Annotated in this window: 40 protein-coding genes, 1 other RNA gene, 5 pseudogenes and 1 other annotated feature (1 of these 47 only partly in view); of the genes and pseudogenes, 33 read left to right on the forward strand and 13 right to left on the reverse strand. The window is 31.4% G+C overall.

Translation table 11 applies throughout. From position 1 onward, the window contains the following. From uvrC to MPTP_RS04435, 6 genes and pseudogenes are all read left to right on the forward strand, one after another. Positions 1-520, forward strand: partial view of an excinuclease ABC subunit UvrC gene (uvrC, locus tag MPTP_RS04410; protein WP_013773886.1) — the final stretch only. Its footprint begins 1268 nt before the window's first position; 520 of the gene's 1788 nt are visible here — the last part of the coding sequence; its start codon lies beyond the left edge, outside the window; its stop codon occupies positions 518-520. 361 nt (positions 521-881) lie between these two features. Next, a complete protein-coding gene (locus tag MPTP_RS04415; RefSeq protein ID WP_013773887.1) occupies positions 882-2156 on the forward strand; it encodes an ABC transporter substrate-binding protein in 1275 nt (424 codons plus the stop codon). A 163-nt stretch (positions 2157-2319) separates the two neighbouring features. Then, positions 2320-3192, forward strand: coding sequence for a carbohydrate ABC transporter permease (locus MPTP_RS04420; RefSeq protein ID WP_013773888.1), 873 nt, complete (start codon positions 2320-2322; stop codon positions 3190-3192). Positions 3193-3290: 98 nt separating this feature from the next. Continuing rightward, a pseudogene (locus MPTP_RS04425) lies at positions 3291-4076 on the forward strand (carbohydrate ABC transporter permease); the annotation flags it as partial. 286 nt (positions 4077-4362) lie between these two features. Beyond that, positions 4363-5262, forward strand: coding sequence for an ABC transporter ATP-binding protein (locus tag MPTP_RS04430; protein WP_013773890.1), 900 nt, complete (start codon positions 4363-4365; stop codon positions 5260-5262). After that, positions 5255-6508, forward strand: a complete 1254-nt coding sequence (locus tag MPTP_RS04435) for an ABC transporter permease (protein WP_013773891.1) — start codon at positions 5255-5257, stop codon at positions 6506-6508. Before MPTP_RS04430 ends, MPTP_RS04435 begins: the two co-directional genes overlap by 8 nt. A gap of 373 nt (positions 6509-6881) precedes the next feature. Here the strand turns inward: MPTP_RS04435 and MPTP_RS04440 are convergent, their stop codons facing one another. Beyond that, on the reverse strand, positions 6882-8480 hold the full coding sequence (locus MPTP_RS04440) for a bifunctional aspartate transaminase/aspartate 4-decarboxylase (protein WP_013773892.1): 1599 nt from the start codon (positions 8478-8480) through the stop codon (positions 6882-6884). A 298-nt stretch (positions 8481-8778) separates the two neighbouring features. Here MPTP_RS04440 and MPTP_RS04445 point away from each other — a divergent pair, with 298 nt between their 5' ends. Together MPTP_RS04445 and MPTP_RS04450 are read left to right on the forward strand one after the other, a co-directional pair. Then, entirely contained in the window at positions 8779-10128 is a 1350-nt protein-coding gene (locus MPTP_RS04445) for a glucose-6-phosphate isomerase (protein ID WP_013773893.1), read from the forward strand. Positions 10129-10378: 250 nt separating this feature from the next. Further along, on the forward strand, positions 10379-11014 hold the full coding sequence (locus MPTP_RS04450; RefSeq protein WP_013773894.1) for a hypothetical protein: 636 nt from the start codon (positions 10379-10381) through the stop codon (positions 11012-11014). Between the two features lie 378 nt (positions 11015-11392). Here the strand turns inward: MPTP_RS04450 and MPTP_RS04455 are convergent, their stop codons facing one another. Further along, on the reverse strand, positions 11393-11572 hold the full coding sequence (locus MPTP_RS04455) for a hypothetical protein (RefSeq protein WP_041363476.1): 180 nt from the start codon (positions 11570-11572) through the stop codon (positions 11393-11395). Between the two features lie 553 nt (positions 11573-12125). Here MPTP_RS04455 and lepB point away from each other — a divergent pair. The 9 genes and pseudogenes from lepB to cbpB all read left to right on the forward strand — a co-directional run bounded on the left by lepB (position 12126) and on the right by cbpB (position 28152). Continuing rightward, positions 12126-12689 (forward strand): signal peptidase I, encoded by a 564-nt coding sequence (gene lepB / locus MPTP_RS04460; RefSeq protein WP_080580430.1) that lies wholly within the window; start codon positions 12126-12128, stop codon positions 12687-12689. Positions 12690-12931: 242 nt separating this feature from the next. After that, on the forward strand, positions 12932-16540 hold the full coding sequence (locus tag MPTP_RS04465) for a PD-(D/E)XK nuclease family protein (protein ID WP_013773896.1): 3609 nt from the start codon (positions 12932-12934) through the stop codon (positions 16538-16540). Next, positions 16506-20356, forward strand: a pseudogene (gene addA / locus MPTP_RS04470) (helicase-exonuclease AddAB subunit AddA). Before MPTP_RS04465 ends, addA begins: the two are co-directional and overlap by 35 nt. 222 nt (positions 20357-20578) lie before the next feature. After that, positions 20579-20814: a binding site (T-box leader), on the forward strand. A gap of 73 nt (positions 20815-20887) precedes the next feature. Then, positions 20888-21934, forward strand: a complete 1047-nt coding sequence (gene pheS / locus MPTP_RS04475) for a phenylalanine--tRNA ligase subunit alpha (protein ID WP_013773899.1) — start codon at positions 20888-20890, stop codon at positions 21932-21934. 4 nt (positions 21935-21938) lie between these two features. Continuing rightward, a pseudogene (pheT, locus tag MPTP_RS04480) lies at positions 21939-24355 on the forward strand (phenylalanine--tRNA ligase subunit beta). Between the two features lie 309 nt (positions 24356-24664). After that, positions 24665-25486, forward strand: a complete 822-nt coding sequence (gene racE, locus MPTP_RS04485; RefSeq protein WP_013773900.1) for a glutamate racemase — start codon at positions 24665-24667, stop codon at positions 25484-25486. After that, complete coding sequence (rph, locus tag MPTP_RS04490; RefSeq protein ID WP_013773901.1) at positions 25479-26840, forward strand: ribonuclease PH; 1362 nt, start codon at positions 25479-25481, stop codon at positions 26838-26840. Before racE ends, rph begins: the two co-directional genes overlap by 8 nt. Next, positions 26837-27349, forward strand: coding sequence for a metallophosphoesterase (locus tag MPTP_RS04495; RefSeq protein ID WP_013773902.1), 513 nt, complete (start codon positions 26837-26839; stop codon positions 27347-27349). The genes rph and MPTP_RS04495 overlap by 4 nt, the downstream gene beginning before the upstream one ends. A gap of 299 nt (positions 27350-27648) precedes the next feature. Next, complete coding sequence (gene cbpB / locus MPTP_RS04500; protein WP_013773903.1) at positions 27649-28152, forward strand: cyclic-di-AMP-binding protein CbpB; 504 nt, start codon at positions 27649-27651, stop codon at positions 28150-28152. Positions 28153-28285: 133 nt separating this feature from the next. Here cbpB and MPTP_RS04505 read toward each other — a convergent pair whose 3' ends face one another. Beyond that, the gene (locus MPTP_RS04505) at positions 28286-29197 is read right to left on the reverse strand and encodes a mechanosensitive ion channel family protein (protein WP_013773904.1); all 912 of its coding nucleotides are present in this window, start codon (positions 29195-29197) and stop codon (positions 28286-28288) included. A 322-nt stretch (positions 29198-29519) separates the two neighbouring features. Between MPTP_RS04505 and MPTP_RS04510 the strand changes: the two genes are divergently transcribed. Then, complete coding sequence (locus MPTP_RS04510; protein WP_013773905.1) at positions 29520-30347, forward strand: aldo/keto reductase; 828 nt, start codon at positions 29520-29522, stop codon at positions 30345-30347. A 280-nt stretch (positions 30348-30627) separates the two neighbouring features. Here the strand turns inward: MPTP_RS04510 and gloA are convergent, their stop codons facing one another. The 4 genes from gloA to MPTP_RS04530 all read right to left on the reverse strand — a co-directional run bounded on the left by gloA (position 30628) and on the right by MPTP_RS04530 (position 34123). Beyond that, a complete protein-coding gene (gloA, locus tag MPTP_RS04515) occupies positions 30628-30999 on the reverse strand; it encodes a lactoylglutathione lyase (protein WP_013773906.1) in 372 nt (123 codons plus the stop codon). Positions 31000-31087: 88 nt separating this feature from the next. Continuing rightward, on the reverse strand, positions 31088-31897 hold the full coding sequence (gene yidA / locus MPTP_RS04520) for a sugar-phosphatase (RefSeq protein ID WP_013773907.1): 810 nt from the start codon (positions 31895-31897) through the stop codon (positions 31088-31090). 10 nt (positions 31898-31907) lie between these two features. Further along, positions 31908-33266, reverse strand: a complete 1359-nt coding sequence (locus tag MPTP_RS04525) for an HD domain-containing protein (protein ID WP_013773908.1) — start codon at positions 33264-33266, stop codon at positions 31908-31910. After that, positions 33266-34123 carry a lipoate--protein ligase family protein gene (locus MPTP_RS04530; RefSeq protein WP_013773909.1) on the reverse strand — a complete coding sequence of 286 codons (858 nt, stop codon included), beginning with the start codon at positions 34121-34123 and terminating at the stop codon, positions 33266-33268. The genes MPTP_RS04525 and MPTP_RS04530 overlap by 1 nt, the downstream gene beginning before the upstream one ends. A gap of 541 nt (positions 34124-34664) precedes the next feature. Here MPTP_RS04530 and MPTP_RS04535 point away from each other — a divergent pair. From MPTP_RS04535 to MPTP_RS04545, 3 genes are all read left to right on the forward strand, one after another. Next, positions 34665-35099: a YwiB family protein gene (locus MPTP_RS04535; RefSeq protein WP_013773910.1), complete on the forward strand. Its 435-nt coding sequence runs from the start codon at positions 34665-34667 to the stop codon at positions 35097-35099. A 72-nt stretch (positions 35100-35171) separates the two neighbouring features. Further along, the gene (gene rpoE, locus MPTP_RS04540) at positions 35172-35813 is read left to right on the forward strand and encodes a DNA-directed RNA polymerase subunit delta (RefSeq protein ID WP_013773911.1); all 642 of its coding nucleotides are present in this window, start codon (positions 35172-35174) and stop codon (positions 35811-35813) included. 214 nt (positions 35814-36027) lie between these two features. Further along, positions 36028-38427: a phosphoketolase family protein gene (locus tag MPTP_RS04545; protein ID WP_013773912.1), complete on the forward strand. Its 2400-nt coding sequence runs from the start codon at positions 36028-36030 to the stop codon at positions 38425-38427. A gap of 285 nt (positions 38428-38712) precedes the next feature. Here MPTP_RS04545 and MPTP_RS04550 read toward each other — a convergent pair. The 3 genes and pseudogenes from MPTP_RS04550 to MPTP_RS04560 form a co-directional block, all read right to left on the reverse strand. After that, a pseudogene (locus MPTP_RS04550) lies at positions 38713-39240 on the reverse strand (DUF5067 domain-containing protein). Between the two features lie 159 nt (positions 39241-39399). After that, a complete protein-coding gene (locus MPTP_RS09575; RefSeq protein ID WP_013773915.1) occupies positions 39400-39639 on the reverse strand; it encodes a hypothetical protein in 240 nt (79 codons plus the stop codon). Between the two features lie 446 nt (positions 39640-40085). Further along, the gene (locus tag MPTP_RS04560) at positions 40086-40622 is read right to left on the reverse strand and encodes an Ltp family lipoprotein (RefSeq protein WP_013773916.1); all 537 of its coding nucleotides are present in this window, start codon (positions 40620-40622) and stop codon (positions 40086-40088) included. Positions 40623-41254: 632 nt separating this feature from the next. Here MPTP_RS04560 and MPTP_RS04565 point away from each other — a divergent pair. After that, positions 41255-42871 (forward strand): CTP synthase, encoded by a 1617-nt coding sequence (locus MPTP_RS04565; protein WP_013773917.1) that lies wholly within the window; start codon positions 41255-41257, stop codon positions 42869-42871. A gap of 160 nt (positions 42872-43031) precedes the next feature. On the opposite strand, the gene MPTP_RS04570 is transcribed toward MPTP_RS04565, so the two are convergent. Both MPTP_RS04570 and recU read right to left on the reverse strand, forming a co-directional pair. Continuing rightward, on the reverse strand, positions 43032-45332 hold the full coding sequence (locus tag MPTP_RS04570) for a PBP1A family penicillin-binding protein (RefSeq protein ID WP_013773918.1): 2301 nt from the start codon (positions 45330-45332) through the stop codon (positions 43032-43034). 21 nt (positions 45333-45353) lie between these two features. After that, the gene (gene recU, locus MPTP_RS04575) at positions 45354-46004 is read right to left on the reverse strand and encodes a Holliday junction resolvase RecU (protein ID WP_013773919.1); all 651 of its coding nucleotides are present in this window, start codon (positions 46002-46004) and stop codon (positions 45354-45356) included. A 60-nt stretch (positions 46005-46064) separates the two neighbouring features. On the opposite strand from recU, the gene MPTP_RS04580 reads away from it, so the two are divergent. From MPTP_RS04580 to nth, 6 genes are all read left to right on the forward strand, one after another. Beyond that, on the forward strand, positions 46065-46619 hold the full coding sequence (locus tag MPTP_RS04580) for an SLOG family protein (RefSeq protein ID WP_013773920.1): 555 nt from the start codon (positions 46065-46067) through the stop codon (positions 46617-46619). A gap of 72 nt (positions 46620-46691) precedes the next feature. After that, positions 46692-47096, forward strand: a complete 405-nt coding sequence (gpsB, locus tag MPTP_RS04585; protein ID WP_013773921.1) for a cell division regulator GpsB — start codon at positions 46692-46694, stop codon at positions 47094-47096. A gap of 77 nt (positions 47097-47173) precedes the next feature. Beyond that, an RNA gene (rnpB, locus tag MPTP_RS09260) (RNase P RNA component class B) lies at positions 47174-47542 on the forward strand. A gap of 313 nt (positions 47543-47855) precedes the next feature. After that, entirely contained in the window at positions 47856-49013 is a 1158-nt protein-coding gene (locus MPTP_RS04590; protein ID WP_013773922.1) for a THUMP domain-containing class I SAM-dependent RNA methyltransferase, read from the forward strand. 318 nt (positions 49014-49331) lie between these two features. After that, positions 49332-50045: a DnaD domain protein gene (locus MPTP_RS04595; RefSeq protein ID WP_013773923.1), complete on the forward strand. Its 714-nt coding sequence runs from the start codon at positions 49332-49334 to the stop codon at positions 50043-50045. An 11-nt stretch (positions 50046-50056) separates the two neighbouring features. Next, positions 50057-50710: an endonuclease III gene (gene nth / locus MPTP_RS04600; RefSeq protein ID WP_013773924.1), complete on the forward strand. Its 654-nt coding sequence runs from the start codon at positions 50057-50059 to the stop codon at positions 50708-50710. Positions 50711-50998: 288 nt separating this feature from the next. On the opposite strand, the pseudogene MPTP_RS04605 reads toward nth, so the two are convergent. After that, positions 50999-52802: pseudogene (locus MPTP_RS04605) on the reverse strand (glycerophosphoryl diester phosphodiesterase membrane domain-containing protein). 352 nt (positions 52803-53154) lie between these two features. On the opposite strand from MPTP_RS04605, the gene MPTP_RS04610 reads away from it, so the two are divergent. The 5 genes from MPTP_RS04610 to MPTP_RS04630 all read left to right on the forward strand — a co-directional run bounded on the left by MPTP_RS04610 (position 53155) and on the right by MPTP_RS04630 (position 57561). Continuing rightward, positions 53155-54510, forward strand: coding sequence for an Nramp family divalent metal transporter (locus MPTP_RS04610; protein WP_013773927.1), 1356 nt, complete (start codon positions 53155-53157; stop codon positions 54508-54510). A gap of 654 nt (positions 54511-55164) precedes the next feature. Then, positions 55165-55620, forward strand: coding sequence for a LytTR family DNA-binding domain-containing protein (locus MPTP_RS04615; RefSeq protein ID WP_013773928.1), 456 nt, complete (start codon positions 55165-55167; stop codon positions 55618-55620). 149 nt (positions 55621-55769) lie between these two features. After that, entirely contained in the window at positions 55770-56156 is a 387-nt protein-coding gene (locus MPTP_RS04620; RefSeq protein ID WP_041363478.1) for a DUF3021 family protein, read from the forward strand. A 30-nt stretch (positions 56157-56186) separates the two neighbouring features. After that, positions 56187-57038: an ATP-binding cassette domain-containing protein gene (locus MPTP_RS04625; protein WP_041363543.1), complete on the forward strand. Its 852-nt coding sequence runs from the start codon at positions 56187-56189 to the stop codon at positions 57036-57038. A gap of 10 nt (positions 57039-57048) precedes the next feature. Next, positions 57049-57561 carry a hypothetical protein gene (locus MPTP_RS04630; RefSeq protein ID WP_013773930.1) on the forward strand — a complete coding sequence of 171 codons (513 nt, stop codon included), beginning with the start codon at positions 57049-57051 and terminating at the stop codon, positions 57559-57561. Positions 57562-57671 lie beyond the last annotated feature (110 nt).

Genomic DNA, 57671 nt, shown 5'->3' on the forward strand with positions numbered 1-57671 from the left:
TGATTATGCATCAATGCGTGAGGTCATCTATCGACGATATTCCCGCGTGTTAAAAGAAAATTTACCGTTTCCTGATTTAATTATTATGGATGGGGGGAAAGGCCAAATTGATGCCGCGAAAAGTGTATTAGATAATCAACTAGGCATTGATATTCCTATAGCAGGATTGGTCAAGAATGATAAGCATAAAACAAGTGAATTATTGTTTGGTTCGAAATTAGAACCAATTCCTTTAGCTAGGAATTCTCAGGAATTTTTCCTTTTACAACGAATTCAGGATGAAGTCCATCGTTTTGCCATTACGTTTCACCGTCAATTACGAAGTAAAAATAGTTTTGCATCAAAATTAGATCGAATTGAAGGCTTAGGACCTAAGCGTAAAAATTTACTTTTATGCCAATTTAAATCGTTGAAAAATATGATGGCAGCTACAGAGGAAGAATTGCAGCGAGCAGGATTGCCGAAAAATGTAGCGAAAAATGTTTATACTTATTTTCATGAACAAGAAAAAAATAAATAAATGTTATTATGTTAATGTTTGATTGTTCTAATCACTGACGTCTAATTTATTTTTAATTAACGATTATCGATCTAGATAAAATATAAAAAATGCGCTGAAATTTAATCAACATAAATTTCAGCGTATTTTTTATATTTAAGATGTTGAATATTTTTTTAAAAAGTAAAAAATTTCTATTTATAATTCAAAAAAATAATTTAATTATCATACCTAGTTTTGTAAAAATTAAAATGACAAATTAGGATTTTAACATTAGTGAAATAAATAGTAATGATAGTTGTATATTTTGTTATTTCTTTATATTGTTTGTTATGATGAATATATAGTGAGTTGAATAAAAATAGGTAGGTGTGATGTAAAAATGAAAAGAATTTGTTTTGTTATTTTTTCCTTAACAGCAGGATTTCTTCTCTTAGTTGGTTGTGGCAATTCCAATTCAAAAGTTTCAAAAGAAGAGGAAAATAAAGTTACCGTTTGGGCATGGGATGAAACGTTTAATGTTGAAGCAATGAATCAAGCAAAAAAAATGTATAAAAATAAAGATGTCACTATCGATATCGTCACTATGTCACAAGATGATATTGTTCAGAAATTAAATACAACTTTGGCAAGTGGCAATAATGAAGGTTTGCCTAATATTGTGTTAATTGAAGACTATCGAATTCAAGGTTATTTAAATTTCTATCCAGATGCCTTTGCAGATTTAACAGATATAGTGAAGGAAAAAGACTTTGCTGCATACAAGTTTGCTGTAAACAAAGTAGGAAATAAGATTTATGGCGTTCCTTTCGATTCTGGTGTAACAACAAATTTTTATCGAACTGATTTATTAAAAAAAGCTGGGTACAATGAAGAAGATATGAATCATTTGACTTGGGATGATTATTTACAAGTTGCACGTGATATAAAAAAGAAAACAGGAAAAAAGATCACAGAAGTAAATCCTTCCGATCTAGGTAGAATTCGAATCATTATGCAAGAAGCAGGAGAATGGTACACCGCAAAGGATGGAAAAACTGCCACAATAAAAAATAATAAATCTCTTAAGTATGGACTTGAGTTGTTTGCTACCTTATTGAAAGAAGATCTGGTTGAACAAACTTCAGATTGGAATGCCGGTGTCTCAGCCGTACAATCTGGCAAAGTTGCCTCCAGTCCAACAGGTTCAACAATTCAGGGTGCAAAAAAACAATCTGGTAAATGGAAAATCGCACCTATTCCTGCCTTACCAAAAAAAATGCAAAAAGCACAGGCTTCCAATCTAGGAAGTGGTGGCTGGTATGTCATGAAAAATATTCCTGGCGAAAAAAATGCAAAAGATTTTTTGAAAAAGACCTTTGCAACCAATAAAAAATTAATGGAAACGTTGACTAAAAAAATTGGATTGGTTCCTACAATGCTTGGAACAAGCGATCAAGCTATTTATAAAGAACCTTCAAAATTTTATAGTAATCAAAAAGTATTTGAAGATTTTTCCAAATGGACAGCTAAAATTCCAGAAGTGAATTATGGTGAACAAACCTATGCAATTGAATCTGTTGTTGGAGAAGCATTACGCCGAATCGTTGATGGAGAAAATACAGACAAAGTTTTAGCAGATACACAAACACAAATAGAATCACAATTGGCCAATTAGTTAAGAACTATAATTCATTTCAATTTTTACTTGTTTTAGTTAACTTGTTACAAAAAATAAACCATCCATCTACCTATTAATAAACAAAATTAAGAAAAATAGCTAAAAAATTGTGTGTTTTTGAAACAAAAATCACAATAGTTTTAACTAGAGGAGAGGAAAAATGAAGAAACAAAGAGACTTATTCAAAAATGGGACAGCATTTTTAATTCTTCCAGTAATTCTAATTTCAATAATGGTCTTTATTCCAATGATTTTAGCGCTAATTACATCATTCCAAAGCGGGCCGCCCGTTAAGATGACATTTAACGGACTTGGAAACTACCGACGTCTATTGGTCGATACCACCTTTAAAAAAGCTTTTTTTAATACGTTTCTTTATTTAATTGTACAGGTGCCTGTTATGTTATTTTTAGCTTTATTTATTTCAAATTTTTTAAATGATAAAAAATTAAAGTATAAGGGGTTATTTCGAACTGCTATTTTCTTACCATGTATTACTTCTATGGTAAGTTATTCTTTAATTATGAAAAGTTTATTCGCACAATCTGGATTAGTAAATAATTGTTTGCTTGGTATTGGTATTATTGATATGCCGATTAGCTGGTTGACAAATCCTATATGGGCAAAAGTATTAATCATTATTTCTATTACTTGGCGTTGGACGGGATATAATATGATTTTTTTCCTATCGGGCATGCAAAATATTGATGAAGAAATCTATGAAGCAGCAGATATAGATGGCGCAACCAAATGGCAACAGTTTACACGGGTAACGATTCCCAATTTAAAACCAATTATTTTGTTTACCTCGATTACTTCAACCATTGGAACTTTACAGCTGTTCGATGAAGTCCAAAATATTACTGGAGGTGGACCGGCAAATGCAACGAACACTTTATCTCAATATATTTATAATTTAAGTTATAAATTCACACCAAATTTTGGTTACGCAGCGGCTGTATCCTTTGTTATTGTGCTATTTATTGTCATTTTATCAACCATCCAATTAATAGTAGGGAGAGAGACGGAATGAAAAAAAATATGATAAACCAAAGTCGAGATTCAAAAATAACGACCACTCGGTCAACGGCTATTCGGGAAAAATTATCGATGGGTGGTAAGTATCTCTTTCTTAGTTTTATCGCTTTTCTTTCTATTTTCCCTTTTGTATGGATGATTTTAGGAATGACAAACACACCCGTTGACATTACAAGTGGGAAAATTAAGATTGGAAATAATCTAATGATTAATTTTCAGCATCTATTTTCAAATGAATTAAATTTTGTTCAGTCGGTTTGGAATTCAGCGGTGATTGCAATCATTACTACGATTCTTGCTTTACTTATTTCATCAATGGCAGGTTACGGCTTTGAAATTTATCGAAGTAAAAGAAAAGATCGATTGTTTGATCTTCTACTTTTATCGATGATGGTGCCTTTTGCAGCCTTAATGATTCCTTTATATCGAATGTTTTCCAAATTAAATGGAACAATTTTGGGAATAAATAGTCTTTTTGTTGTTATTTTACCCGCAATTAGTACGGCTTTTCTCATTTTCTTTTTCCGACAGAATATTAAATCCTTTCCAAAAGATTTAATCGAAGCTGCCCGTTTAGATGGATTAAAAGAATTAAGTATTTTTTTTCGGGTGTATATGCCAACTGCTAAAAATACGTATGCAGCGGCAGCAATTATCACTTTTATGACAAGTTGGAACAATTATTTATGGCCACTTGTTGCCTTACAGACACCAGATAAACGAACAGTTCCTTTGGTCCTGTCTGCCATGGGAGCCTCTTATACACCTGATTATGGTATGATTATGGTTGGGTTGGTTTTAGCTACGTTACCAACAGCGATTATTTTCTTCGTTTTGCAAAGGCAATTTGTGCAAGGTATGATTGGTTCAGTGAAATAGGTGAATATAATATAAATAATTAACAAAAATAAGAAAATATGGCGATTATGAAATTTTATAAGAAAATTAAAAATAAGGGAAATACTTCCTATGTTTTTTATTTAATTCAGTAGTAATATTAATAATGAAAAACTGATCATATATTTAGTAAAACTATTAGTAAAAAATCTTAATTCATAAAATTGATTCCTTATCTGATAAATTGAATTTAAAAAGTAAGTAGCATTTTTAAATTCAATTTATTTATGAATGGATTGACAATTAGTCAATAATGGAGGAAAAAAACTTGTTACAAGTAAATAATTTGATGAAAACATTTGGAAATTTCATGGCATTAGACGATCTTTCATTTGAGGTTAATGATGGAGAAATTTTAGGTTTAATTGGTCAAAATGGAGCTGGAAAAACGACTACTTTTCGTTTAATTTTAAATTTTTTGGTCCCTAATCAAGGAACAATTCTATGGAATCATCAACCACTTGATGAAAGGGATTATAATTTAATTGGTTATTTGCCGGAAGAAAGGGGCTTATATCCAAAAGTAACAGTAAAAAATCAGTTGCTTTATTTTGCTGCACTACATGGGAAAACCAAGAAAGAAATTGAACTAAAAATTGATGTGTGGATGGAAAAATTCCAAGTAAAAGGCAATAAGACAGATAAAGTTAAATCGCTTTCAAAAGGAAACCAACAAAAAGTTCAATTAATCGCTACTTTGATTCATGAACCTAAATTAGTCATTTTAGATGAACCATTTAGCGGACTAGATCCTATAAATGCAGAAATTTTAATCCAGGGAATTATCGAACTCAAGCAAAAAGGTACTTGTGTTATTTTCTCTAGCCACAATATGGACAATGTTGAAAAGCTTTGTGATCATTTGGTCATGTTAGAAAATGGAAGAACCGTATTAAATGGTAAAATTCATGAAATCCGAGAGAGCTTTGGACGCACTAAAGTTTTTTTGGAATCTCCCCTAACTTTACCGGAAATTTTAGAAATTGATGGTGTCAAAGGAGCCATTCAGCAAGAAAATGGCCGGATAGAAGTCACATTGCATCATCCAAAAGCCGGAGAAGAAATTTTTACCAGGGCGACACAATTTGGTTATATTCCAATGTTTAGTCAACAACCACCAACTTTAGAAGAAATTTTCAAACGTAAAGTAGGTGAAAAAAATGTCTAAATATTGGTTGATTACTTGGGACGTTTATAAGAAAAATACGAAGTCTATTTCTTTTATTATTACGATTTTAATTCCTTTTATTTTAATAGGTATTGTATATGGCATTCAGTCATTTTCTAATCATTTCTCTGAAAAAAATGAGATTGGAATTATTTCAACTCAGTCATCTATTACTCAATATTTACCAAAGATAACTAATAAAAATTATGTTTTTAAAAGAATTTCAAAAGAATCTATTGCTGAAAAAAAATTAAAAGAAAAAGAAATTGATGCCTACCTAACAATAGAAATGCATAAAGAGAAAGTTGTGGGTAAATTATATGCTACTCAATCCTTAGGTAGTATGAAAGAAGCAAAAATCAATCAATATTTGAATCAAATCCAATTTCATTTGAATGCGAATAAACTTGGTTTATCAAATGGGCAGATAGCTAGTTTAAACCAAAAGGCAAATTTCTCTAAGATTAGAGTTAGTTTTGATAAAGATGGAAAAATACAGATGAATCGTGATAATACAGCTGTGCAAACTGGGTTGGTTTATTTAATTAGTATCTTTTTAATTGTTATTATTATTACTTATTCCACTATTATTGCCCAAGAAATTGCTTCTGAAAAAGGGACAAGAATCATGGAAATTATTTTATCTAGTACACGAGCTCAAACACATTTTTATGGAAAATTAACGGGAATTATTTTAATGGTCTTAACACAATTTTTTATTTATATTCTTTGTTTTACTTTAAGTTATCAAAAAATTAAAAATATCATCTTAATCAAAGAATTTATTAGTGGATTATCAATCAATACTTTTATTGGTCCTTTAGTGATTTATACTTTATTTTTTACATTGATTGGGACACTTAGTTATGCTGTTTTAGCTGCTCTTTGTGGCTCATTGGTTTCACGACCTGAAGATACAGCAAAAGCAGTACAACCAGTGGCCTATTTAGGAATGATTGGTTATTTTACTGGAATTATCTTGGGAATGACAAATCCACAAAATATGATTGTCCGAGTAACTTCATATCTCCCATTTTTTTCTTCTTTCACAATGCCTGTTCGTTTGGCAACAGAAACAGCAACAGGCATAGAGGCAGGAGTTTCATGTGCCATTTTGTTTCTATTTACCATATTTTTAACTCTATTTTCTGCCCAACTTTACAAAACCAATGTTTTAGTTTATAACGAAGGAGGGATTTGGAGATCATTAAAACAGTCTATTTTTATTTTAAGTCATGAAAAATAAGAACGATTAAGTTTATAAATTGGAAAGAAAAATTTTTTCAATTTTTCAGTTGCTATCAGTTTTATCTTTAATAGTTCTATAGAGGACAAAATCATAAAAACTGGGGATATTCGATGGATTTCAACGCTAGATAAGAAATAATAAACAAGGTATTTGACGTTGGAAAATAGACAGCTTTACTAGCTCTCATTAAGTAGATAGCATGAAAAATAAATAATAGAGCTGAAAAAATAAGACCTGGAATTATTTTCAGGTCTTATTTTTTAATTATTCTTCCTAGTTAGAAGAATTTAAAATTACAGAACAATGATTGTTTCTTTTTCAATGAAAGAGTAGCAATTAAATTTATACACCAATTCATAAAAATTAGCGGTCATTGATTTGTATGCTTTAAAAATTGTTCATGATATTCTTCTAATAATTCTAAAATTTGACCAGCAATAATATTGTAGTCTTCATTGGGTAAGTTTGCCTGTGAAACACGTAATTCACCCGGGGTGGCTCCAAATCCTACACCGTCTATAAGAACAACACCATTTTTCGCAGCAAGTTTTACTAAAAAATCGACTTGTTCAAAATTTTTCTGAAGATAATCTTTAAAATCTTCTCCATACAAAGTAGCAGCCAATGCATAAAGGTCAATTAATGAATAATATTTTGCATTATCAGAATTTTCATTTGTACTAATTTTTAATTTATGATGCAAATCTTCATAACGCTGATTAACAATTCGTCTAGCGGCTTCAAGATAAGTGTCCTTTTTAGCCTGGACATTTAAATGGGTTAGAGCAAATAAAGCTTCCATAATTTGCTGAGGCGTAGAAAGACCAGAAGTATGATATAAACCAACAGAACGACTATCTGCATCAATTCGATCAATAAATTTCATTTTTGCTGGTTCCAATACATTTGAAGAGTAACGCTTGGTTAATGCTTGTTTATCAGCTGCATTTAATTGACTGATTAAATCATCAAAGACATTTTTTTGATTTAATCCAATCAATCCTAGACGCCAGCCCGTTGCACCAAATAATTTGGAGAAAGAATAAACGAGCAATGTATTATAAGGAACAAAACTATAAACTGATTTAAAATTATTGACAAAAGTACCATAGACATCATCCGTAATAATTAGTAAGTGAGGATTTTTCTTAATCGTTTTTTGAATTTCTGTTAATGCGTTGTCGTCAAAAGCGACAGAACCCGGATTAGATGGATTAACAATCAAAAAAGCTTTCAATTGGGTATCATGTAATTTATCGATTTCTGATGGTAAAACTTCCCAATTATTTTCTTCTGTAGAACGCAAGTCAACTTCAACTAACTCATAATCATTTAATTCTGGAATTTGTAAGTAAGGTGTAAAAATGGGTGTATTAATTGCAATTTTATCTCCCTTTTTTATCAGCTTATTTTCTTTTAATGAATGAAAGATATAAACAATAGCAGCCGTAGCACCTTCAGTTGCAAATAGCTGTGTTTGATCTGCTAGCTTTTCACCACGATAAAGAAAAGATTCTAAATAGGCATTTAAAATTTTTTCTGTGTGCTTTAAAATACGACTAGGCACTGGATAAGTATTTCCGATGACACCATCCACCATTTCTTTGACTAGTTCATCTTTATTAATTCCTAAATTATTCTGTGCATAGTCAAGAATATCTAAGATAAATTGGTCTATTTCATTTCCTTGAGGATCTAGGAAGGTTTCTAAACGCTCACGAATTCCTGATAATTCGGTGTACCCAGCAAGGTCTGTATCATTCATCGTTCGTTTTGATTCGATTACACCAAATTCGATCAGACGTGCAAACGCCAAACGACCTTTAGTGTTGATCCAATTTGGATTGCCACGGCCTGCGTTTAAAAAAATATTACTTTTTTCATTTTTTTGAGCAAGAGATAACATTTGGGTACTAATTTCAAAAGCACCTAACTGTTCTAAGTGCTGTTCGTCTTTCCTATTTAACATAAGCATTCCCTCCTAAATTAATCAATACTTAACTTTCATCTATCAATAACCATTGGATTATTTCCTTCATTATTTCAAAGCTAACATCTTCAATTTTTTCGGTCAAATATAAGGATTTAAATATATATAAATTTTTAAAATAAATGATTTAGTTGAATTAATTTAGATAAAAAACAAGCGAAAAATAATTAACCATGAATATTTCTCATTCTTTTTACATAAATAATTTACTTGAAAAAAAGTATAAAAAAACGTAAAGTATTAATGTATTGGAAAATTATTTCAGGGAGGAAATAACATGTCACCTATTCAATTTGATTATTCTAATTTGGCACCATTTATTGCTGAACATGAATTAGACTATATGCAAGAACAAGTTACAGCAGTAGATAAAGCATTAAGAGAGAAAACTGGCGCAGGTAATGACTTTACTGGTTGGATTGATTTACCTGAAAACTATGATAAAGAAGAATTTGCTCGTATTAAAAAGGCAGCAAAAAAAATTCAATCAGATTCTGAAGTTTTAGTTGTCATTGGAATTGGTGGTTCTTATTTAGGTGCAAGAGCAGCAATTGAATTTTTAAATCATTCATTTAATAATTTATTATCAAAAGAAGAACGAAAAGCACCACAAATCCTCTTTGCAGGAAATAGTATCAGTTCTACTTATTTAGCTGATTTAATTCATGTGATCGGAGATCGTGACTTTTCTGTCAATGTAATTTCAAAATCAGGAACAACCACAGAACCTGCCATTGCTTTCCGGGTATTTAAGGAATTATTAATCAAAAAATATGGAAAGAATGAAGCGAATGAACGTATCTACGCAACGACAGATCGTGCAAAAGGTGCTGTCAAGGTTGAAGCAATTGCTGAAGGTTGGGAAACTTTCATTATCCCAGATGATGTAGGTGGTCGTTTTACTGTATTAACACCAGTTGGCTTATTGCCTATCGCTGTTAGCGGTGCAGATATTGATGCACTAATGAGTGGTGCAAATGATGCACGTAAAGAATATGCTGAAACCAGTGATTTGAAAAAAAATCAAGCATACCAATATGCTGCATTGAGAAATATTCTTTACCGAAAAGGGAAAACAACAGAAATGTTAATTAATTATGAACCTAGTATGCATTATTTCTCTGAATGGTGGAAACAACTTTATGGGGAATCTGAAGGCAAAGATAATAAAGGTATTTTTCCAGCTGCCGCAGATTTCTCAACAGACCTACACTCCATGGGACAATACGTTCAAAATGGCATGCGTATCCTTTTTGAAACGGTGATAAAAGTTGAAAAACCTCGACATGCAATGAATATTCCGGAACAATCCGATGATTTAGATGGTCTTGGCTATTTGCAAGGAAAAGAAATTGATTACGTGAATACAAAAGCTTTTGAAGGAACTTTACTTGCACATACAGATGGTGGCGTGCCAAACATGATTGTTAAAATTCCTACAATGGATGCTTATTCCCTAGGTTATGTAATGTACTTCTTTGAAATTGCTGTTGGTATTTCTGGATATTTGAATGGAATTAACCCATTTGATCAACCTGGTGTTGAAGCCTATAAAAAAAATATGTTTGCACTTCTTGGAAAACCGGGCTATGAAGCTTTGGCTAAAGAATTAAATGAACGTCTATAATTAAGAAATTTTAACTGTATTTTTATGCAAAGAGACAGAACTATTTTATAAAAAAATAACTTTATAAAAACATTCTATTTAAAAAATAGAATGTTTTTTATTTTTCTAAATGAATTCAATGGTAAAAATCTGGAAAAATATTGGAATTTTTATCAGAATCTTTAAGATATAATAAATAAGCAATGAACTTGTAGTCTGATCATTTATTTTCATTGTGAAGTTTACTAAAATTTTAGAGGGAGAGATTCAAATGGCAGAAATTGTTCAACTAAAAGAAAACGGAAAGCTTCAATATGTAAAAACACACGTCAAGGGAATAGATGGAATTGATGGAGAGTTGGTAAGAGCTAAGGGTGATGAAACAATTTCAGGTGTTAAGAATTTTATAGATGGTCTGCAAGAAAAAGGCAAGCCTGTTCTAACAAATTTTAAAGCATTATTTGATGAAGGACAAAGACTAACCGATAAACTACATCTGGCAAGAGTCGTATTTGGACCTATAATAGGCTATTCACAAACGAATCAGGAAAATGATATACCTTTCACGTTTAATGCAGGTAGATATGAAGGAACTATTACTAGAGACTGCAAGTTACATTTTAATTTTAATTGTAAGGTTCAAGGAGGAGACTCAGATAATCAATACACAGACTATGCTTATTTTAACTTAGATACAGGTAAGGAAACAGCAACAACTTCTGGTAGAATGATTGGTGGTTTGGGTGCACCTGCTGATAAAAAAATAATTTTACAAAATTTAATTCCCTTACAAGGTACGGCAAGCTTTAAAAAAGATGATAAATTCTCTATTACTTTAGGTAGTAGGGAAGGTAAAAAGTTATTTTCCTTACAATTAATGCAAGGTTATATCGAAGAAGTTTACTAAAAATCAATAAATAATGTAAATTAAAGTTATAGAAGCATGTATTATCAAGAATAAGAATTGAACAGAAAGAAAAATCAATCTGTTTGATGCTTATTCTTTATAAAATTACTTAATTGCTAGATAGTTTAAAAATATTGTTACTCAAAAAGATACTTTTCAATAATCAATTCATAAATCATAAACCTGAAGTATCAGTTAATTAAATAGTCAAAAAAATTTTACATAAATATTTTTATAGATTTTTTCACCTTATTAAGAGAAAAGATTTGTAATACATACATATACAAAATAATAGAATAATTACAGATTCCTCATTGGCATTTTCAATATAGGTTTTATTATTAAATCGTAAACCAAGAGAACAAACAATAAGGCAGATTATTTACTTTTATGCTTCGATAAACGGGTAATTTCAGTAGATTTAGCGATTGAATTAGATTTTTTCTGTTTTTTTACTGGTTTAGACTTATCAGCAGTTAATGTCAGATATATAATTAAACTAATCATAATAACAGTAAGAATAATTAAAAAGATAAATGTATTAAATGATATAAACATATAAAATTCCCCATTTTTAATTGTTGTTTTTTAGTATACCAAATAGTTAAAGAGGCATCGGCTTTTTTCAATCATATCATGAATTTTTATTTATAGCATGGAGACTTTATTAAAAGATAGCTTAACTCTAGAAATAAATAAAAATTTTTAATTAAAATTAATAGTTTTACTATTAAAATCATTTTATATAAAATGATAAATTTAGAAATGTAAAAAGTAAGAGAATAGAATAAAGATAAAATAATCAAATTAGTTATATAGTATTTGTATTTTTAATCAATTATTGATAAAATGTTTTTTATGTTAACTATTATGTTTTTAATTATCAACAGAAATAGCATAATTAACAAGTTTATTGGAGATAGTATTATCTATTAATAAAATAAACTGTTTGATGTTTTTTAATAATAATTGAGGAAGCTATAAAATTTAATTTTTTCTTACAATGATATATTAGAATATAATAATTTGTCTGTATTGTTTGAAAATTAGGTATAATCATTATTGAAACTAAGAATTTTATGGTAAACTATAAACAGCAAGCATTGGGGGAATGAAATTGAGAATGAAAGAATTTACAAAAACAATTATCTTTTTTATTGGGTTAGTACTTGTTTTATTTTTATTGCGTCAATTTGTATTTACTCCTGTCGTAGTTAGAGGACATTCTATGGATCCGACTTTGGAAGATGGCGAACGGATCATTGCTTTAAAAAATACGACAATTCATCGTTTTGATATTGTTACATTCCCAGCACCTGATGAGAAAGATAGAAGTTATATTAAACGAGTTATTGGATTACCTGGTGAAACAGTTGCCTTTAAAAATGATAATTTGTACATTAATGGAAAAGAAGTTAATGAGCTGTATTTAGATAAATTTAAGGGTGAATTAACTGATGGCCAACCTTTAACTTCTGATTTTACGCTTAATGATATAGGAGCATCTAAAGTGCCTGCAAATAGTTATTTCGTAATGGGAGACAATCGAAGAAATTCAAAAGATAGCCGGATTATTGGATTTATAAAGAAAGATACCATTTCTGGTGATGTAAAATTTGTATTCTGGCCATTTAGTCGTTTTGGTTTAATTCCTAAAGATGGCGTTCGACCTTAATAGAAATATAAAGGAGCAATCAGCTTTTAAAATAGGCTGATTGCTTTTTTTATTTTTTTATATCTCGATTAAGTAGTTTGCTTTTTATTTCTATAGATAATTTATAAATTTGACTTTCAGGTCTTGCTATTTTGCAAGCTAATTTATTTAATTATTTTTGAATCTTTTAAATGAAAAAGAACAGAGAGTTAATAATATGATAAACTAAGACCAAACGATACAGAGAAAAGATGTGAGAAATTTTGAGTTTACAGTTTATTCGTGGGAAAATGACAGCTGATCTAGAAGAACCGCTCATTCAACAAGCGGTAAATTGGTTAGATCAGTCGGCTAATCATGAAGTTTTTTATTTGGTACCTAGACATATTGAATTTGAAAAAGAAATTGATGTGTTAAAAAAAATTCGCCAAATGAACAGAGATACAATGATTGCTAGCACACGTCTACAGATTTTCAACTTTGATCGGCTTGCTTGGTATTATTTACGAGATACCTCTTATTATTCATCAAAACTTTTACCTGAGGCAGGTGCTGCCATGCTATTTAGACAGGTTTTATTAGAAAATGAGCAAGAATTACAAATTTTTCAAGGAGAAATTACTAAGGAAGGATTTATTCAACAATTATTTGTTTTTTATCAAGAAATACAGGATGGAAATATTACGATTGATGAATTAGATACTTTTTTAACCCAATTGGATAAAGGAGCAAAAGAACAAGAATTACAAATAAAACTTAAAGATCTGGCATTAATTTTTACTAAATTTGAGGAGAAAGCAAAAAATTATCAATTTGACACTAAAAAAATCGTTGAAAACTTAACAAAGTATTTAACAAATCAAAATCTAAGCCATGTTTCATTTTTAATTAGTGGATTCCATCAGTTCACAGCAAAAGAACTAGAACTCATTTGTCTACTGATTAAAAAGGCAGGTGAGGTAAAAATTTCTTTGCCTTTGGATCGTTCGTATACAAATTCTTTGCCTGAGCCAATGGATATATTTGCTGAAACTGGTACACTTTATTATCAATTTTATCAATTTGCACGCACAAATCGGGTACCTTTATTCACTGATTATGTGGTCAACGAATCTTCCTTAATTCCAACAACAGGTATTTGTCAATTGGAGAATTATTGGATTGCTGCACAAAAACAGTATTTTCCAAAAATGCAACAACAGATTCTTGATAACTGTGTACAAATCTGGAAGGGTGAGAATGTCAAAGAAGAAATTTTGAGTGTTGCTTGTGAGATTCGTCGACTGGTTGCAGAAGAAGGCTACCGATATAAGGACATTCAATTAATCACAAGAGATATGGCTTGCTATGAGAATTTATTAAAACCATTACTTGCTTTATATGATATTCCCATCTATCTTGATCATGATCAAACAATGGAACAGCATCCCTTGGTGGAATGGATTCAATCTTTCTTTGCTATTTACAATTATAATTATCGCTACCGAGATATCTTGCGCTTTTTACGTACGGAACTTTTTTTTCCAAAGGAAAATCAGAAATGGGAAACTATTGAGCAGTGGCAAGCGGCATGTAGAGAATGGCGTAATAAGGTAGATATAACTGAAAATGTCGTTTTAGCTTACGGGTATGAGGGAACCTATTGGTCTAGAAAACAAGATTGGTCATTTATACAATACGACTTTGAAGAGCATAAATTAGAGAATACAAAACAAATTGAAGAAGATTCAAATGAAATTAGACAGAAGGTACAAAAATATCTACCAGTGTGCTTTAAAAAATTAAAAAAAGCCAAAAATGGATTGGAAGCTGCTAAAATTTTCCATCATTTTTTAATTGAGAGTGGTGTGAAGTATCAGATGAATCAATGGCGAATTCAGGCAATTGAAGCAGGAAATTTAGAAGAAGCAAAAAATCATGAACAAGTATGGACAGCACTTATGACTTTACTTGATGAGTATGTCGAAATTTATAAGAATGAACCGTTTTTCTTTGAAACTTTTCAAGAGATATTTACCAGTGGATTAGCAGGTATTAATTATAGTAGGATCCCAGCGACAATTGATCAAGTACAAGTTCGTTTGATTGATTTAACAAGAGCTGCTGCTGCAAAGGTAATATTTGCTATCGGTCTGACAGAAGAAGCTTTTCCAAAAAAAATTGAAAATAAAACATTACTTTCTGATGAAGAACGTCAATTGATAGATTTATATTTAGCGGATGATCAATTTTTAGCGAATAGTACAGAAAAAAAAATTGCTCAGGAACCCTTCATTGCTTATAAAATGTTGGTATCAGCGACTGAAAAATTGTATCTTACCTATCATTGTACAAAAGATACAAAACAAGAAATAAAATGTTCGCCTTATATTCGAAATATCCAACAAGCTTTTATGCTACCCATTATAGAGAAACGAGAAGGATTACCGACAGATGATGAAGCTATCAGCTTAACGCATATCGGTACCTATCCTGCCTTGATTGGTGAATTAACACGATTAAAGCGACAAAATCAGGAAATAGGGGAACCCGTTTCTGGTTTTTGGTTAGCGATGGAGAAAGCATTAACCAGACAACCAGAAATCTCACAAACAGCTTCTTTTGTTTTTTCTAGCTTGGGCTACACAAATAATCCGGAAAATTTAACAGAAACATTTGCTGAAGCTTTATATGGTAAGCATATTTATACCTCTATTTCTCAAATGGAAGCTTTTCATCATTGCCAATTTCAATACTTTTTACAATTTGGATTAAACTTAAAAGAACGGTTACTTTTCCAACTCACTTCAGCTGCAACTGGAGAATTCTTTCATGAAGCCTTAGATCAATTTTTTAAATTGCTGATTCGTCAAAATAAATACTTACCTGATTTAACAGATGAAGAAGTAGCTAATTTTTCAGATAATGTCTTAACGGCTGTACTAGATGAACCTAAATTTTCAATTTTAACTTCTTCAAATCGTATGAATTATTTACGTTATCAGTTGAGTCAAACAATTAAAAAAGTAAGTTGGGCACTAAAAAAACAGAGTCAGAAGAGTGGATTTTCCACCGTTCAAACAGAAATATTATTTGGTCAATTAGCTATTCAACAAGGTATTCCTGGTTTAGAACTTGCTTTAGAAAAGCAAGGTAAAATTAGCGTGCGAGGTAAAATTGATCGTGTAGATCAATTAATAACAAATGACCATGAAGTATACTTAGGTGTTATTGATTATAAATCAAGTCATCGAAAATTTAATATAACAGAAGTTTATTATGGTTTAGCGATGCAAATGTTGACCTATTTAGATGTGGCTTTAATGGATGCTGTTCAATTGGTTGGAAAGACCGCAAAACCAGCTGGGTCATTTTATCTACATGTCCATAACCCTACACTTTCTTATGATACAACTGGAGCGATTGAGCAAAAATTGTTAAAAAAATATCAGTATGATGGGTTACTTATTAATGATTCAGAGCTATTGAATTACTTAGATAAAGAATTAGAAGAAAAAACCAGCTCTACCATTTTTCCAATTGAAGCATCTGCTAAAGGAATTATTAAACCAGGGAGAAAACAAGAAAATAAATTTGTCACAGAAATGGAATTACAATCATTATTGAAAAATAATCGTGAAAAAATAAAAAAAGCTGGAAATAAAATTATTAATGGTGAAATTCAAATGAATCCAGCTTATCAAGGGAAAGAGCGAATTGCTTGTCGGTTTTGTCAATTCAAAAGTATCTGTACCTTTGATACGATGCTAAAAGAGAATAACTATCATAAAATAGCAACCTTATCCAAGAAAGAAGTTATGGAACGCTTATCAAAAGAAGGGATTGAATGTATAGATGATGGAAAAAAAGATTCCATTACGACCACAAAATGAGTCCTTCACGAATAGTCAGTGGCAAGCTATTTTTGATGGTAACTCAAATATTCTGGTTTCTGCTTCTGCCGGTTCTGGTAAAACCACTGTCTTGGTACGAAGAATCATTGAAAAGATAAGGAATGGTAGCCAAATTGATCGCTTGCTGGTTGTTACTTATACTGAAGCTGCAGCCAAGGAAATGAAAGAGAGAATTCAGATTGCTCTCCAACAAGCGATTAACAGCGAACCAGACCTAGCAAGACGACAGCATCTTCTCAGACAATTATCTTTATTACCAATGGCTTCTATTAGCACATTGCATGCGTTTTGTTTAACTGTCATTCGGCGCTTTTATTATTTAATTGAAATAAATCCTGTTTTTCGTTTATTGACAGACGAGACAGAAACCCTGCTATTAAAAGAGGATGTCTGGGAAGTGGTTAGAGAGAAGTATTATGAAAAAGACCAAGAATTATTTTATCAACTGACGGCTAATTTTTCTAATGATCGTAGTGATGATGGCTTGACCCAATTAATTTTTGCTCTATATGATTTCGCCAAGGTAAATCCTGATCCAATTGATTGGTTAGAGCAATTAACAACAAGTTATCAAATTGAAAATGATTTAGGAGAAACCTTCTTATACAAAAAATATTTGAAACAAGATATCTTAACAAAACTAACACGAGTAAATCAATACTATGAAGAATGTTTCAGATGGCTACCGAAACTACCGGAAGAGGAAAAATTATTAAAATTAAAACAATTAATCTTAAAAGAGCAAGAACAAGCAAAACAATTAATGAATTATTTAAGTAGTAATCAATTAGAAGCCGCCTATCAGTTTTCCTTAACCATGGGTTTTGACCGTTATCCAAGCATTCGAGATGAAGAATTAAAATCAATTGCAAATCAGGTAAAAGAATTAAGAGAGAGAAACAAAAAAATAATTAAAGAACTATTAATCCAATTATTTGCCTTATCACCCCAAGAAATGAAAGAAGTGATGAAACAGACAATACCCATTGTTCAAAAACTGAGTGATGTAGAAAAAGAGTTTATTAAAGCTTACACAGAAGAAAAAGCTAAGAAAAACTTGGTAGATTTTAACGATCTAGAACATTTTACTTTAGCTATTTTGGCTAAAAAGACAAAAAAAGGTTGGGTACCGACAGAGGCCTCTGATTATTATCGTGATAAATTTGAAGAAGTTTTGGTTGATGAATACCAAGATATTAATCGCCTACAAGAAACGATTCTTAGCTGGTTGAAAAAACCAGAAGAGACGACGGGAAATCTTTTTATGGTAGGGGATGTAAAACAATCTATCTATTCTTTTCGTTTAGCCGATCCAACATTATTTATTGAAAAATATCATCAATATGGACAAAATAAAGATGGAAAACGAATTATTTTAGCTGAAAATTTTCGTTCTAGAAAAAATATTTTAGATTTTACAAACCTAATTTTTCAACAATTAATGGATGGGTCTATTGGACAAATTCCTTATGATCAGTCTGCACAGTTGATTGCAGGAGCAAAACAATTTTTGACAGCTGAAGATCATCAAGAGAATCAATATGATACAGAACTTTTAATTTATGAAAAGAAAAAAGAATTAGAAAATGAATTCGAAGAAAAATCAAGCTTAGGGATGTCTTTACAAGCTTCTGAGTGGGTGATTGAAGATAAAACTGAAGGAGAATTGTATGTTGTCGCTTTAAAAATTAAAGAATTAGTGGACACTAACTATATAATTTATGATAAAAAATTACAAACAAATCGTCCAGTTACTTATCAAGATATTGTTTTACTAACACCTACCAAGAAAAACAACCTAACGATTCTCGAAGTTTTCAAAGCAGTCGGTATTCCAATACAGGTAAATGATGTACAAAATTATTTTCAAGCAACAGAAATTCGTATTATGATTGCTTTATTGCAGATTATTGATAATCCCTATCAAGATATTCCTTTTGTTGCTGTATTGCGTTCACCAATTGTTGAATTGACAGAAAATGAGTTGACAATAATTCGTCTAGTAAACAAAAAAGGCAATTATTACGAAGCATTTTTACAGTTTAATCAAATAACAGATTCAACATTTTCTGTATTGCAACAAAAAACAAAAAAATTTGCAGAACAATTAGAAAAATGGCGAGAAATTGCTCATAAAAATCAATTAGCTATTTTATTATGGACCATTTATCAAGATACATCTTATTTATATTATGTTGGTGGTATGCCTGCGGGAAAACAACGGCAAGCAAACTTATATGCCTTGGTCGATCGAGCAGCTGCTTATGAAAAAACCAGTTTTCGTGGATTGTTTCAATTTATTCGTTTTGTTGAAAAGATGCAGGAAAAAAATAAAGACTTGGCGGAACCAACTATTTTAGCTGAGGAAAATGCTGTACATGTTATGACGATTCATGCAAGTAAAGGATTAGAATTTCCAATTGTTTTTGTATTAGATATGACGAAGGAATTTAATTTAGGAGATTTAAATGAACGATTTATTTTTGATGAGCAATTAGGAATTGGTGTCCGTTTGCTTCATGAAAAAAATCGTATTTTATATGATACTTATCCATTTTTGGCAATTCGTCAAAGAAAACTGCATAAGCTTTTATCTGAAGAAATGCGAAAACTGTATGTTGCTTTGACAAGAGCAGAGCAGAAATTATTTTTAGTTGGTTCGTATAATGATCAAGAGGCATTATGGAAAGAATGGTTAAAAGTAGCGGATGTTGACTCAGTTGTTTTACCAATTGAAAATCGTTTACAAAGTAAAGGAAATTTGATGAATTGGGTAGGAATGGCACTGATTCGCCATCGTAAAATGAACGAATATCAAACTGAACAGCCCATTAATAAGGTATCTGAAATCTATGATCATCAAGCAAACTTTACACTTACATTCTTTACAAAAAACAGGATTCAAGAGGCTTTTAAACAACGAGAAATGGAACAAGAGAAGAAAGAGAAAAAAGTTTTAGCCAAGGCAGCTTCAAAAGAAATTGTTCAAAAAGGATTAAAAAATTAAATTATCAGTACCCTTATGAAATTGCTGAACACACTACCAGTTATCAATCTGTTTCAGAAATTAAACGTGTCTTTGATGATCCAAACAATCAAGAAATTGGAAAAATGGAATGGCAAGCAGATAATAGGATGGCGCCTCATACATTAATTGTCAATCGTGCAGTAGAAGCAACCCTTCCTCAACCAAAATTTATCGAAACGATGGAACAACCTTCAACTGCAGAGGTAGGAATAGCTACACATCAATTGTTACAAAAGATGGACTTATCTGAAACACCCTCTGTGGAACAATTAACCGTTTTATTGATGGAATTGGTAGAGACAAAGGTAATAACTTTAGCTGTTGCTGATCGGGTAAATGTCAATCAAATTGTTGAGTTTTATCAAACAGAATTAGGAATCGAAATTTTAACAAATTACCAAAACGTTCATCGGGAAAAACCGTTTTCCATGCTTATTCCGGCCGATGAATTAATTAAGGATTATCCTAAAAATAGTATGGATGATTTATTAATTCACGGAATCATTGATGGGTATTTAGAAAAAGAAGATAGTTGTTTACTTTACGATTATAAAACAGATCATATCTACCTAAACAATGAAAAAGAAGAATTGCAAAAAATAATTAAAAAATATCGTGGACAATTGAATCTATATAAAAAAGCATTACAACAAGCAATGAACAAACCTGTTAAGGGCATTTATTTGATCCTATTATCCATTGGTAAAATTATTGATATGGAAACCGAAGAGATAGTCGAAATGACACAACCTATGAAATCAAATTAACTTAATTGTTATAGAAAATAACCCCATTTGCTGTACCAATTTAGCATTTCTTTTTTTTCAAAAATGATAGCAATGTTTTATAGATAGCGAAATTATAAAGGCTTTGTTTATTATTTTTATCTATTTTGTTCTATAAGATCGATGTATTGATGCCATTTGAGAAAAGATTTATAGTTGACCAATCCCTTATCTTCTTGTACACTGAACGAAAGAGAAATGATAGTAAAAACATTGATGGGAACAAGTAATTTGGCTGAGATACGCTAGGGAAAATTTGCCTTGACTGAAAGCAAATTGTATATTCAAAAAATGAAATTCACTTCCAGAGTTGTTTGTTATCTTTTAAAAGAAACAAATCGGTTAGGACCGTTATTCCAATTAAGTGCGCAACTCAGCTGCCTAGTTTTGGCTGGTCGGAGTTACGAAGTAGGATGGTACCACGAACGCTCGTTCCTTTTTTGGGAATGAGTGTTTTTATTTATCGAATAACGTTAATGATTAGCAGATAAAATAAAGAAAGGAATCAATCACATGCTATTACAAAAGCAGTTAGAAATTTTACATGATGAAACATTAAAATCAATCAAAACTTCACAATCTTTAACAAAATTAAATCAAATTCGAGTAGAAATTTTGGGAAAAAAGGGTCCTATTACAGAAATTCTTAGAGGAATGAAAAACTTATCTGCAAAAGAGCGACCAATGGTGGGAAGCTTTGCCAATAATGTTCGAGATTTACTTGTACAAGCCATTGAGGAAAGAAAAGAAGTGCTAGAACAAGAAGCTTTAGAACAGTCATTAGCAAAGGAGACTTTGGATGTAACTTTGCCTGGAAAACAAATGAAACAGGGAACAAGACATATTATCTCACAAGTTATTGAGGAAATCGAAGATATCTTTATCGGCATGGGCTATCAAGTGATTGATGGTTATGAAGTAGAATCAGATTATTATAACTTTGAGCGAATGAATCTACCAAAAGAACATCCTGCTAGAGATATGCAAGATACATTCTATATTTCAAATGAAATACTAATCCGTACCCATACTTCACCTATTCAGGCACGTACAATGGAAAAACATGATTTTTCAAAAGGTGCTCTGCGTATGATTTCTCCAGGAAAAGTTTTTCGAAGAGATACCGATGATGCAACACATAGTCATCAATTTCATCAAATTGAAGGTTTGGTTATTGATAAAAATGTGACTATGGGAGATTTAAAAGGCACCTTAGAAATTATGATGAAAAAGATGTTTGGTAAAGATCGACGTATTCGTTTGCGACCTAGTTACTTTCCATTTACTGAACCTTCTGTAGAAGTCGATGTTAGTTGCTTTAAATGTGAAGGCGATGGATGTGGCGTTTGTAAGCAAACTGGTTGGATTGAAATACTAGGTGCTGGTATGGTTCATCCAAATGTACTAGCAATGTCAGGAATTGATGCAAAAGAATATAGTGGCTTTGCATTTGGATTAGGTCCCGATCGAATTGCTATGCTTCGTTATGGTGTCAATGATATTCGAAGTTTTTATCAGAATGATCTTCGGTTTTTAGGTCAATTTAAAGTAAAGGAGTAAAAAAATGTTTGTTTCTTATAAATGGTTAGGTGAATATTTAGATCTTTCAAAAGTTCCTGTAAAAGAATTAGCAGATCAGTTATCTTTAACTGGATTAGAAGTAGAGGGGATTCGATTTCCAAGTGAAGGACTTAAAAAAATTATTGTCGGTGAGGTGAAAGAATGTGTCCCTCATAATAATTCCGACCATCTGTTTATTTGCCAAGTAGATATTGGTGAAGAAGAATTAACACAAATTGTTTGCGGTGCGCCAAATATAAAGGCTGGCATTAAAGTCATTGTTGCTTTACCAGGTGCTCGTATTTCAAATAATATAAAAATAAAAAAGGAAAAGTTCGTGGTGAAGTCTCTAATGGCATGATTTGTTCATTGCAAGAAATCGGCTATATGGAAAGCGTAGTACCTAAAGAATTTGCAGATGGGATTTACTATCTTCCATTTGAAGCAGTTAACGGAGAAGCCGTTTTTCCATATTTAGAGATGGATGATGCCATTATTGAATTAGCCATTACTCCTAATCGCGCAGATGCTTTAAGCATACGGGGAGTTGCTTATGAGGTAGGTGCCATTTATCGTCAAACGCCTAGTTTTGAAGAACCTAAATTGCAAGAAGATTCAACAGAGACAGTTGATCAATATTTAACAGTAGAAGTAGCGGATCAACATGATACACCTGCTTATCAAATACGAATCATCAAAGATGTAAAAATTGCTGAAAGCCCATTGTGGTTACAGACCCATTTAATGAATGAGGGAATTCGTCCAATTAATAATGTTGTTGATGTTACAAACTATATTCTTTTACTTTTCGGTCAACCATTACATGCTTTTGATTATCATAAATTACAAAGTAAAAAAATAGTTGTTCAACGTGGCAAAGAAAAAGAAGAATTTGTAACATTAGATGGTGAATTAAGAGAGTTATCATCAGAAAATATTGTTGTTACAAATGGAAATGTACCAGTTGCTTTAGCTGGTATTATGGGGGGAAAAAATTCTGAAGTTACTTCTGAAACAACTACGATTGCACTTGAAGCTGCTTTATTTGATTCTGTGATGATTCGTCAAACTTCTAAAATGTTTAATTTACGTAGCGAATCTTCCAATCGGTTTGAAAAAGGAATTAATCAAGCAACGATTAATCTGGCTTGTGATACTGCAGCAGCATTAATTGCTGAATTAGCTGGTGGAACAGTAATAGCTGGAAGAGAAATTGGTACTGAAGTTAACGCACAGGCAGTAACCATTCCAATCTCCTTAAAACGAATTAATGACTATTTAGGTACAGAATTGACAGAAACAACGGTGAGTGAAATTTTTGATACATTAGGCTTTTCATATATTATAAAAAATAATAATTATCAGGTAACAGTTCCGCCACGTCGTTGGGATATTGCAATTGAGGCAGATTTAATTGAGGAAGTAGCTAGAATTTATGGTTATGATCGGTTACCAACTACCTTACCAAAGGGTGAAACACTTCTTGGTAGCTTAACGCCAAGTCAGGCACTTATTCGTCAATTTAAAGCTATTTTGGAAGGGCAAGGATTAAGTGAAGTAATTAGTTATGCTTTAACGACCGAGGAAAAGTCAAAACAATTTATGATGAAAAGTAGCTTACCAACCAGTTTACAATGGCCAATGAGCCAAGATCGTTCTCATTTACGAATGAACTTGATTTCAGGGCTGTTGGATGATATTGCCTATAATGTGGCTCGAAAAAATAATAGTATCGAGTTTTATGAGGTGGGACGTGTATTTTATCAGAATGAGGATTCATTAAAGAATCTTCCTTATGAAGAAAATCACTTGGCAATGGCTTTAACAGGCAATAGAGAAGAGAAAGATTGGCAAACACAAGCAGTATCTGTTGATTTTTATACCTTAAAAGGCATTATTGAAACATTGTTTGAAGCTGCTGGAATTCATGTTGTTTATCAAGCGACAAAAGATATACCTGAATTACATCCAGGTCGGACTGCATTTATTTATTTAGAAGATCAGATGATTGGCTTTATCGGGCAAGTGCATCCAGCTTTAGAAAAACAATACAATATTCCTACAACATATGTTGCTGAACTCAATCTATTTGCAATGATGCAAATGAGGAATCAGACAAAAATGATGGCTCCTATTTCAAAATTCCCAGCAGTAAACCGAGATATTGCTTTATTGGTTGATAAAACAATAACCAATCAAGAGATTATTAATGTCATTAAACAATACGCTGGTAAATATTTGGCAAATATTGAGATATTTGATGTGTATCAAGGAAGTCGTATTGAAGCAGATAAAAAGTCGATGGCTTATAGCTTAACATTTATAAACGATGAAGCTACATTGACGGATGAGGTAATCAACCATTCAATGGAAAAAATTGAAAAAGGCTTGATAGAAAACTTAGCTGTTGTCATTCGTTAAGATAATTTTAAAATAAAATGTAACAAAAGAAAATCAGTTACTCTATCTGTTCACTATCCAGCTTTCAAAATGATAATGACTATCTCTTTTGTTATTAAAGTTAAATAAGATGAATTATATACAAGTTAGTAAGGCTATTTTTGTTATAATTCATCTTATTTTTTTGCTCAGTGAATGGCAGTATATTTTTATGAATGGTAGATTTATTAATTTTTGCTAGTATTTAATGATTCATTTTAAAGATAAATTGACAAGTAGATAAAAAAAAGAGAAAATAAAAATACTAAAAAATATAAGGGTTTGATAATTGTGAATGACCAATATGCGATCGGCCTAATTGATTCTGGTGTAGGTGGTTTGACAGTTGTAAAAGAATTATGCCGACAACTTCCTAATGAAAATTTTATTTATTTAGGAGACACTGCACATTGTCCATATGGATCAAAGCCGACAGAACAAGTAATTCAATATACTTGGCAGATGACTAATTTTTTACTCAGAAAAAAAATAAAATTGCTAGTTATCGCATGCAATACAGCAACAGCTGCTGTACTAGAAGAAATAAAAAATACATTAGACATACCTGTTATAGGTGTAATCGCTCCTGGAGCTAGAGCGGCTATTGCTGCTACGAAAAGTCAGCGGATTGGTGTTATTGGCACCGAAGGAACTATTAAAAGTCAAGCATATGAAAAGAATATAAAACTATTAGTTGAAAAAAGCTTTGTAAGCTGTTTGGCCTGTCCATCCTTTGTTCCATTAGTGGAGATGGGGAATTATCATACAATAAAAGCGAAAGAAATTGTTACTAAAACGTTAGCTCCGTTGAAATTGAAACAACTGGATACTTTAGTTTTAGGGTGTACGCATTACCCGTTATTAAGATCGTTTATTCAAACAGCAATTGGATCACAAGTCACCTTGATTGATCCGAGTATTGAAACAGTTAAAGAAATTCAGGATTTATTAGCACATTCTAATAAACTGACTTCAAATCAGACAAACAACAATCCAAGTAGGAAATTTTACACGACTGGTTCAATAAAAACATTTGAAAAAATTGCAATAGATTGGTTAGAACAGGAAATAGATGTTGAATATGTACGGTTAGGAGAGACAGCGAATGATTAGAAATGACGGGAGAGGCGAACAACAACTTAGATCAATTACTATCGAAACAAATGTTTTTAAATATCCTGAAGGTTCTGTCGTGATTTCTTTTGGTGATACAAAAGTTATTTGCTCAGCTACGATTGAAGAGAAGGTGCCTTTTTTTTTGAAAGACTCAGAAAAAGGTTGGGTAACTGCCGAGTATAGTATGTTGCCAAGAGCAACACAAAGACGAAATCGACGAGATAGTAATAAAGGTAAACTTAATGGACGAGCAACAGAAATTCAACGTCTAATTAGTCGCTCTTTAAGAGCAGTTGTTGATTTGGAGAAATTAACCGGGAAAAGTATTATCATAGATTGTGACGTTATTCAAGCAGATGGGGGTACCCGTACAGCGAGTATTACAGGAGCATTTGTTGCTTTAAAATTAGCTGTTGAAAAATTACTTCAGCAAGGATTACTTACAGAAAATCCAATTAAGGAGTACTTGGCAGCAGTTAGTGTTGGTATGCTATCTAATGACAATTGTATAACAGATTTGAATTATGAAGAAGATACTGCTGCAAAGGTAGATATGAATCTAGTGATGACTGAAACTGGAAATTTTGTTGAAATTCAAGGAACCGGAGAAGAAGCAACATTTTCAGGTGAAGAATTGAATACCATGCTTTTTTATGGTAAACAAGCGATTGAAGAATTAATTTCAATTCAAAAACAAGCAATAGTAATCAACGAAAGAAAAAGCAAGAAAGTGAATGGGAATACCATTGTGATTGCTACCAGTAATTTAGGAAAAGCGAATGAATTTAAGAAAATTTTTGAACAAAAAGGATATCAGGTAAAAACGTTACTAGATTATCCGGAATTACCTAAAATTGAAGAAACAGGAAAGACATTCGAAGAGAATGCTCGCTTAAAAGCTGAAACAATTGCTAGTATTTTGAATCAACCAGTTTTAGCAGATGATTCTGGTTTAATAGTTAAAGCATTAGATGGTATGCCTGGAATTTACTCAGCCAGATTTGCTGGTGAACCAACCAATGATGCGGCGAATAATGCTCGTTTACTTTATGAGATGACAAACGTTCCCAAAGAAGATAGACAAGCAACCTTTCATTGTACTTTAGTATTAGCAGCTCCTAAAATGGAAAGTCTGGTTGTTTCAGGAGAATGGCAGGGAGAGATAGCAACCATTCCACGTGGGGAGCATGGATTTGGCTATGATCCATTATTTTATGTGCCAGAATTTCATAAAACTTCAGCAGAAATGTCTAATGAGGAAAAAAATCGACACAGTCATCGAGCAAAAGCGATAGAAAATTTAGAACAAAAATGGAAGCAATGGATTGCACGTTGGGAGATGATCGAATGAATTATTTAGTTATCAGCGATAGTCATGGCGATCGTGATATTTTAGTTGAATTGGTCGATCGCTATGAAGAAAAGGTAGATGGTATGTTTCATTGTGGCGATTCTGAACTTTCAAGCGAAGATGATATTTGGCAACATTTTTTAGTTGTTCGTGGTAATTGTGATTATAATGCTGATTTTCCAGATTTCGTTACTGAACAAATTGGAGAGGATAAAATTTTTATGACACACGGACATCTAATGAATGTCCAACAAGATCTCATGAACTTAGCTTTAAAAGCAGAACAGGTAAAAGCAACCATTGCTTTATTTGGTCATACGCATAGGATTGGTTGCGAAATGCATAATCATGTGCTTTACTTAAATCCTGGTAGCATTCTTTTACCAAGAGATCCCATTTCGGTTCAAGCCTATGCACTTATTAATAGTCATAAAACGGGTTATGATATCACCTATTATGATCGTAACCATCAACAAATGGATCATCTACATTTTGTTTTTCATAAATAAGATCATATTTATTAATTTGATAGGTACCAAAAAAGGTAACATGATGATCATCATGTTACCTTTTTTTGAATAAACTAAAATAAATAAGTATACAAACAAATCATGAATCAAAAGAATTTTTCAAATTAATGGATGGATTATAATTTTTTGATTAATACTTAAGTTTCTTAAGAAAAAATTATTTTATGAATAAACTATTAAATTTGTAAAATATTTATGAAAAAATATCAAATTGGAAGACTTTTGGATCTGTTTTCGATAAAATGGAAAAGGGAAGAAATTGAAATGGAGGTATTTCAATGATTGGAACAACGATTGAAAAATTAATGTTAGAAAAAGCAGGTTCGTTTTTAATTCCAGCGGAAAATGTAGCCAATGTAATGAGTTCACATCCCTTAAACCATGCCGTATTGGTTTTATCAAAAGTAAAATATTCAAAGATCCCTGTATTGGATAAAAATGATCAATTTGTAGGACTTATTAGTTTAGCAGATATTATGGGAAAAATGTTTAGCATAACTTCGATTGATCTAAAAAACCTGAATAAATATACTGTATCTGATGTTATGGAAAGAGAGGTTACTGTCATTCATGAAGACTGGGAATTAGAAGATGTCTTGCATTTTTTAGTAGATACTTCTTTTTTACCAGTCGTTGATAAGTATCAGTGCTTTAAAGGAATTATTACTAGAAAAGAAATTCTTAAAGCAGTAAATCATTTAGCACATGAACTTGAAAAATCCTATGTTGTTTTAGCTAAATCTTCAGAAGAAGACAAAAAAGATAAAATAAAAATTAGTTAAGCATTTTTATTTAAGATAAAAACCTATTCATAATTTCATAAAGGCAAAATAATCCCCTTGTATTTTTTAATTTTCTTTTATTTATTAATCCGTTTTATTTGAGATAGGTATTAATACAACTCATTAAAATTATTTAATGAATAGGTGTATTTGGAATAGTAAAACCAGCTACAGATAATTCACTAACATAATAAGATAAGAATTTCTCTTTCATTTCAGATTGTTGACCATTTAACACATAAACAGTAATTCTAATAGCAAAATTACTATTTCCTAAATCGATTAAACCAAAAATTGCTGGATCGGTTTGGATAATTTCATTATATTCTTCTTTTAATCGATCATTGATACGGCGAATAACAGAAACAATCTGTGGATAGCCTTCTTCTGGATTAATTCGAACATCGATTTGAATTTGCATGTTTGCACGAGAAAGATTGCTAATTATGCTAATGTTACGGTTAGGAACAAAATGGATGGTACCGTCATCTGATTTAATCTGTGTTGTTCTTAGACCAATTGCTTTTACTGTACCAATGATTCTTAAAGGAGTTAGATTCACTCGATCACCAACATCCATTTGCTGCTCAGAAATAACTAAAAAACCTGTAATTAAGTCATTGATAAAGCCTTGTGCACCTAAACCAATAGCAACACCGGCAATACCAGCACCAGCAAGTAAAGAGCCGACAGGTACGCCAACAACGGTTAGTATAGAATAGGTAAAAAGAAAAAAGATCAGATAATTAAATGCATTGGTTGTTAAAGTATGGATAGTTCGTAGACGACTTTCATTTGTTCCTTTATTTCTATCATATTGTTGATAGGCACGATGAATGACAAATTGACCAATTTTTTGAATGAAAAAAAATAATAAACATAATAAAAAAACATAGACAATTTTTTCTATTAAAATTGTAACAATTTGATCCCAGTCAATACTATTAAAAAAACGTTCTACAGCATTTACATTACGAATGGTTTCTTTTTTTATATCTGTACTAGATTTAATTGCCTCATTATTGATCTGATTGATTAAAAACATAATTCTCCCAACTTTCTATTCTGACATTTTTATTTTAACAAAAAATTCTAATTCATTATATTAAAAACAATTCTCTAATAATCTTTAAGTAAAAAATCTGTTATTAATAATAAGTAGTCATATTGTTAAAATTTACTAAATGGTTGAAATTAATTTTCTTTTATTTTTAACTATTTATGATTTTTTGTCAATGATTAACTCTAATTAATTGTTAAATTATTGCAAAAATGAAGCGTATTGCTTTTTTAAATAAAAATAGAAATTTCATTTTTAAAAGATAAATAGTATAATAAAAATTAAATAAGAGAAGGGAGATAGGCAGATGGCAATTGAAAAGTTTAAACAATTAGCAAATGGCGTCTCAATGCCTAGATTAGGATTAGGTGTTTGGCGGGTAAATGATGGAAAAGAAGCAACGATGGCAGTAAAGTGGGCATTAACAGATGGCTATCGATTGATTGACACAGCAGCGATTTATGGAAATGAGCAAGGTGTTGGTCAGGGAATTAAGCAATCAGGCATGCAAAGAGAAGAAATTTTTGTAACGACTAAATTATGGAATGAGGATCAAGGATATGAATCTACCTTCAAAGCTTTTGAACAGAGCCTTGAAAAATTAGGATTGGATTATATTGATTTATATTTAATTCATTGGCCCGTAACTGGAAAATATAAAGATTCTTGGCGTGCTATGGAAGAAATCTATCGAAGTGGAAAAGCAAAAGCGATAGGAGTATCTAATTTCCAACAAAAACATTTAGAAAATCTGATGACAGAAGCAACAATTACACCAATGGTTGATCAAATCGAATTACATCCAACACTTACACAAAAGGCATTAACAAATTATCTAGCTGATAACAAAATTGCTGTTGAAGCATGGTCACCACTTGGACAGGGAAGTGCTTTAAAAAATGATCATATCATAAAAATAGGAGAAAAATACCATAAATCAGCAGCCCAAGTAATTATTCGCTGGCATTTACAAAATGATCATATTGTCATTCCAAAATCTGTTCATGAAGAAAGAATTAAAGAAAATTTTGATGTCTTTAATTTTGGGTTGACAGAAGAAGAAATGCAACAAATTAGTCAATTAAATACAAATACACGTTTAGGAACTAATCCTGACACTTATGATATTTATTAATTGACTGATTGTTAAAATCTAAGCGCTTATTTATGAAATACATGTTATTAATGGAACGTATAGTATCAAGAAATGAATTTTTAACTACTGTTCTGACTGATTTTAATTAATATTTTATAAAACAAAAAACAGTTAAAGATTAATCGATTTATTATTGAATTCATTAAATTCAATAATAAATGAATAACACATACAAAAAAGCACTTGAAATAAGAAATTACTTCTTATTTCAAGTGCTTTTTTGTATGTGTCGCTATTTCATTGATTACTTAAAAAATAATTAGCTGCGAATAACTTCGATTTTGTAACCATCTGGATCTGTAATAAAATAATAAGAAGGATTAGTTCCAGGTAATCCCTTAAGATCTGTCACAGTAAAACCGGCTTTTTTATGTGTTTGATGAAGTTCTTCAAGGTTCTCTGTGCCAATTGCAATATGACCATATCCATTACCAAGTTCATAAGCACTATGATTATAATTATAGGTAAGTTCTAATTCATAGTCATCTTCTGGTAAGGTTAAATAAACTAAAGTAAATTGATTTTCTGGAAAATCACGGCGATTCTTTTCTTTAAATTGAAATGCTTGTTGATAAAAGTTTAGTGACATTTCTAGATCTTTCACTCGTATACAAGTATGAAGCATCTTCATAACTATCATTCTCAATTTTCTAATTTTTTATTTTAAAACAAATTTAATTCATTTTATAGCTGTCAATGAGCCTTTTCATTAAATAAGTTTATAAAATCAGTTTTTCAATAACATGAGCAACACCATCTTCATCATTGGTGCCCGTATGGATATTTGCAGTTTTTTTGACATTTTCTGTGGCATTTCCCATGGCTACACCAATTTCTGCATAATCAATCATCGATAAATCATTTTCGTTATCACCAATAGCCATAATTTCTTTTTGAGGAATATTTAAATGGGCAGCTAGTTTTACTAATGCATTCCCTTTGCTGGCTTGTTTGTTTAGTATCTCAAAATAAAAATCTGTACTTTTTACGGTAGTATATTTTTCTCTAAAGCTTAATGGGATTTTCTTAATGGCAGAATCTAGTCGTTTTGGTTGATCAATCATCATCATCTTGATAATAGTCATATCAGGTGTCATTTCTTCAACTGTTCGATACATTAATGGCATATTCACAAGAAAAGCTTCATGTACGGTATATTCACTGATATTGCGGTTCGCAGTATAAATAGCTGTATCATCAATTGTATGTAAATGGACACCAATTTTTCTTGCCATTAATTCAATATCTAAATAGTCCTCATAAGTTAACGTGTATTTCGAAATCACTTCTTTAGATTTTGTTGCTTGTACAAGAGAACCATTATAGGTAATTACATAATCTTTCTCTCCAAATAAATTTAATTCATTTAATTGTTTGGTTACACCAAGTAATGGTCTTCCTGTACATAGAACAATAGCAATTCCCTTATCGTTCGCTGCTTGGAGGGCTTGTTTTACTCTAGGTGTAATTTGGCTTGCTGAATTGAGCAATGTTCCATCAATATCTATAGCGATTAGTTTAATTGGCATTGTTATCTCCCTAGTCTTTTTTCTGGATAGCTCCATTATGAATATAAGTAGTGAATTCATAATGAATTGAATTAAAAAGCGAGTCATGTTTGCTTCCAAGCATTTCTTTTGGAAAATAAAACCGATTATCTCCCTGCGTTTGGCCGGCTAAAGCAGCGACCAAATTACTAATTTTTGATAATTCAATTAGTGTACCATCTTTTTGCATAATTTCAATTTGTGTTCGTTGACTCCCTTTTTCTGGACGATAAAAGTCATAGGGAAGATCATAACTAGAATTTATAGCCGTATAATAGAGTGTATTGTAACCCGTTTTTTCAATTAATTTTTTTAAATAATGAATGGTTTTTCCATCTTTTTTCATCATAAATGTAGCAGATTTTAAAGGTTTTCGCATTAAAAAACGTTTTGCAAGATCACTCAAAATGACGTCTGGTAAATCTAGCCATTGTGTAAAATAAGCACTTAGAATATTATCATCTAACTTTAAATAATCTGCTAATGTATAATCATTTTTAAAAAAAGGAAGCAATAATTGAGCTTGGAATGAATACTCCTCAGGATATTCTATAAATAATTCTTGAGCTCGATGTAATAAGTGATCTAATAGGACTTCCATGCCTCTGGAAGTTGGATGGAAGTAGACCTGCACATACATTTGGTAACGACTAACAATGTAATCTTCAACTGCATGCATGCCATTCATAGAAAAGGCAATCCCACATTTATAGGGGCGAATAACACTGAGAACTCTTGTTAAATCAAATGTGCCATATTCAGCACCTGTAAAGTAAGCATCCCTTAATAAATAATCCATCCGATCTGCATCAATCTGACTTGAAATCATTTGCACAACTTGTGGATTAGGATAGGTTTTTGTAATAACACTGGCAACTTTTTCTGGAAAATCGGATGAAACACGTGATAAAATTTGATGGACTTCTGTTTTTGGCGAAGTAATAATATCAATGGTAAATTGTTCATGATTTGTTTGAAAAATATGTTCAAATGTATGTGAGTAAGGACCATGACCAATATCATGAAGTAATGCAGCACATAAAGTAATTAGGCGTTCATCATCATCCCACCCGTCTTCACCTAATTGTTTTTTAGAATAGTTTCTTTGAAAAATATCACAAATCCGGCGTGAAATCTCGTAAACACCTAATGAATGTGCAAAGCGACTATGTTCAGCGCCATGAAAGGTAAAGGAAGAAGTTCCTAATTGTTTGATTCGTCTTAAACGCTGTACTTCAGCTGAATTAATCAAATCCAAGATAACTTGATGTTGAACATGAATATAACTGTGAACCGGATCTCTAAAAACCTTTTCAATGGGAAGTAATTGCTCACTATAAGCGATTGACATTAGTGGCTCCTTTCTAATTGTTTATTTCGTTGGTGCATTTTATCTAATTGAGTTGGCCATTTATCCTTAAACCAAGCAGTGGTTACCAATTGATCGGCACATTGTTCTTTTAATTTAGAAGTTTGACTACTATTCCATTTATCTATCAAATTCTTTTTCACCTCATCAATTGTTAAAGGCTTTTCGATTAACGCTTCAAGTGTACCCATAACCATTGGATCTACAGTCGGATAATCTGTAGTTTTTTCGCCAAATTGTTTTTTCAAACTCGCTTGATAAAATTGTCGAACTATCTTGCCACGGGCTAATTGATCACCATTTACACTTAAATAGATCATAATAGCTAAGCCATTTTTTATGCGACGTTGAGAAATACCGGCAAATTTTTTTTGATGAATACTTAGATCGAAAGTGCCTGGACAATAAGAGTTACCTATCTCAAAGGCATCAATTTCTTTTTGTGGATAGGTCGTTTTTATCCAGTGCCACATTTTTTGATAACCTTCATCAATAGATAATTTCTTATTTGGTGGATTGGGTAAAATTAATGAAACATTTAAAATGCCAGAATCAGCGATAACACCTAAACCACCAGAATTTCTGACTAGATAATGGTAACCAGATTCTTTGAGTGAAGAAAGACCACTTTCTAAAAATGGCAGTCTAAGATCTTTCATTCCAAGAATCATTGCTTTTTCTAATTGCCAAAAATGTAAGATGGGTTGATTTGTTAGGCCAGAAAACTCAATGAGTAAGTCGGTTAGCGCGAATGGATGAAGTGCCTGTTCATTTGTTAAATAGCCTTCATCTATTAATAGAGTAGTTATTTGTTCATTGTTGTTTTGCCTGTTTGTCATTGTTATCTTCTTTCTAATTGTTATAATGAATGAGAGTGAAATACCTAGCATTGATAAATAACTGACTTATTAAAATAAAGCTGGTTTCTTAAGAAAAGTTTTCCTTAAAATTATTATAAACGATTTATAAGAAAAGTTGGAGGGCAAATGATAATTTTATAAAAACTCATGGTAAAAACCCAAATAGCATAACAGGATTGTATAACTATGCTAGAAAATGATAAATAGGTTGTTTCCTAATTTGTTATTGTTTCTTTAATCATTTTAATTTTTTATTCTCTTGACTGATGGGTCTTCTTTTTTGATAAGTAAATTTTTACAATATTTTAATTATAAAATTGCCAAACGTTTGATAGGATAGTTTTCCTTAGTTGACAAAATTGATGAAACAGTAAACAATAATTAATAAGTAGTAATCTTTATTTAATAGATATTCAATCTTTTATTTTTTAATAGAGATCAATTTATTTTTATTCCATAATATAATTCTAAATCTTTGAATATTATGATATGAGAGAAGAAAAGGAAGGTGTAATATACCATGAATTTGTCACAAGGAGTTCCAATCTCTATCCAATTGAAAACAGAAGTGAAACAAGCGGAAAAACGTGAGAATTTTTATTTCGATCTGCAAGGACAAATTATTCGCATGGGAAATACTTTATATATTCGTTATAAAGAAGAACAAGAAGATGGAGAAACAGCATCAGTGACTATAAAAATCGAGCCAGATGGAAAGATTCAACTGATACGTTCGGGTGAATTACATATCCGATTAAAATTTGGGTATCTTGAACATTTAGATACAATTTATCGTACGCCGTATGGGTTACTTCAAATTACAACATTTACACGAAATTTACGATTTAGCCTAAAAGATCGTCCAGTTTCCGGTTCTATTATGGTTGATTACGATCTACACACACAAGGTGAAAAATTAGGAGAGTATCACCTAGAATTAGAATTTACCGCATAATTCTGTAAGAACACATTGATTTTTCCTCTTTATTTTTGTATGATAGAAGATATGTGAAAGGACGTGTACCGTTTGGAAATAAAAGCATTTGACGGATTAAATAAAAAAGAATTATCTATGATTGAAGTAGCACATGCCATTCTAGAACAACGTGGAGATGTAATGGATTTTTCTGATTTGGTAAATGACATTCAAAATTATTTAGAAACATCTGACAGTGAAATTCGTGATTCTTTAGCACAATTTTATACAGATCTTAACATTGATGGTAGTTTTATTTCTTTAGGGGATAATCGTTGGGGTCTTCGTTCTTGGTATCCAATTGATTCAATCAATGAAGAGGTCACTCATGGACTTGATGATGACGATGAAGAAGAAACAATTCGTAGAAGAAAGCGCAAAAAGGTGAATGCCTTTATTATGGATACAGATGATGATGATGCTATCGATTATAATGATGATGATCCAGAAGATTCAGAATTAGATGAGAATGATAATGCATTATTTGATGATGACGAAGAAGATGGAGAAATTAAAGCCTATAATTCTGATTTGCAGGAAATTGGTGCTGATGCTGATGAAGAAGATGAGTTACCAGAAATTGAAGAAAATCTCTCTATTATTGATGATGAAGAGATCGATCCTGAATTTGATGAAAATGGTGAATATCCAGATGAACCTAATGATGAAGGGCCAGATGCATCAGATATATAAAATACGAGAAGAAAAACTAATGGGAAGCTATCCAGACTTTTCATTAGTTTTTTTATGTTCATTAATAAAACATTTTTATTTTTAACATAAATTAAAAACTAAAAAATTTTTGACTATAGCTCTTATCTTTTTTGCTATACACCACTTTTGTTTATAATAATAGATAGGTGAAAAAGAAATCTATTTTTGTTAGTGAGAAATAGGAGGGGCAATTATGGAAAAAGATAAATACTCTTCAACTGAATATTTGGATAAAATAGATAAATGGTGGCGGGCAGCAAATTATTTATCTATAGGACAACTGTATTTAAAGGATAATCCATTATTAAAGAGGAAAATTCGCTCAGAAGATGTGAAATATCATCCGATTGGACATTGGGGAACAATCGCAGGTCAGAATTTCATTTATGCTCATTTAAATCGTATTATTAATAAATATGATTTAAATATGTTTTATATTGAAGGACCAGGTCATGGTGGGCAAGTTATGGTATCCAATTCTTATCTTGATGGAAGTTATACAGAAATATATCCTGCTGTGACTGAAGATGAGGCTGGAATGCAAAAATTATTCAAACGTTTTTCATTTCCTGGTGGTGTTTCCTCTCATGCTGCACCTGAAACACCTGGTTCGATTCATGAAGGTGGAGAACTTGGATATTCACTATCTCATGGCGTAGGAGCTATTTTAGATAATCCTGAAGTCATTTCTGCTGTTGTTATTGGTGATGGAGAGTCAGAAACAGGTCCACTAGCAACCTCATGGTTTTCAAATACCTTTATTAATCCAGTAACAGATGGGGCAGTTTTGCCCATTCTACATTTAAATGGTGCAAAAATTGCTAATCCAACGATTTTGGGTAGAAAATCAGATAAGGAATTAGAACAATATTTCAGAGGAATGGGATGGATTCCCTATTTTGTTGAAGGCAATGATCCTAATCAGATGCATCCACTGATGGCTAAAACGCTCGATCAAGTTATTGAAAAAATTCATTCCATTCAGGAAACAGCAAGAAAACAAACTGCTGAAACAGCAAGCATTCAAAAATGGCCGCTCATTGTTTTACGCACACCGAAAGGTTGGACTGGGCCAAAAGAATGGGACGGAAAACCAATCGAGGTAACGTTTAGAGCTCATCAGGTGCCTATACCAATTGATCAAGATCACATGGAACATGTCGATCAATTAGTGAACTGGTTAAAATCTTATAAACCTGAAGAATTATTTGATGAAACAGGTAGATTAAACTCTGAAATTCGGGCAATTGCTCCAATGAATGATAAACGGATGGCAATGAATCCTATTACAAATGGTGGCATTAATCCTAAACCACTACAAATGCCAGATTGGCGAGAGTTCGATCTTCATATTTCGAAACCAGGAGAACTTGTTGCTCAAGATATGTTGGAATTTGGTAAAATGGTTGCAGCAATTATAAAGAAAAACCCACAAAATTTTCTAATCTTTGGGCCAGATGAAACAAAATCTAATCTCTTAAATGATGCATTTAGTGTAACAAGTCGTCAGTGGTTAGAACCCATCTATGAACCACAAGATGAGTGGTTAGCACCAAGCGGTCGAATCATTGATAGCCAGTTATCTGAACATCAAGATGAAGGGATTCTAGAAGGCTATGTGTTAACAGGTAGACATGGTTTCTTTGCTAGTTATGAAGCATTCATTAGAATTGTTGATTCAATGATTGCTCAACATATTAAATGGATGAGAAAAGCCATGGATTTACCTTGGCGAAATGGATATTCATCATTAAATCTAATTGCATCGTCAACTGCTTTTCAGCAAGATCACAATGGTTACACCCATCAAGATCCTGGTATATTATCTCATTTAGCTGAAAAAGAAGCAGACTTTATTCATGAATATGTTCCAGCAGATACAAATAGTCTATTAGCAGTTATGGATAAGGTATTAAAAAGTCAGGGAAAAGTCAATCTGGTTATTTCAAGTAAACATCCACGACCCCAATTTTATTCTCCTGAAGAAGCACAAGAATTAGTAAATAGGGGGTTAATGGAGATTGATTGGGCAAGTACAGTGGCAGAGAATGGCACACCAGAAATTGTCATTGTTGCTGCTGGAACCGAGCCAAATATGGAAGCTCTAGCTGCCATAAATCTAATTAATCAGTCATTTCCAAAATTGCAATTCCGATTTATTAATGTTGTCGATTTATTAAAATTAAGACATCCAGCAGTTGATTCAAGAGGAATTTCTGAAGTAGAATATAATCATTTATTTACGGTAGATAGTCCAATTATATTTGTTTGCCAGGGGTATAGTAGCCTGATTCGTTCACTGTTTTATGATCGAAAGAATCGTCCAGTCTCTATTCATAGTTATCAAGAAAATGGTGCGATTACTACTCCTTTTGATATGCGGGTTCTTAACAAAATTGATCGCTATCATTTAGCAAAGGACATTGCTTTAACGGCCTATGGTTCTAGAGGAGAAGATTTTGCTAGAGCAATGGATACTATTTTAGAGAAACATAACCAATACATTCGCGAAACAGGAAAAGATTTACCGGAAGTTTTAAACTGGAAATGGGCACCACTTCATATTTATAACGAAAATATTGAACAAGATTAATTAAAGATAAAAGCCTTGTACTAGATACAAGGCTTTTATCTTTATTGGTATATTTTTACTAATATAGTTTCTAATTTTTACTGTGTATTTAAATTTTGATATCGTTTACATAAATGATATTGGTTCCTTTTTCATTCCAACAATACATGTATATAAATATTTAATCGTATAGAACTATCTTTATAATCTAGTCTATATATTTTTAGTTGAGACTTTTTTATCCAATATAGTAGGGCAATATTTCTAAGATGATGGGAATCAATTATTTATAGATAGGTGATTACTTTAAATATGGGCTTTAAATTTAGCTGGGTTTTCAAATGAGACTAATGGGCTAAAGTGAATTTCAATATCTCCTGTTTGATTAAGACCAAAATGGGTGATACATTCCATTTCTTTGCCTGAAGCAACTGAATCCATAGTGTGCTCATTTGCATAAGAATCCGATTTTTTATTGTCTGATCCATACACATTGACATCAGCACCTACAGGAATATCTTTATCACTATTATTTTTAACTGTATAATAAATCTTTACAAATTATGCAGGTTTTTTATCATCAAACTCATTTCTTTCATCTGTTAATTCTACATGTTTAAGCGTATATTCCACATCACCAACCTGAACAGTATCACCTATCTTGTAGAATTTATCAGATTCTTTTTCTTTTGTTTTTGCACTGGATTTTTGTTCTACTTTTTCTCCACCATTATCTGATCTACTAGTAGCAACGCCACCAATAGCGATAACTAGAACGACCAATACAATCCAGAACCAAATACGTTTATAAATTGGTTTTTTTACTTTTGCCATGTTAATTTCCTCCTAATATATGTTGGTTATTCTTTTCGATAGAAAGGTCAAAAGAACGCTCGCTTTATTTTTTCTAAGAGTAATTGAATAATGAGCAACTTTTCAATAAAATACGAATAAACAAAAATTATTTCATTGTCTAAATCCATTCAGTATGGCTTAATTTTTTCGACCAATCGTTGTTTCTTCAATATTGATAGAAAGATTGTCATTACTTTTTTGCATTAAAGTATAAATGGCTGCAAGTATTAATAAAATAAATGCTGGAAGTGCAAGTAACATCGTACAAATAAATAATGCACAACCAATTGTACCTAATATATGTCCAACGATAGTAATACCTGCTTTTTTTGATTTAAAAATAGCAATGAGATATAAGATAAGACCTATTCCCACCATGATATAAAAGAATGTTGCAATCCCTTGTGTTGATCCAGATTTACCATTAAAAGCTTCATCAAAAGCAGATCCTAAAACAACAAACCATGATATAGCTATAAGTATTGTGTTGATAATATCAAATATACCTGCCCAAATATTAATTTTTAATGTTTTTTTTTCATTTTTAATCCTCCAATTTTATTCTATATAATATATAAAGTCAATAAGGCTAATTTTTATTAGTCTAATTCATTCATCATCTACAAAAAAACTAGGGAAATATAAAAAATTATGTTTAGAAATTTTTTATATATAATTATTTTTGATTTTATTACAATAATATGAAAAAAGTAAAAACAATGAAAACGAAGAATGTTTTTTATCATATTGTTAATAGAAATATTTTAAGATTTTGTCTATTTAAGCGTTATACCAGTTAAAAGAAAAACCAAGAGATTAATTTTTTAATCATTTAGATGTTGAATTGCAAAGGCAGCTTCTTCTGAAGTGAATTTTTCACCTGCATCAGATATTAGTTGAGTACGAATAGTTTCTGGTGACATATTCATTTGATTTTGATAGATCTTAGCCTTTTTTAAAGCGTTATTATTCCAATCCGCCTTAATATTATCAACAGCATATTGGGCAGCTTGTTCTGAAAATTTTTCACCAACGTTCGAAGTTAATTGATTGTATAGTTTAGCTTTTGACATATTCATTATTTCTACATAAGTTTTTGATTTTTGTAATGCTGATTTATATTCTGTTGGTAGATTATCTTTCTCGCTTGTTATTGATTTTATTTGGTTTATATCTTTATTCGGTTCAGTTTTTTCGACCTTATTTTCCTCAACCTGACTTTTTTCAACTTCTTCATTCTCGCTTGCCAGTTGATTGTCATCCTTATTTTCCACTATTCCACCAATCCCACTAACTAGTATAATTAATGCAAACCAAAACCATACCTGCTTATAAATCGGCTTTTTCACTTTTTCTACCATATATTCCTCCTAGTAAATGTTATAACGTGTGTATATGCTACAATATATTTAAAAATCAGGAAAACTCATAGGTTATACTACCAAACTTTTCATAGTTTTATTTGGATCTTTAGTTCTTTCAATTTTCAAATATTAAAATAGTATTGAATGCGTTTTAATTATTTTTCATCGTGAATTTTCTAAAAATTTGATGTGTATTTAGAATTCATGCTAATTATTAGTCAATAATTTATTACTAATAAAGTTAGTATAGCAGATTTTTTTTCATTTTTGTTAAAAAAATAAAAATAATATCAAATTATCATTGCTTATTGTAATTTATATCAGATAAAGAGGTATATACATGGATTTTTATTACAAAGTTTATAATAAATAATTTTTAAATGAATGCTTATAATGAATAATATTTAATAGTTATTGTGTTGTCACTTTATAATTGAGTTTGTTACAAATAGGACTTGACCTATTTGTAATTTGATTGTATTATACTACTTGGGCACCATTGAAAAGGTTTAAGAATAATTAGGCTCCCTATTCATTTGTTGAATAGGGAGCTTTTGCTTTTTTAATGGTCAGAAAGAAATATTGGTTTTGATTCTCCTAATTTAGAATAAGAAAGGGTTTTTTGTTATATGACAAAATATATTTTTGTTACAGGTGGCGTAGTTTCTTCTATCGGTAAAGGAATTGTGGCAGCTTCACTTGGTCGTTTATTAAAAAATCGTGGACTAAAAGTAACGATTCAAAAATTTGATCCTTATATTAATGTGGATCCTGGAACCATGAGTCCATATCAACATGGTGAAGTATTTGTTACAGATGATGGCGCAGAAACAGATTTGGATCTGGGACATTATGAACGTTTTATTGATATTAATCTAAATAAATATTCAAATGTTACAACTGGAAAAATTTATTCAGAAGTTCTACATAAAGAGCGCAAAGGTGAATATCTAGGTGCAACAGTTCAGGTAATTCCTCATATTACTAATGAAATCAAAGAAAAAATTATGCGTGCTGCTAAAATGACAGATGCAGATATCATTATTACCGAGGTAGGTGGAACGGTTGGAGATATTGAATCATTACCATTTTTAGAAGCTTTACGTCAAATGAAAGCAGACGTAGGTAGTGATAATGTTATGTATATCCACACGACATTAATTCCCTATCTAAAAGCAGCGGGAGAAATGAAAACAAAACCTACACAACATAGCGTAAAAGAATTGAGAAGTTTAGGCATTCAACCAAATATTTTGGTTGTCCGCACAGAATCGCCAATTTCACAAAGCATTAAAGACAAATTAGCACAATTTTGCGATGTAGCAACTGAGGCAGTAATTGAATCTAGAGATGTAGAAACGCTTTATTCGATTCCTTTGGCATTACAAGCACAAAATATGGATAAAATTGTTTGCGATCATTTGAAATTAGATGTGCCACCAGCAGACATGACGGAATGGCAAGCTTTAGAAAAACGTGTATTAAGTTTAAAGAAAAAGACAAAAATTGCTTTAGTTGGTAAGTATATTGAATTGCCAGATGCCTATATTTCAGTTGTTGAGGCGTTGAAACATGCTGGCTTTGTTTTCGACTCAGATATTGAGATGAAATGGGTAGACGCACAATATTTGACAGCTGAAAATGTTGATGAACTGCTAGGAGATGCTGATGGGATTCTTGCTCCAGGCGGGTTTGGAGATCGTGGCATTGAAGGAAAGATTGAAGCTATTCACTATGCTCGTGAGAATGATCGTCCATTTTTGGGTATTTGTTTAGGTATGCAAATGGCTTGTGTAGAATTTGCACGTAATGTGGTTGGATTAAACGATGCAGGTTCAGCAGAATCTAATCCAAATATTGAACATAACATTATAGATCTAATGGCAGATCAGTCAGCTATTGAAAATTTAGGTGGAACATTGCGGTTAGGTTTGTACCCATGTAAATTAAAGTCGGGAACAAAAACAGCTGAAATTTACGATAACCAAGAAGTAGTCCAAGAACGTCATCGTCATCGCTATGAATTCAATAATGATTATCGTCAATTATTTGAAGACAATGGGCTAGTCTTTTCTGGTGTATCTCCAGATAATCGATTAGTTGAAATTGTTGAATTACCAGAGAAGAAATTCTTTGTTGGTTGTCAATTTCATCCAGAGTTGATCTCACGACCAAATCGTCCACAACATTTAATTAAGGGATTTGTAAAAGCGGCCGTTGAAATTCGAGATGATAAAAAAGCATAAAATGTCGGATTTATGCTTTGCTTAAGATTTACTGTGAAAATTATTGAACTAGCTTAAACCAAGACTTTAATTAAATAGTCAAAAAAACCTTGAAAGTAATTTTAACTTTCAAGGTTTTTTTGCTAGATTTAATTTTGAAATATCAATATTTGTTTACATTTTAAAATGATGTAGAAATTGGTGAATTTGAATCACTTGGTTTTGACTCCTTACTGGATTTACTAGATTCAGCACTTGGTTCACTAGGCTCATCGCTAGATTTAGTAGGCTCACTAGATTTACTAGATTCACTAGGGTCATTATCCAATATTTGGCTCTCTGTACTGCTAGATGTAGTGGAAGATGTTTCTTTACTTTCTTGTGAAGTTTCCTCTATTGGTAAACTAGAAGAACTGTTGGAAGGCAAAGTCGATACTGTTGGTAATGGCGTTGATTTACCTTTTACATAAAGTTCTTTTCCTACACGAATAACAGTATTTGGTTGTTTCCAATCAATATTTGATACATTTTTAGAAAGATATTGAATCATCTCACGATAAACAGAAGAGGCAATACCATAATCATTGTAAAGAACAGGCATCATTCGGTCTTTATATCCTGTCCAAACAGACACGACATAATTAGGCGTATAGCCTACAAATGTACTATCTGGTGCTACACCCAAACTACTAGTCACCTTTAAATGTGCCATATCGCTGTCTGTATAATTAGAGGTTCCCGTTTTTCCTGCCTGAATTAATCCTGGAATTTTGGCATTGAAAGCCGTTCCTCCAGAAATAACGTCTTTGAGCATATCTGTCATCATATAGGCAGTGGCTTCACTCATTGCTTGGTTGCTCTCAGGTGCAAATTCATCAACAGAACCATCTTTATAAACGACCTTATTCACATAATAAGGTTTATTGTATACACCTTGATTTGCAAAAGCGGCATAAGCTGCAGCGAGCTTTAAGGAAGAGAGGCCATATTTATTTGTTTTTAGATCTAATTTTGATGTATTGCTAGAAATTGCATTAGACTCATTCAAATCTGCGAATTGAATACCAAGATTTTTAAGGAATTCTGCCGCTTTTTCTTTTCCGACTGCCTTAAATGTTTGAACGGCTGTAGTATTTCGTGAACGCATAATGGCTTTTCTCATAGTAATTGGACCGTAATATTGGAAATCAGAATTAAAAACAGGTGTACCACTGGAATAGGTCGTTGGCTGATCTTTTAAAGGAATTCCTGTAGAATAATTTAAGTATTCAATAGCTGGGCCATAGTCAATCATTGGTTTCATTGTTGAACCGACATCACGAGACGTATTGACTGCCAGGTTATTGTTTAATTGAGAATTCTCAGGGAATTTTCTACCACCAATTTGTGCGCGTACTTGTCCCGTTTCGACATCAATAGCTGTAGATGCTACCTGGAAATCATTATCCGGATATTGAACATAGTTATCCGTATTAACAATATCATATAGACGTTTTTGAGCTTTCATATCAAGATTGGTATAAATATTTAAGCCATCTGTATAGACATTTTTTCCAGTTTTCTTTTGAACTTCATCAATAACTTCTTTTACATAATTATCAACAATTTGTCGATCATTTGAAGAAGTTTTCAATGGCTTAAGGCCATCATCAATAGGAGTCTCTTTGGCCTGATCATATTCCTGCTGACTGATCTTTTTGTTGTCTAACATAGTATAAAGAACGGTATCGCGTCTTTCCTTGGCCTGGTCTTTATGGGTATAAGGATTATACTCATTTGGTGCTTGAGGCATACCAGCTAATAATGCAGTTTGAGGTAAACTCAATTCATTTAGGGACTTTCCATAATAATTTTCTGCAGCAGTCTCCATTCCATACAGACCGTTAGCCATATAAACCTTATTTATATAATAAGTTAAAATCTCTTCTTTTGATTTTTTCTTTTCTAATTGAAGAGCTAGCCAAGCTTCCTGGGCTTTTCGTTTAAAGTTTTTATCAGCATCTTTTGTTGAGAAATAAGTTAATTTGATTAACTGCTGGGTTAATGTACTCCCGCCTTGTAGACCAGAACTGCGGTGTTTTAAGTTTGAAAAAGCTGAACCGGCAATTCGAATAGGATCGACACCAGCATGTTTATAAAATCGACGATCCTCAACAGAAGTAATTGAATTTTTTAATAATTGAGGAATATCATTTGGTTGAATCAATTCCCGTTTTTCTGCACCTAGGTCTTCAAAAACTTCATTATTCATATCATATAATTTTGAAGAAGTAGTGGCATTCAACCTTGTATCAGACAATCCTGGCGCATTGTGTGCATAATAGACAAATAAGCCAGTCCCTGCCAAAAGGCCAATAAATAGGATAAAAATTAGACTTAAGAAAATTTTTATAATCCCATGTTTCTTTTTTCCATTTCTCATAGGAGGCTCATTTTTATGTGAATATCTAGATGAGCGTGTGTCTGATTTTTCAGTTGCCATATTTGTAACTCCTTTAAATAATTACTTCCAGTTTTTTACTTCTTTTGATTTTTTTATATTTAAAATATGTAGATCAACAGCTTTTAAATAGGGAATGGGGGGAGTGAGTTCACAGGGAATTTCAATGCCTTCCTTTTCTATTAAAGCCAGAGGCAGTGACTTTTTTCCCGTATTACTTTGTTGATTCCAATGAAAGATGAGCTTTGAGCCTTCGAAAAAAAAACAACGTCGTAAAGATGAAAACCAAAGCAGAACAAAACATATGCCTTGTTGTTTTAAACATTGGTTAATATGTTTAATTTGATGAGAATGAAAATTACTAAAAGGAAAAGAAGTTTTATTTTTTGTCTCTTTTGCTTCGAAATCAATATAATAGCCTTGATAAACACCATTATAATCCGTGGTAGATGCCTGACGAAAATAAGCTTCCTTAATGACTGCAGCACTGCGGCGTGGATAATCTACCTTTACCACCTGAATAGGTGTAGGCTTCTTATGAATGACAGCCAGTCCATGATTTAAATAATACAGATTACTTTGGTTAATCGACTCTTCAAATTCCATTCCACGTTTGCCAAATTGAATGTTCTGTTTGGTTTTTTCTTGTATTTTTTTTTGTTCTCCGTCATGATTGTTTTTAAAGGAAGTACCATTAGGATAATGGAATACCATTTTATCACACTCCTAGACATATTATAGCAAAAAATCAAAGGGAAAGAAAAGGCTAGTTCAATGAATATTATAAAAAGATTATATATTACTGGATATAAAAGTGCAGAATTAGGTATTTTTCAAGCAAATGATCCAAAAATTTCTATTATTAAACAATGCTTGGAAAAACAATTGATATCTTATCTAGAAAATGGGCTAAATTGGGTAATTATTTCTGTAAACTTAGGTATTGAAATCTGGGCAGCAGAGGTGGTAGAAGAGCTGAAGAAAAACTATCCAGAGCTAAAACTTAGCATTATTTATCCCTTCAAAGATTTTGGTAGTAATTGGAACGAACAAAATAAAGAACAACAAAAAAAGATAGAAAATCTTGCTGATTATTGTAATTCAGTCAGCCACCAACCTTATTATCCACCTATCCAATATCAAAATCATACAAAATTTTTATTAGAGCATACGGATGGTTGTCTAGTTATTTATGACCCTGAGTATCCTGGAAAAACTGCCTATTTTTTAGAAAAGGCCCAACAATTTTCTAAAAAAAGAAATTATACTATTCAGCAGATTACTATGGATGACTTACAAAACTGTCAAAATTATGAAGAATATAATTGATTTTCTATACATATTTGGGTACAATGATAATGCTGTGAAATTTAATCGGTAAATAATTAACGAGGTGTAAATATGGCAAACTTGGTATACAGTCCTAAAGATATATTACAAAAAGAATTTAAGCAAAGAATGCGCGGGTATGATCCAATTGAAGTCGATGAATTTTTAGACAATGTAATCAAAGATTATGAAGCTTACAATAAAGAAATCCTAACCTTGCAAGAAGAAAATAATCGATTAAAAGCAAAATTGGAACAAATGTCAAAAGTCCAACAAGCTGCTCCAAGAGCATCACAAGAAGCACCAAAAAGTGCAGCAGTGACAAATTTTGACATTTTAAAACGCTTATCTAATCTAGAACGCGAAGTGTTCGGTAAAAAATTAGATGATTCTTCAACAACGGTTGCTTCTCGCATGCAACAACATACAACAACTTACGACAACGATATTGACAACTCAGAAACACGTCAATTTTAATATTAAGTTTGCTTATTATTTTATTCTCGCATTAAATATTCAGACAAAGAATTAGTATTAATAAAATTAACTTTGTAATTTTCGGGTGATCGCGGTCTATATTATATAGGCTGAGGAAAGTCCATGCTCGCACAGGCTGAGATGTCTGTAGTGTTCGTGCTTAGCAAAACCATAAGCTAAGGTATCTCTAAAGAGATAACGGCAGAGAAAATGGCTAAGGGAAACTATGCCAAAGTACTCTATAAAGTGTCACAGTGACGAAGCGACTTGGAAACAAGATCGGTGGAACGCGATAAACCCCTCGAGCGAGCAACCCAAACAATGGTAGGGGCACTCTTCTAAAGGAAATGAACGAGTAGAAGAGACAGAAATTTTTCTGTAGATAGATGATGACCCTCTAAATTCTTTTCCTGAGAGAATCTAGAGACAGAACATGGCTTATAGAAAATTACAATGAATCAGGAACAAAATAGTAACCAATGCAATTGATAACCATATATAAAATGATGAATAACTGCTAAATTTAATTTTATTTTTATCAACATTTTGCTGAATAATTTACCTAGGAAAAGAAATACAAAAGAAATATTATGAGTACTTTTAATAACCTGACGATCAAAATGTCTAATTATTTGAAGTTAGAAAAAAGGGTGTGGGATTTCATTTCTTCTCACATCCTTTTTTTAGAATGAAAAATTATTTTAAAATGCTAGCTTAGACAAATATATAGAAATAAACATATAAAAAAGAGGAAAAAATATGACAAATGAGAAAATTTTTAATTTGATGGCAACTTCTGCAAGTGGCATTGAAGCATTAGTCGGTAAGGAACTCCGTGCTTTAGATATTCCTTGTCAGGTAGAAAATGGCAAGGCATTATTTCAAGGAACCCAGACAACAATTGCGACCACCAATTTATGGTTACGGACAGCTGATCGTATTAAAATAGTTATTGGTGAATTTTCGGCTTTAAGTTTTGATGAATTGTTTGAAAAGGTTAAGGCATTACCATGGGAGGATTATTTACCTCTGGGTGCAAAATTTCCTGTAGCAGGAAAATCAATTAAATCTAAATTATACAGTGTGCCAGATTGTCAGGCAATCACTAAAAAAGCAATTGTCGAACGGTTAAAAAGTGTTTATCATCGACCAAGTACAACCCCTTTGCCTGAAACGGGTGCTCTTTTTCAAATTGAAGTTGCCTTATTAAAAGATCAAGTGACACTGACAATAGATACAACAGGACCTAGTTTATTTAAACGAGGATATCGTTTAGAAAAAGGAGGCGCGCCTTTAAAAGAAACTATGGCGGCTGCCTTGGTAATGTTAACAAATTGGCGAAAGGATCGGCCATTTTATGATCCAGTTTGCGGTTCAGGTACTATTTGTATTGAAGCTGCTTTAATTGGCCGTAATATTGCTCCAGGCTTTAATCGTAGTTTTACTTGTGAAACTTGGGATTGGTTTGATGAACCTATTTTTAAAGCAGTTCGTGAAAAAGCTAAATATCAAGCTGATTATGAAATTGAACTAGATATTACTGGATCAGATATTAATGGTAAAATGATTGATATTGCACATCGAAATGCACAAGAAGCAAACTTGGAGTCTTCCATCACATTTAAACAATTGGCAGTGAAAGATTTTAAAACAACAAAAGATTATGGTGTCATGGTTGCTAACCCACCCTATGGTGAACGTCTGGGTGAGGAAGAGACGGTTCATCAACTTTATAAAGAACTAGGAAAAGTTTTTCAGCCATTAGACACTTGGAGTAAATATATATTAACAAGCGATCTTGGTTTTGAAACGGACTATGGAGAAAAAGCAACAAAAAAACGTAAATTATACAATGGTGCACTACGGATAGATTTGTTTCAATATTGGGGAAAACGTCTACCTAGAAAGAATTCATGATAAAACGTCTTGCAACTTTAAGTTTACTAAATTTTTATTTTTAATAAAATGACTAGATTATTGGTAATCGTTATTGTAAGAAGTTTTTTCTGCTTGATGATTTAATTATTAATAAAAAATTCATCTTTTATCTCATTTATAATTAAACGACATGATGAGAAGAGCCTTCCTTTTATTGAATAAAACAGAGTAAAACATTAAATTTAAAATTTAAACAATCAAAAAATTTGAATCATGAATTTTTTGATTGTTTAATTAGAGATAAGGTTGTATGCTTTTAAAAGATACAAACAGCTAGTCAGGAGTTGAATATCGGTGATGTTATCTATTGATGAATATTTAAAAGCTGGAGAAACGACAATTTCTAATTTAGTTATTGAGAATTATCAAAGATTGGGATTAACAGATGAAGAGTTTTTATTTTGGCTTCAATTATTTCGTTCACAAAATACAGGTGATTTATTTCCTAATTTGACAGCTATTAGTCAGATAATGGGTAAATCTCCAGGTAAGATTTACCAATTATTGAACCAATTGGTAAACAAGGGGTTCATTATTATACGTACCAAACAAAATACCCAAGGTAGAATGATGGATACTTATGATTTATTCCCTATTTTTCAAAAAATTTATGGATTAAAGCAACAAGCCAAACAAGAATCAGCCACATCTGTAGATAAAGTTCGCCAATTGTATCAAACGTTTGAAAAAGAATTCGCACGGCAGTTATCTCCCATTGAACTTGAAACCATTGGTCAATGGCTAGAAGTAGACCATTATCAACCTGAAATCATTTGTTTAGCATTAAAAGAAGCCGTCTTAAATCAGGTCTATAGCTTGAAGTATATTGATCGTATTCTTCTAACCTGGGAAAGAAAAAATCTGACAACAAAAGAACAAATTGCTGAAGATCGGAAAAGAAGAAAACAATCGTTATTACAAAAAGAAATTACTGAAAATCAAAAAGAACAGACAAATGCAGCAACAAAAATAACTTTACATAATTGGTTAAATCCAGAGGAAGATAGTTAGGAGGCTCTTAAATGCTTTCTAAAGAGAAAACAATGGAAGCAATCAATATTATGTATGAAATGTTTCCAAATGCTAAAGGGGAGCTAAATCGCAAGAATCCATTTGAATATCTTATTGCCGTTAGTCTAAGTGCTCAAACTACAGATGTTTCTGTAAATAAAGTAACACCAGCCTTATTTGCCGCTTATCCAACGCCAGAAGCTCTAGCAAATGCACCGATTGAAGCAATTATAGAAAAAATAAAAACAATTGGATTATACAGAAATAAAGCAAAAAATATTAAGGCATGTGCTGAACAATTAGTTGAACGATTTGATAGTCAGGTACCTCAAACGCATAAGGAACTAATGAGTTTGCCAGGAGTAGGTCAAAAAACAGCAAATGTTGTTATGGCAGATATGTTTAATGAACCCTCATTAGCTGTAGATACACACGTAGAAAGAGTTTCTAAACGGTTACGTTTTTGTTCGTTAAAAGCGAACGTTTCACAGGTAGAAGAGACGCTTAAAAAAAAGGTACCTAAGCATTTATGGATAAAAACACATCATACATTGATTTTTTTTGGCCGCTATCATTGCTTTGCTAGAAATCCTAAGTGTCCAGTTTGTCCTTTGCTTTATATGTGTCCGGAAGGTAAAAAGCGTTTGAAAGTAAAAAATGATTAATTCCTTTGAAAGTAAGATCGAGTACTTTTAAATCTTTTAAGAACAAATGAATCCATTCAGCAATAGTTTTTTGAATAAAAAATATAAATTTCATGTAATATTGATGAAAGTTTCTATCAAGTAAATTAATTCGATAAGTAGGATTATATGTTAGATTCCATTAATTTTTTATAGAATTTTTTAATACTTTGTTGGTTATCATTCTATTGTCTTTATTTATAAATCATAATAAAAACTTAGCATGAGCGTATATTGTAACGTTTGTATGCTAAGTTTTTAATTGATTAATTAATTAATACCTATTACAAAATTAAATAATTTGTCAGAGTAGGTTGGATGTTTTAAATCAGTCTGCATGGTCTTCTTTAAAATCGTTAGCTCATCAGTCATAATGCCATCAACCCCATAAAACATTAACCGTTTCATCCCAGCTTTATCATTTACCGTCCATGCAAAAACTTTTTTTTCCATCTTCATGGGCGGCATTAATAAAGTTTCGGTTGAGCGTGCTGTATTCCATTGAAAAGAAATCAACTGGCCCAATTGGTGGTCCCACAACATTAAAGGGAACAATATAGCCAACATAAAATCGAGGCTCTTTTTGTTTCAATTGAATGGCTGTTTCATAAGTTAATGTATGAATAAAATGATGTTCCTTCAAAATAATCGTTCGATATTTTTTAATAAATAGATCGATTACATCCGATGTGTCTTGTTTGGTTGTTTTAATTTCAATGATTAATTTTTGATTCAAATTTTTAGCAGTTTTTAAATAGTCATCAAATGAACAAATAGAAGCTGTTTTTCCATTTTCCTTAACGGTGAGTGCCTGTAGTTCTTTAAGTGTTAACTGGTTTACTCGTTTTTTTATCCCAGCTAACTGGTCTAAGTCAAAGTCATGCATGACAACGAATTGCTTGTCTTTTGTTTCATAAATATCCATTTCTACATAGTTGGGTTTTGCTTTACTGGTACTTATGAGAGCAGGTAAGGTGTTTTGCACACCATTAGTCCCATTTACACCACGATGAGAAATTGCTAATGGATAAATTTTTGAGGCAGAACGTAGATAATTGGCATTATAGATGACTACACCAATACTAAAAAGAAACGTCATAATCAATAGCAAACTTTTTCCTTTTCGTGTATAAGAAAACTTTTTCTTTTTTTTCACTGAGAACCATTCTGGTAAATCTGGAAGTAATTGATTCACCGACATATTTTCAATAATAATATAGAGAATACTTAAAGAGGATAAGACTATATTTAATAAAAACAGGCATTGCAATAAGGTCATTGCAATAACAGCACTGATAAATGAATAGGAACTAAAAAATTGTTCAACAAACCACTGCCCTAAAAAAATTAGCAAGGAAGCAATTAGCAAGAGAAGAATAATAAAAAGCCAAATAGCTAACATTTGAATTACAAGGCGCCAGGTTTGATGACGTGTTTTTTTCCAACTTATTTTGAGTGATTGACAAAATGAAATCGATCGAACTAAGATTAATTGTGGCAATGCAAAAATGAGTCGAATACCAAGATAAGTTATAACTAGATAATAAAGTATATAGATAGAGATAAGAATTACCCGATTAGCAAAAATAAAATCTAGGATAAAAGCAGGTATTTTTATTTTAGCTAAAACATCCGAATGAAAATTTATATAACTAATTGGTAAGATTAAAAAGAAATAAAATAAAAAAAATAAAAAAGTAAGTGGCCGAATTTTCTTAATTTGTAGCAATGTTCCATGAATGAGCTGCAAAACCGTAATAGGCTGCTTTTTTTTTATAAAAAAAACGGTTAGTAATAAAAAAGTAAACTCAAAAAAAGCAGCTAGAACAACGACAATTAATAAAAGAGTGAGAAAAAACAAAGCAAATGGATGATCAGTAATAATAGATGGCAGTAAATCATAAGACAAATAGGGAATTTTGCTATGTTTTAAAATAATGCGAGTGCAGCTTGATAACAATGGAAAAAAAACAAATAAAATAAAACCATGCATTAAAAGGACATTTTTAAAAGATAGTCGAGCTTCATTTAAAAACCGACAAATATGGGAAATACTTAATTGTGAATAACGCATTTTTCAACACCTAACATCAAGAATAAATAGTCAATTCAGATGAAATGATCTATTGGTTAAAAATGAAATAATTGTATTAAAAATACAATTTGGTAAATTATTTATACAAGCCATGAATCTATTAGAAGTAAATTCTTTCTCAATTATCTATCGGTTTGCTATACTTGGGTTAAGTGAAAGATTTATCTACTAAGTGAAATACCCAATTACTAGTCAATTTGATCAATATATTCATTTTAATTCTATATTTATTATAAAAGAAATAAAAAGAAAGCGATACTAATAATGATTAAGAAAAATGAATCGATTTCCTATAGATTAGTTAAATGAAAAAAACAATTGAGGGATTGGAATGACCAAAGAAAAAAAAGATAAAGGAAAATTATTCCATTATGCGAATGGACCAAGTTTAGAAGAAATTAACAATACAGTTGCCGTACCTAAAAATGCTGGCTTTTTTAAAATGTTACTTGCTTACAGTGGACCGGGAGCATTGGTTGCCGTTGGCTATATGGATCCTGGAAATTGGATTACTTCAATTGCTGGAGGAGCAGAACATAAATATATCTTGTTAAGTGTTATTCTTTTTTCAAGTTTGATAGCAATGTTATTACAAAGCATGGCGGCAAAGTTGGGCATTGTTACGGGTCATGATTTAGCACAGGCAACTAGAGCACATACAAGTAAAAAATTAGGCTTTGTTTTGTGGATAATTACAGAATTAGCCATTATGGCAACAGATATTGCTGAAATTATTGGTGGGGCGGTTGCATTAGAGCTACTATTCGGGTTTCCTTTGTTATTGGGTGTATTAATTACAGCATTTGATGTCTTACTTTTGCTGTTTTTAACCAAATTAGGATTTCGAAAAATTGAAGTGATTGTTGTTAGTTTGATTACCATTGTTTTTTTTGTATTTGCCTATGAAGTGATTTTAGCAAATCCCAATATAAAAGAATTATTCATGGGTTTTATTCCGAATACTAAAATTGCTACAAACCAATCTACCTTATTTTTGGCTTTAGGTATTGTTGGTGCCACGGTTATGCCACATAATCTGTATCTACATTCTTCTATTTCACAGGCTAGGATGTTTGATAGAAAAAATGAGCAAGAAATCGCTAAGGCGATTCGTTTTACAATTTGGGATTCTAATCTACAATTATTTCTTGCTTTTATCGTTAATTGTTTATTATTAATTTTGGGAGCAGCCTTATTTTATGGAAAAAATAGTGAATTAGGAAAATTTGTAGATTTGTATGATGCATTAAAAAATCCATCTATTGTCGGAAAGATTGCCAGTCCTTTCCTAAGTATGTTATTCGCAATTGCTTTGTTAGCCTCTGGTCAAAATTCAACAATTACAGGAACGTTATCAGGACAAATTGTCATGGAAGGATTTATTCATTTAAAAATGCCACTTTGGATGCGTCGTGTTATGACTCGGTTGCTTGCGATTATTCCTGTAATTATTTGTGTAATAATTTATGGAAATAAAGAATCTGCAGTAGAAGACTTGTTATTATACACACAAGTTTTCTTAAGTATTGCTTTACCTATTTCAATTATTCCATTAACAATCTATACCAGTGATAAAAAATTAATGGGCAGGTTTGTCAATCCGTTATGGGTAAGCATTTTAGCCTGGATTATTACCATTATTTTAACCATCTTAAACTTATTTTTGGTTTATCAAACCCTGTTTTAAATAAACGATGAAGCTAATGAACAATTATCCGTTTTGATTCCTAAGTATTTTAGATGAATTCCTTATTAAAAAGATAAATAAGTTATACAATCATAAGTTAAGAAATCCCATTCGTTTATAGAGTAACAACCTGTTTTAAAATAAATTTATTTTGAGTGTATGGGTGTTAATGATAGTTTATCAAAACAAAAGTTACTATATTAAGAGAAAAATATAAAGTTTCAATTCATGAAGGTCATCTCCCTAAGTTGAGAAAAAGATTTAAGATAAGTTAAAAATAAAACCAGTATAAAAAACCATTGTTTAAAAACAATGGTTTTTTATACTGATTGATTTAAAAATATAAAAAATTATTGTTTTTAATCGGTATAATAAAAAGTGTGTAACTCATTGGTAATTGGCAGCATACTAATGTAGTACAGGAATCTCAACATCTTAAATTATATTCTTTGAATGAAGAAGATACGAAAATTTGCCCTTCAATAAATAATAAGAGAGCTAAATAAATAAACCATTACTTGAAAATATCTTCATCTGTATTTATTTATAATCAGATAATCAACAAGAAAATAACCAATTGAGCTAGTGAATGAATAAAATCTATTTTAAAATAGTGTCATAACTTGCCTATTAATAGAAAGAGATGAATAGAGAATGAAAATTACAATAAATAGAATTTTAGAAAAATTAGATAGTAAAGAATCAGCCATATTTAATATTTTCCAAGTAACACCCTCTATAGAAAAAGCAATTAGTCTTTTAAAAGAAAGTAATTATACAATTGTTGCACAGAATATTGATTCCAAAGAATATGTTCAGTTAAAAATTTTAGATATTCTATATTTGGAATATTTAGAGCGAAAAATATTTTTTTATACAAATGAGAACATTCTTTTTATTAAAGATTCACTTTCAAATTTTATTAAACTATTACCAGAAGAATTTATACAGATTTCAAAAAATACGGTCGTAAATTCTTTATCTATTGAAAAATTTTACGCAAAAAAGAATGGGAACTTTATTTTAAAAATAACAAGTCATGAAAATTTAATGATTAGTAGACGTTATGTTCCAAATTTAAAAAAGACCTTAAAAGCTCTGAGTAATTAAACCACTTATGTATTAAAAATAACCACTTGTGTATTTTTATATGTAATTTTTACGAAAAGTGAAGTAGTATACAACTAGTTAAGTCTATGATAGTTAACTAGTTGTTTGCTGCCTAAAAGTTTTAAAAAAGATAATGGGAGGATTCAAAAATGAAATGGCGCACAAAAATAGCATCAAGTTTAGGCATGGGCTCATTTATTTATTTAGCTCTTATTTATTTCAATGGTTCAACAGTTGTAACTCATAAAACGATTACCATGGTTTTTTTGATTTCTATATTTACAGGAGTTACAACTAGTATCTTTGAAGTTGAAAGAATCAGTTTTTTAACCTCCTTAATCATTCACTATAGTGTAATCACACTTTTTGTCTGTATTTTATATCGAATTAATTATCCTATTCAAAATTTCACCCATTTAATTTTGAGTATTGCAGTTGTCTATTTTGTTGCATATAGTGTTGTAATATTTCAAAATAAATTAATTGTTAGAGAGTTAAACCACGATTTGAAGAAAAATCAGAGAGATAAATCATAATCTACTAGATAGATTAGAAGGGGAAAGATGATGTTAAAAATTCAGAATCTTCAAGTTAAGTATAAAGATGTTATAGCATTGGATCTACAGGGTGAAATGAATATTCAAGAAGATGATATTGTTGGCATTCTAGGGCCTAATAGAGCAGGAAAATCAACCTTGATAAAAGCGATTACGAATCAGGTAACCTATACTGGATATATAAAAAAACCGAAAAATATTGCTGTTCATTTACAGGAAAATCCTTATCCCAATGTTTTGACTTGTCAAACGATTATGGAAGGATTGTTGAAAACTAAACTAAAAAAAGACGACAAGCTAATGGCATTGATCGAATATTTTGAATTTCAAAGTCTGTTAAAGAAGAAAGTAACACAATTGTCTGGTGGCCAAAAACAAAAATTAACGTTGATCATGGTTTTATATCAAGATGCTTCTCTAACTTGCTTTGATGAAATGACAGCAGGTTTAGATTTTGAGGCACGTAATAGATTAATGGAGAAAATTCAAGAATGGTATTTAGGAAAAAATGCCACACTTTTGTTAGTCACACATTATTTTGATGAAATTGAAAAATTAGCGAATAAATTACTAATTATTAATAAAGGTAGTTTAATCGATTTTGGTAGAGTTAAAGAGTTGTTTAAAAAATACATTGGCTATTCAACAATTATCGTTGAAGGAGACAGGAAAAAACTCACCCTTCCAACAGGCAGACAAATTATCAGTAAGAAAGGAAAACAAGCTTTTTCTTTTTCCAGCAAAACAGCAGAAGAGGAAGTAATTAAAGTATTAGCCAGTTCAGGAAGAAAATTTTCCATTTCAAATAACAACGTTGAACTTATTTATTTGAATGCTATTAGTCAAAGTAAAAAATGTTAGGAGAAGTGAGATGAAACATTACATCGAATTTGAATTGAAAAATACCTTTGGATATAGTATTGGGATAATTGTTGGTGGATTATTACCATTAATGCTAGCTATAGGTGATTGTCACGCCTCCAATGATATAGAACAAAATAGGGAGCTGGCAGAAATGACTTTTACAATGTGTCTGCCAATGATACCATTGGGATTAGTTATGCTGCCTTTTACGATCGCTTTTGCTAAAGATATTGAGGAAGAAATATCTATACGGTTTTCTTTATTCGGTTATACAAAACTGAAACAACTGTTTGCAAAGTTTATTTCAATCCTTTTTATGGTTAATGGTATTTGTCTTCTCTATTTTCTGGTACTACAAGTTGTTCTTCCTTTACCTGTTCCTAGTTTAGCCGCCTTATTATTAATGATCTTTGGAATTTTAATAGTTACTATTTCTTTTTATTTTTTAGCATTTACTATTGCTTGGTTTTTTAAGGGATTTAATACTGTACAAGGAATTGCCATGGTTGCCTATTTTTGAATTGCTATCCTCACTGGTACAATTGGTAGTTTTGAATTTACAGGAATAATGAAAAAAATATCAGATTTTATTCCTTTCAACTCTTTCAGGATAGAGCTGGCAAAGCATTG

Origin of the sequence: Melissococcus plutonius ATCC 35311, from assembly GCF_000270185.1 — a bacterium.
Lineage (GTDB): Bacteria > Bacillota > Bacilli > Lactobacillales > Enterococcaceae > Melissococcus > Melissococcus plutonius.

Excerpts from the sequence above, each read along its gene's own strand:
- cbpB (WP_013773903.1), top strand. The coding sequence starts at position 27,649 with ATGATTGGAACAACGATTGAAAAATTAATGTTAGAAAAAGCAGGTTCG.
- MPTP_RS04620 (WP_041363478.1), top strand. The coding sequence starts at position 55,770 with ATGAAATGGCGCACAAAAATAGCATCAAGTTTAGGCATGGGCTCATTT.
- MPTP_RS04510 (WP_013773905.1), top strand. The coding sequence starts at position 29,520 with ATGGCAATTGAAAAGTTTAAACAATTAGCAAATGGCGTCTCAATGCCT.
- MPTP_RS04610 (WP_013773927.1), top strand. The coding sequence starts at position 53,155 with ATGACCAAAGAAAAAAAAGATAAAGGAAAATTATTCCATTATGCGAAT.
- MPTP_RS04435 (WP_013773891.1), top strand. The coding sequence starts at position 5,255 with ATGTCTAAATATTGGTTGATTACTTGGGACGTTTATAAGAAAAATACG.
- MPTP_RS04445 (WP_013773893.1), top strand. The coding sequence starts at position 8,779 with ATGTCACCTATTCAATTTGATTATTCTAATTTGGCACCATTTATTGCT.
- MPTP_RS04495 (WP_013773902.1), top strand. The coding sequence starts at position 26,837 with ATGAATTATTTAGTTATCAGCGATAGTCATGGCGATCGTGATATTTTA.
- MPTP_RS04595 (WP_013773923.1), top strand. The coding sequence starts at position 49,332 with ATGTTATCTATTGATGAATATTTAAAAGCTGGAGAAACGACAATTTCT.
- MPTP_RS04560 (WP_013773916.1), bottom strand. The coding sequence starts at position 40,622 with ATGGTAGAAAAAGTGAAAAAGCCGATTTATAAGCAGGTATGGTTTTGG.
- MPTP_RS04565 (WP_013773917.1), top strand. The coding sequence starts at position 41,255 with ATGACAAAATATATTTTTGTTACAGGTGGCGTAGTTTCTTCTATCGGT.
- nth (WP_013773924.1), top strand. The coding sequence starts at position 50,057 with ATGCTTTCTAAAGAGAAAACAATGGAAGCAATCAATATTATGTATGAA.
- gloA (WP_013773906.1), bottom strand. The coding sequence starts at position 30,999 with ATGAAGATGCTTCATACTTGTATACGAGTGAAAGATCTAGAAATGTCA.
- MPTP_RS04535 (WP_013773910.1), top strand. The coding sequence starts at position 34,665 with ATGAATTTGTCACAAGGAGTTCCAATCTCTATCCAATTGAAAACAGAA.
- MPTP_RS04505 (WP_013773904.1), bottom strand. The coding sequence starts at position 29,197 with ATGTTTTTAATCAATCAGATCAATAATGAGGCAATTAAATCTAGTACA.
- pheS (WP_013773899.1), top strand. The coding sequence starts at position 20,888 with ATGCTATTACAAAAGCAGTTAGAAATTTTACATGATGAAACATTAAAA.
- MPTP_RS04530 (WP_013773909.1), bottom strand. The coding sequence starts at position 34,123 with ATGACAAACAGGCAAAACAACAATGAACAAATAACTACTCTATTAATA.
- MPTP_RS04525 (WP_013773908.1), bottom strand. The coding sequence starts at position 33,266 with ATGTCAATCGCTTATAGTGAGCAATTACTTCCCATTGAAAAGGTTTTT.
- MPTP_RS04415 (WP_013773887.1), top strand. The coding sequence starts at position 882 with ATGAAAAGAATTTGTTTTGTTATTTTTTCCTTAACAGCAGGATTTCTT.
- MPTP_RS04630 (WP_013773930.1), top strand. The coding sequence starts at position 57,049 with ATGAAACATTACATCGAATTTGAATTGAAAAATACCTTTGGATATAGT.
- MPTP_RS04580 (WP_013773920.1), top strand. The coding sequence starts at position 46,065 with ATGAATATTATAAAAAGATTATATATTACTGGATATAAAAGTGCAGAA.
- lepB (WP_080580430.1), top strand. The coding sequence starts at position 12,126 with ATGAAATTGAGAATGAAAGAATTTACAAAAACAATTATCTTTTTTATT.
- MPTP_RS04570 (WP_013773918.1), bottom strand. The coding sequence starts at position 45,332 with ATGGCAACTGAAAAATCAGACACACGCTCATCTAGATATTCACATAAA.
- MPTP_RS04545 (WP_013773912.1), top strand. The coding sequence starts at position 36,028 with ATGGAAAAAGATAAATACTCTTCAACTGAATATTTGGATAAAATAGAT.
- rph (WP_013773901.1), top strand. The coding sequence starts at position 25,479 with ATGATTAGAAATGACGGGAGAGGCGAACAACAACTTAGATCAATTACT.
- MPTP_RS04625 (WP_041363543.1), top strand. The coding sequence starts at position 56,187 with ATGTTAAAAATTCAGAATCTTCAAGTTAAGTATAAAGATGTTATAGCA.
- MPTP_RS04615 (WP_013773928.1), top strand. The coding sequence starts at position 55,165 with ATGAAAATTACAATAAATAGAATTTTAGAAAAATTAGATAGTAAAGAA.
- gpsB (WP_013773921.1), top strand. The coding sequence starts at position 46,692 with ATGGCAAACTTGGTATACAGTCCTAAAGATATATTACAAAAAGAATTT.
- MPTP_RS09575 (WP_013773915.1), bottom strand. The coding sequence starts at position 39,639 with ATGGTGGGAATAGGTCTTATCTTATATCTCATTGCTATTTTTAAATCA.
- MPTP_RS04455 (WP_041363476.1), bottom strand. The coding sequence starts at position 11,572 with ATGTTTATATCATTTAATACATTTATCTTTTTAATTATTCTTACTGTT.
- yidA (WP_013773907.1), bottom strand. The coding sequence starts at position 31,897 with ATGCCAATTAAACTAATCGCTATAGATATTGATGGAACATTGCTCAAT.
- recU (WP_013773919.1), bottom strand. The coding sequence starts at position 46,004 with ATGGTATTCCATTATCCTAATGGTACTTCCTTTAAAAACAATCATGAC.
- MPTP_RS04590 (WP_013773922.1), top strand. The coding sequence starts at position 47,856 with ATGACAAATGAGAAAATTTTTAATTTGATGGCAACTTCTGCAAGTGGC.
- MPTP_RS04440 (WP_013773892.1), bottom strand. The coding sequence starts at position 8,480 with ATGTTAAATAGGAAAGACGAACAGCACTTAGAACAGTTAGGTGCTTTT.
- MPTP_RS04420 (WP_013773888.1), top strand. The coding sequence starts at position 2,320 with ATGAAGAAACAAAGAGACTTATTCAAAAATGGGACAGCATTTTTAATT.
- MPTP_RS04450 (WP_013773894.1), top strand. The coding sequence starts at position 10,379 with ATGGCAGAAATTGTTCAACTAAAAGAAAACGGAAAGCTTCAATATGTA.